We start from the raw sequence: 54,935 nt of genomic DNA, 5'->3' as shown, positions 1-54,935 counted from the left end.
GGTGGAAAAAATAGCCTAAATAGGCTGATTCGATGTGTTTGCGGGAAAAAAATCGGCCCAGATCCGCGAAATTTTAATCAGCGAGTCAGCTTGGGAAGAAATGACCTGCTTATTCGCACCTTCCCTAGCATAGTTCTTTCTATTGAATTAAATAATTGATTTAAATCCATATAATCACCTTACCTGATACAAGTATCTGACGAACTATAGTACTTACATTTTTGAAAGTCACAAACCCCGCAGAATGATTTATGCACCATCTTTACCATTTACAGCTTGATAGAACACTTTGCCAATAGTTACTAATTTCCTGCCATGCCTTCTTCTCGTCTGCGAACCGCTTATCGGCAATAGGCATCTATTCCCAATTTCGAAACTTTCGCGTTATTGGTACAGTTTTCAAACCAATTCCTGTTTATATATACAACACAAGCCGCCGTTCTTTTTCATTTTTTTAAATTCTAAGGATGCGCCGCCAGCCCTTTCCAGCACTGTATTTTCATTCTTTCAGGATTGAACACACATTGAGCTTTGATCCTCATACATGCACGCAAAATTAATAATAACATTACTTATCAATAAGTTATCAACACCACAAACTCCCCTACCGATATTTGAAACTGAAAAAAAATGAAATACTTTTCAATCTTTTCAGTTTGGGATTTCCGCTAAACCGCCAGTAATGGCGCTGGCTGGCAGTCAGATTTGTAGAAAAATAAAACTGAAAAATTTCTACGATCCAAAAACCGCAGGCGGGTGCGGTGTAGTGCGATTTTTGTCTGAGAAAGATTATTTTTGCCATGCAGTGACGCGCCCAGCGCCTCGCTGTTGGCGCGATCTGTTTTGATTGATGCTTTATAAGGAGATGCTGAACACGGTATAGCGTCACTGGTGGCGTATGGTGCAGTCACGTAAATTGACCAGCCTGGCATCGAACCCGGCATGAGATAGAAGGCATAAAAAACCCGCTTGCGCGGGCTTTGATTTGTGATTATTTACTTGCCAATCACTGGGGAGTATTTCCCGTTCAGCGTGTCCGCTTTCGCTCCGGTGTTCCGGATGGCTCCTGCGTTGGTTGACGAATTTGTTCGGGCTTCACGTCATCAGTCACGAACAGATCGCTGCTGGCAGCATCGAGACACTTGCTCATATGTGCTGCAATCCATAAGCGCTGGCGACAGATCAACTTTTCCCCCGTCAAGCCTGACGCACAATGCCTGTCCGTTCTGATTAAGCAATACCGCCCGATTGTGGTTACGCGTCTGTGTCGACCTTCTGAAGTGATGCATCCAGGGAAAAAAACTCAGGACAGTAATACCTTGATTGCCCTGCCAATATGCGCAGGGCAGTGTCATCCAGTCGCCAGGCATATTTGCATCAATCCCGTTCCTGCCCATAATTTTGATCACATTCATTGGGTGAGGATGTGCCACTATGCAGCTCAAAAACAAAACCGCCGTCATTTTTGGTGGCAGCGGTGCTATCGGCAGCGCTGCTGCATATGCCCTGGCACGTGAAGGCGCACATGTCTGGCTTGCTGCCCGCACTCAAACCAGACTGGATCGTGTGGCTGACCGTATTCGCGCCGCTGGCGGTTCAGCCAGTACCCTGATCTTCAACACCCTCGACGAATCCTCACCACTGCCGGATCTTGCCCACATTGATATTGCCGTGAATGCCACTGGCTTTATGCACGATCAGGGCAAATGCATCGAAGCGTTAACGCTGGCTGAATTCAGGCAGGGGTTCGATCCCTTTCTGACCGCGTACTTCAACATTACCAAAGCTGTCTCGCCCCGTATGGGTGGCGAGCATGCCGGAACAATGATCACCGTCGTTGCGCCTGCCGCAAATATGGCGATGCCGGGCCATCCCGGGCATATTATCGGGTGCGCGGGCACTGAAGCCTTTACCCGGGCGCTTGCCGCTGAGTTAGGGCCAAAAAATATTCGTGTACTGTGCATACGTTCGCATGCGATTGCCGACGCGGTTCAGGCGGGTTCTTATGTGGGTGAACTGTTTGCCATTAAGGCGCAGGAGCTGGGAACTACCGTGGATCAGTTTTTAGGCGGCGCGGCACAAGGCACAATGCTTAAACGCCTGCCCACGCTGGCGCAGGTGGCGAGCACCATCGTGTTTCTGGCGTCCGATTCAGCAAACGCCATGACGGGAACAACCGTGAACATGACGGCTGGCGCGACCACTCTCTAACCGCCGCTTTCTCCTGCAATCCGCCCTACCATCGCGCGGATCTCCTCCCGCGATAAGGGCTGCCTGTCCGTCACAAAGTGCAGCGTCATCCCTTCAATAAACGCGTCCAGCGCGCGGGCGGTGGCAGGCTCGAACCACTGCTCAAGGGTTGTCTGGCTCATCTTCATCCAGTCCTGCATCACCGTTTTAAGCGCCGCGCTGCGGTGCATAAAGGCATACAGCTGGTACATCAGCGCCATATTGTGCGGCGTGGTGACCTGCGAGCTGTAGATCAGGGTCGTGATCGATTCACACGCCATTACCGGGCCGTTCACACCCGAGAAAAAATCCCGGTACTGCTTTGACATCTGGCGGGTAAACCACGTAAAAGCCTCTTCAAGCAGCGATTCCATACCGTCAAAATAGTAGGTCATCGACCCCAACGGCACCCCCGCGCAACTGGCGATTTTCCGGTGCGTGACGGCATGAATACCGTGCTCAGCAATGGTGTCCAGGGTCGCCTGCAGGATCTTTTCCCGGCGATGGGGGTCGTTCGGTGGTCTGCTCATAAAATCCTCACGTGGTTTATGTACAAATGTACACAAACTTGCTAGTGTTGTCGCTATTGTTGTACTTCTGGTGTTTACCCCGATGATTCAGACCTCACCCCGTAAAGCCCTTCAGCTGCGTATGTGGGCGCTGTTTATGTTCTTCTTTATCCCAGGGCTACTGATGGCCTCCTGGGCGACACGCACCCCGGCAATCCGCGATATTTTGTCCGTCTCAACGGCAGAGATGGGCATTGTGCTGTTTGGCCTGTCGATAGGCTCCATGAGCGGCATTCTCTGCTCTGCATGGCTGGTGAAGCGCTTTGGTACGCGTACGGTGATCCGCACCACGATGTGCTGTGCAGTCGCCGGGATGCTGGTGCTGAGCGTGGCCCTGTGGTTCGCCTCACCGGTTCTGTTTGCCCTGGGGCTGACGGTATTTGGTGGTAGCTTCGGTGCGGCAGAAGTTTCCATCAACGTTGAAGGCGCTGCCGTAGAACGCGAGATGAACAAGACGGTGCTGCCGATGATGCACGGTTTTTACAGCCTCGGCACGCTGGCGGGCGCAGGTGTGGGGATGGCGCTGACGGCATTGGGTATTGCCGCGAATCTGCACATTTTACTGGCGGCGCTGGTCTGTATTGTGCCGATCCTGACCGGCATCAGAGCCATTCCTGACGGCACGGGTAAGAACTCCTCTGACGAACAAAAAACGGTACAAAAAGGGCTGCCGTTCTACCGCGACATTCAGCTGATGCTGATTGGCGTGGTGGTGCTGGCAATGGCCTTTGCCGAAGGCTCTGCCAACGACTGGCTGCCACTGCTGATGGTGGACGGACACGGGTTTAGCCCAACGTCCGGCTCGCTTATCTACGCCGGGTTTACGCTGGGGATGACCGTCGGACGCTTTACCGGCGGCTGGTTTATCGACCGCTACAGCCGCGTCACGGTAGTACGTGCCAGCGCCCTGCTCGGTGGGTTAGGCATCGCGATGATCATCTTTGTCGATGTGGACTGGATTGCCGGAGTCTCGGTGATCCTGTGGGGACTGGGTGCCTCACTGGGCTTCCCGCTCACCATTTCTGCCGCCAGCGATACCGGCCCGGATGCCCCGACGCGCGTCAGCGTGGTCGCCACCACGGGCTATCTCGCCTTCCTGGTGGGCCCTCCGTTGCTCGGCTTCCTCGGTGAGCACTACGGGTTGCGCAGCGCCATGCTGGTGGTGTTAGGGTTAGTGGTTATTGCAGCGCTGGTGGCGCGCGCAGTGGCAAAACCGGAAACAGAACAGACGACACTGGAGAAGGGATATGAGCGTTAAACTGATTGCAGTCGACATGGATGGCACCTTTCTGAGCGACGCGAAGACCTATAATCGCGAGCGTTTTCTGGCGCAGTATGCGCGCATGAAGGAACAAGGTATTCGCTTTGTGGTCGCCAGCGGTAACCAGTATTACCAGCTGATTTCGTTTTTCCCGGAGATCGCGCATGAAATTGCGTTTGTCGCCGAAAACGGCGGTTGGGTAGTCAGCGCCGGGGAAGATGTCTTTAACGGCGAACTGTCGAAAGACCACTTCAACACCGTCGCCACCGTGCTAAGCGGTGTCCCCGGCATAGAGATTATCGCCTGCGGGAAAGGCAGTGCTTACACCCTGAAAGAGTATGACGAGGTCTTCAAAGACATCGCAGCGAAGTACTATCATCGCCTCGAAATGGTGAATGATTTCGACAACCTGAACGATATTTTCTTCAAATTCGGGCTTAACGTCTCTGACGATGACATTCCGCGCATTCAGGCAATGCTGCATGAAAAGCTCAACGACATCATGGTGCCCGTCACTACTGGCCACGGCAGCATCGACCTGATTATCCCCGGCGTGCATAAAGCCAACGGGCTGCGAATTTTGCAGAAACGCTGGGGGATTGACGACCGCGAAGTGGTGGCCTTTGGCGACAGCGGCAACGACGTGGAGATGTTGCATCAGTCAGGGTTCAGCTTTGCGATGGCCAATGCCCGGCCGCATATTAAAGCAGCCGCCCGCTTTGAAGCACCGCACAATAATGACGAAGGTGTACTGGCTGTGATCGAGAAGGTGTTGAACGGGGAAGCGCCATTTCATTGACGCTGTGCGGTCTGGTTCCCTCTCCCACAGGGAGAGGGAACAAAAACTTATGGCTGTAGCGCATTCCCGACGCGTTTATCTTTCAGGAACACCACCATCAGCCCCAGCCACAGCACACCATTGGCAAGGTTGAACAGGCTGAACAGCCCATTGCCGCCCATCGCGTAAGCGTGCTTGCTCACCTCGATACCGACGGTGAAAATCAACATCTGCAACATCCCCATCGCCGCAGACACGGTACCTTTACTCATATCACTGGCAAACAGCGTCAGACGCACCAGCCCGGCGTTCGCCAGGCCAATACCAAAGGCATAAACACTCAGCCCCGCCGTCATCCACAGGTAAGCATGCGACGATGCCACTGTAGCAACGGCCGCCATAATCAGCCCTGCCACAATCGGCCAGCCGCCCATAATAATCAGCGAACGCACGGTACGACGAGACGTCAGACGAGCCAGCGTCAGGTTACCAATTATCAGCGCACCAAAAATCGGTACCTGCAACATGCCGTACTCGTAACTGCTGAGCTTCTCGCCGCTGATGATAATCACCGGAGACTGGGCAATCCATGCCAGCAACGGCAGGCTGACGAACCCCAGCGCCAGTGCTCCCGCAACAAAGCGAACGTTTTTCAGCACCAATTTGTAATCACGCCCCAGCTCTTTGAGCGACAGCGTTTCACCCAGCCGGGTAGCCGTTTCCGGCATCGCGCGGTGCAGGCCAAAGAAAGCGATGGCGGCAAATGCGGCAAACAGCACAAACATCCCTTCCCACGGCGCAACATGTATCCACGCGGCTCCCACCAGCGGCCCCAGCAGCGGGGCAATTAGCGCCACATTCGCCATCAGCGCGGTAATTTTGATACACATCGCCTCTTCAAATGACTCCTGGATCGCGGCGTATCCCACAGCACCGATGAAGCACAGGCTCACCCCCTGCAGGAAGCGCAGCAGGGTAAATTGTTCAATGTTTTGCGCCAGCAGCGTGGCGAGGCAGGTCACGATAAACCATACCACACCCGTTAACATTACCGGGCGACGGCCAATACGATCCGACAGCGGGCCTAACAGCCACTGCAAAAACATACCGCCAGCCAGATAGGCGGTCATCGACGTTGGCACCCACTCAATCCCTGCGTTGTACTGTTCCACAACGGCCAGCATACCCGGCTGGATCATATCGTTGCCGATATAGGTAGAGAATTCGTAGAGCACCAGACACAGAGGGAAAAGTAACGCCTGACGACCCAGACGCGTACCGGAAGAAGAACGGTTTAACATGCAATCTCTTTATGGTGAAAAATCGCGGCGAGTGTAATGAATTGCCGCAGTCTGAAATAGTAAGTTATCGAGAAGAAACAGAAATAAAGCTTATATCGTCTTTGTTTAAGGTTTCCTTAAGTTGACACTATTATGATAACTCCATTTCATGTCACCGATCAAAATTATGGCACAGACCTCCAGCCGTTCAGAATTGTCTAAGTTACCAACAATTAAGACAACACAACTTTACCGTTTACCCGCTCGATTTTATGGTTATCAGCTTTTCGTGCTGATCGCCCTCGCCGTGCTGTTTACCTGGCTATCTCGCGATGAAACGCTCGATAAATGGATCACCGGCTTTTGGTATGACGCGGCAACCCAGAGTTTTCCACTGCAGAAAAACCATCTGCTGGATCTGCTGAACCACCGGATGGCGAAGTACATCGCCATCGCGTTGGGCGCAGTGGCGTTGTTATACGGCGCTTACAAACGCAACGCAAAGCTGGTGACGGGTGCGCTGTTGATGGGGCTTGGTGCGCTGGTGGTTGGTGCGCTGAAAAGTATTAGCCATCACAGCTGCCCGTGGGATCTGGTGGAGTATGGCGGTAAGGCCGTCTCTTACCCTCTGTTCAGCGCGGCTCCGGCAGACAGTGGTCCTGGGCGCTGCTTCCCCGGTGGTCATGCCTCCAGCGGCTTTATGGTGATGGGCTTGTTTTTTGCTTTCTGGCGCGATCGTCCACGTCTGGCCTGGTGCTTTGTCGCCCTGGGCGTGGTGTTAGGGCTGGCAATGGGTTACGGGCAGGTCATGCGCGGGGCACATTTCTTCTCTCACAACCTGTGGGCTGGGTGGTGGGTCTGGTTTTCCCAGGTGGTGGTCTACGGACTGGTATCCACCCGGTTTGCTAAAGGGTAATGACACTATGTTAGAGCATTTGAATTACGGGCTGTTTTATCTGATCAACGCCACCCCGGCGTCACCGGAGTGGATGATCGATACAGCCACTTTTTTTGCAAAGGATCTGATCAGCATTGTTCCTGTCCTGGCCGCTATTCTCTGGCTGTGGGGTCCACGCGACCAGGTGACCGCACGACGTCAGTTGGTTATCAAGGTCGGGATGGCACTCGTCGTGAGCGTGCTGGTGAGCTTTATGCTGGGACATCTGTTCCCGCACGATCGTCCTTTCGTCGCTCACGCAGGCTATACCTTCCTGCACCATGCGCCGGATGATTCCTTCCCGAGCGATCACGGCACGGTGATCTTCACCTTCGCGCTGGCATTCCTGTTCTGGCATCGCCTGTGGTCTGGCGCACTGCTGATGGTGGTTGCAGCGGCAATCGCCTGGTCTCGTGTTTACCTGGGCGTCCACTGGCCACTGGATATGGTGGGTGGCTTCCTCGTGGGGCTGATTGGCTGCGTAAGCGCGGCGATCCTGTGGAGTCTCGTTGGTCAGGTGCTCTACCGCGGGCTGTCCCGGGTTTATCACGTCCTGTTTGCCATCCCGATCCGCAAAGGCTGGGTGCGTGACTAACCCCAGTCCGACAGGTTACACTTGAGCCCCCGCCCTGCGGGGGTTCACTTTTTCAGCCCGAGGATCTATGGAAACACGACGCGATGACCGCATAGCTCAGCTGCTACAGGCGCTGAAGCGCAGTGATAAACTGCACCTCAAAGAAGCTGCAACCCTGCTCGGCGTCTCTGAGATGACCATTCGTCGTGACCTGAACAGCGAGAGTGCCCCCGTCGTTTTGCTGGGTGGGTATATTGTGCTGGAGCCGCGTAGCGCCAGCCATTATCTGATAAGCGATCAAAAAACGCGCCTGGTTGAAGAGAAACGCAAAGCCGCGCGGCTTGCCGCTTCACTGGTACAGCCCCACCAGACGCTGTTTTTTGACTGCGGAACCACCACGCCGTGGATCATTGAAGCAATCGACAGCAGCATCCCTTTTACTGCCGTGTGCTATTCACTGAACACCTTCCTGGCGCTGCAGGAAAAACCCGAGTGTCGGGTGATCCTCTGCGGCGGAGAGTTCCACGCCAGCAATGCGATTTTCAAACCCCTGAATCTGCAGGACACGCTCAGCAATTTATGCCCGGATATCGCTTTTTATTCTGCGGCGGGAGTGAATGTCCGTCAGGGCGCAACCTGCTTTAATCTGGAAGAGTTGCCGGTGAAGCGCTGGGCGTTAAACGCGGCGCAGTACCATGTCCTGGTGGTCGATCACAGTAAGTTTGGCAAAGTACGTGCGGCAAGAATGGGTGAACTGTCGGGCTTTAACGCCATCGTGAGTGATTGCCGACCAGATGAAGAGATCGTGGCACACGCGAAGGCACAGCAGATTAAGTTGATGTATTGAGTCGTACGGTGCGGCCTGATCCCCCCTCCCACAGGGAGAGGGGGAAAAGAATGCAGGCCGTCACCCGACAAAAAGCTTAGAACCAACTCCCAAACCACGTGTGGAATTTCATCATCACGAAATCCCACATCCGGCTGAAGAAGCCGCCCTCTTCTACCGCTTCCATCACAATCAGCGGACGCTGCTCAATCGATTTGCCGTTAAGCTGGAAGTCAATCGTCCCGACCACCTGGCCTTTTTTCAGCGGCGCGGTAAGCTGGCTCTCGGTCAGGGTGTAGCTGGCTTTCAGGTTTTTCAGCTGGCCGCGCGGAATGGTTACCGAACCGCCCTCACCGGCCCCCAGATTAACCTCGCTCTTGTCACCAAACCACACGCGCTGGCTGACAAACGTGGCATCCGGTTTAATTGGCGTCACGGTTTCAAAGAAGCGGAAGCCCCAGGTCAGCAGTTTTTCCGATTCGTTAAAACGAATGCGGTCAGTCTTCGTCCCCAGTACCACCGAAATCAGGCGCATATCGCCCTGAGTCGCGGAAGCCACCAGGTTGTAACCCGCACCGGCCGTGGTGCCGGTCTTCATCCCGTCAACGTTGATGTTACTGCTCCACAGCAGGCGGTTACGGTTAGGCTGGCGGATCTTATTGAAGGTGAACTCTTTCTCTTTATGGATGGCATATTCATCCGGCACGTCGTGGATCAGCGCCTTCCCGAGCAACGCCATATCGCGCGCGGTGCTGAACTGGCCCGGTGCATCGAGGCCGTGAACCGTTTTAAAGGTGGTTTTGTTCAGACCCAGCTTTTGCGCGTAGCCGTTCATCAGGCCGATAAACGAGTCCTGGCTGCCCGCGACATAATCCGCCAGCGCAATACAGGCATCGTTACCCGACTGGATAATCACCCCTTTATTCAAATCTGAGACGGAAACCTGATCCCCGGGCTTCAGGAACATCACAGACGACCCACGCAGTGCAGGGTTGCCGGTCGCCCAGGCATCTTTTCCGATGGTAACCATATCCTCAAGCTTGATCTTGCCCGCTTTTAACGCCTGGCCGACCACATAGCTGGTCATTATTTTGGTCAGACTGGCCGGGTCAAGCTGTTCGTCGGCATTGCCTTCCGCCAGCACTTTTCCGCTGGAATAATCCATCAGGATCCAGGCGCGCGCATCAACCGGCGGCGCTTCAGGCGCAGCCTGCTCAGCCGCATAAAGAGTTGGTGCAAACAGGAAAAGGAGCGCAGAGCCTGCCGCCAGGCTGCGCAGAGAAGTCAATTTTCGCGTCATAAATGCCACCCGAGTATCCATTCAAATAATTATGTCACATCACCGTATCGCAAGAAGCGATGAGTAATAGCGCACTAAAACGGTTAAAGAAACCTAAACCAGGTAAAGTTTTTAAAGTTTATGCAATAACATTCGGATACGCTTTGATTCGAACGATTTTTTTGTCTTCTGTTGCGTAATTGTTAGGTTTATCTCACCATGACAAATCGCTGGCTCTGATTCACATCTCAGGTTGTTTGACTATTTCGGGAGTTAATATGATTACGCTGTGGGGCAGGAACAATTCGACCAACGTTAAAAAGGTGCTCTGGACGCTGGAAGAGCTGGATTTACCGTTTAAGCAGGTGATGGCGGGCATGCAGTTTGGGGTCAACAAAGAGGCGGAGTATCTGGCCATGAACCCAAACGGTCTGGTGCCATTGCTGCGCGATGAAGAGACCAACGCTACGCTATGGGAGTCCAACACCATTGTGCGTTATCTCGCGGCTCAGTACGGCCAGGGGCGTTTGTGGGTGGAAAGCCCGGTGCAGCGTGCTCAGGGTGAAAAGTGGATGGACTGGGCAAACCAGACGCTCTCTCCCACTCACCGTGTGATCCTGATGGGGTTAGTCAGAACGCCGGAAGCCGAACGCGACTATCCCGCTATCCATGCCGCACAAGATGCCTGTGAAGCCCTTTTCGCAATGATGGACAACGAACTGGCGAAGCACACGTGGTTCTCGGGTGAGACATTTGGCGTGGGGGATATTGCTGTTGCGCCCTTCGTCTGGAACCTGACCAACATGGGCCTGACGTGGACGCCACGTCCGCATCTTGAGCGCTGGCTCCGCCAGCTTAGCGAGCGTCCGGCGTATCGTCATGCTGTGATGATCCCGGTAAGCTGATTACGCACCGCCGGACGGGCTCATTTTCAACCGCGACCCGTCCGTCTCATCGGTCAGAACATACAGATAACATGTCATCAGAAGGGGGAGTTGCCTCCCCCGGGCTTAGTGCTGTTCAAGCGTCGCGTGCTCGTTCAGACACATGATGCAAAGAGAGATCGTAGTCAGGCAGTGTTCGAGCTTCTCCGCGTTGACGGCTATAAACGTCGGGCAGTCGTGGCGTCCGGTCATCAAACATACCCCTGCAATGGAGAGCACCTCAGCGGCTCGACGCAGAGCAATCAGCTCACTTTCAGCGTATTCCGCTTTCAGGATGGGTGCTTTTTCACGCATGAAATTGCAAAGTTCAAAGAAATTATCACGCAGATGTTCGCTTTCGCTGACTGACATATACCCTTTTGCCTTCCTCAACTGCAGGTATGCGGCAAGGTCGATTCGGGCGTTGATCAGCTTGTTAAGCAGATCGCGTTTCAGTCTGTCAACGGACATGCTATTTCCTCCTCTGTCAGCCATTATGCATCTTCAGAATAAGTTCATTTTTTGTACAGTTTAATGCTTCAGATCAATAAAACATAACTGATTAACATCATTTACAATGTTACAACTTTAAGCCCAGCGGGGCACAAATTCCCGGCATGTGCTATTTTTTCTACAGGATTGAATGGCCTGCGACAGCGCCAGTGCTGGAGGGATTATGTCGACAATACCGGTGTCCGAAAAAATATGTTCGCTTTCAAAGATTGACCTGAATCTGCTCACCCTCTTTTGCTTAATCTATAGCGTGGGTAGCATTTCTAAAGTCGCCGACATGCTGGACATTTCCCCCTCTGCCGTCAGCCAGTCGCTGCGAAAACTGCGCGAAATGATGGGGGACAACCTTTTTGTTCGTAGCGGAAACATGCTGCTGCCGACGGTGTTTTCCGATGAGCTTTACGACAACACGGTTCCGATAATCGACAAGCTCTCCACACTGTTACCTGGCTCAACGCCCTCGCCCAAAAAAAGAGTCACTCTGTATACCGAATCCTTTGTTTCCCCGCTGGTGGTACCTGAATTAACGGAAAAGCTCCTCGAAACGAATTCTGACATTAGCCTGCTGCATCGCACTGCCGACCTGAACGAACAAAAAATTACCGAGCTGCTCAACATGCGCCAGGCCGATGTGGTGTTCTCCACCCTTTCGGTGGAAAACAGCAACATCAACTGCCAGAAAGTGTGCAAGGTGAACCTGGTGCTGGTGGCCGCACAGGATAACTCGCTCTACGGAAACGTGATTGATGAAGAGTCGTTCAGAAATGCCAGTCTGGTGGGCTATAACACCAAAAATGAAAAAATCATTTATTACCGCAGTATTGTTGACAAAAAATTCCGCTCCAGCGACCGCTGTCTGCTCACCACCTCTTTTGCCTCCATTCTGATTATCATCGCCAGAACGCAGTGCCTGGGAATTATCCCGGAGCGCGCCTTCGCCACCTACTCGGAGATGTACAAGCTCAGGCGAATTGACACACCGTTCCCACTACCGCAATTCAGCATTTACTCCTCATACAGAAAAGAGAGCAATACATTGCTCTCTTCTGTGCTGGATGATCTGCTGCTCCAGACGACCTAGAGCCGCGTTTTGCCGATATGCCAGATAGTGTCGGCATATTCCTGAATAGCGCGGTCAGACGAGAAATACCCCATATTGGCAATATTGTGCATTGCCCGGGCTGTCCACTCCCGTGGCTGACGGTACAGCTCATCCACCTGATCCTGACACTCAACGTAGCTGCGATAATCCGCAAGCACCTGATAATAGTCGCCAAAATTGATTAATGAATCCAGCAGGTTACGGTAACGCCCTGGCTCCTGCGGGCTAAATTTCCCGGTGCCAATCTGCGTCAGCACCTGGTGCAGCGCTTCATCCTGCTCAAAGATATCGTGCGGGTTATAGCCGCCACGGCGCAGCATTTCCACTTCTTCTGCCGTATTGCCGAAGATGAAGAAATTGTTCTCGCCAACATACTCACGCATCTCAATATTCGCCCCATCCAGCGTACCGATGGTCAGCGCGCCGTTAAGTGCAAATTTCATGTTGCTGGTACCAGAGGCTTCGGTCCCCGCCAGCGAAATCTGTTCAGAGAGATCGGCTGCCGGAATAATCATCTGTGCCAGGCTGACGCTGTAATCCGGGATAAAGACCACCTTGAGCCGGTTACCTATCTGCGGATCGTTATTCACCACCTGCGCCACGTCGTTAATCAGACGAATAATTTGCTTCGCCATAAAGTACGACGAGGCGGCCTTACCGGCGAAGATATTGACGCGCGGGACCCAGTTCACCTCCGGCTCGGCCTTGATGCGGTTATAACGGGTGATGATATGCAGCACGTTCAACAGCTGACGCTTGTATTCATGAATACGTTTCACCTGCACATCGAACAGCGCCCCGGGGTTAACCACGATGTTAAAGTGCGTGGCAATGTAGTCGGCAAGACGCTTTTTATTTTCCCGTTTCGCCCGACAAATAGCCGCGTTTACCGTTGGATAATCAATACAGGATTTCAGATCGCTGAGCTGGTTTAAGTCGGTTCGCCAGGCCGGGCCAATGTTGGTATCCAGCACGTCGGAGAGCGACGGGTTGGCAAGCGCCAGCCAGCGACGGGCAGTCACCCCGTTGGTCACGTTGGTAAAACGCGTCGGGAAGATGCGCGCAAAATCAGCAAACAACGACTGCGCCATCAAATCAGAATGCAGTTCAGAGACGCCATTTACCTTATAACTGGCTACGACCGCCAGCCATGCCATGCGCACCACGCGGCCATGCGATTCGTCGATTAGCGATACGCGGCGCAGCAGCTCGCTATCCCCACCATGCACATCACACACTTTCTTCAGGAAACGGTCATTAATCTCGAAAATAATCTGCAAATGACGCGGCAGAATACGGCTCAGCATCTCTACCGGCCAGGTTTCCAGTGCTTCGCTCATCAGCGTATGGTTGGTGTAAGAGAAAATCTGGCTCGTGATATCCCAGGCCTTTTCCCAGCTGAATTTATGCTCATCGATCAACACGCGCATCAGCTCCGGAATGGAGAGTACCGGATGCGTATCGTTGAGATGAATGGCCACTTTCCCGGCCAGGTTATCCCATGTTTTATGCAGCATATAATGGCGATTCAGGATGTCCTGAATCGTCGCCGAGGCCAGGAAGTAGGCCTGACGCAGACGCAATTCGCGCCCGGCTTCCGTCGAGTCATCCGGATAGAGTACCCGCGAGATTTTGTCGTAGTGATAGCTATTTTCCTCCGGCAGGGAAACATCCTCCTGCGCAAGGCGAGCGGAATTAATCTCACTATTCACCTGGACATTCCACAGACGCAGCGTATTGGTGGTATCCGTTTTATAACCGGGAATAATCTGGTCGTGTGCCACGGCCAGGATCTCTTCAGTATCAACCCAGCGGGTTCTACCACCTTCGTGCTGAAGCCGTCCGCCAAAGCGGATTTTATAATGGGTATTATGGCGTTTAAATTCCCACGGGTTACCATATTCCAGCCAATAATCCGGCGTCTCTTTTTGGCGACCATCAATAATACTTTGTTTGAACATGCCGTAATTATAGCGAATACCGTACCCGCAACCCGGCAAGCCAAGCGTAGCCAGCGAATCCAGGAAACAGGCCGCCAGACGGCCCAAACCGCCATTGCCTAACCCCGGGTCGTTTTCTTCATCGATAAGTTCTTCCAGGTCCAGCCCAATGGACTCCAGTGCGCCTTTGACATCATCATAAATCCCCAGAGATAACAGAGAATTGGATAATGTCCGACCAATTAAAAACTCCATTGAAAGGTAATAGACCTGCCGCTCGTCCTGAGAAAATTGCGCGCGGTTAGAGCGGTGCCAGCGCTCGACCAGCTGGTCGCGCACGGCGTACAGCGTGGCATTTAGCCATTCACGGTTGGTGGCAATGACCGGATCTTTACCAACGATATAAAGTAATTTTTCGACAATCGTTTTTTTCAGCGTTTCAATGTCGGTGCGATAAGCTGTGCGAACAACGGAATTTTGCATAGGAAACCCTCTTCAGGTAACTGAATAAATTTGGGGGTAAACAGATAAAAGTGGAATCTGGAATAATGCAGGGATTACATTTTGCGTTTATTAATTTTATTTTTAATGGCAAGTTTTAATTCAGATCTAATTTTGCGCGGGGTCAGTCCGGTCGCAACCGCAATGTAAGGCAGGTTTACGCCGTGAGCGTGAAGGGTTTTGGCCATAGCAACTTTGGATTGCACATGAATATCTTTCATTAATAACCTCATCAGTGTTGTTGATGGGATGAAAGATACCGCCTGCTTCTTTTTTAGCCAATTAGCAACGCTTAAAGCCGGGATAAGTAATTCTAAACAGTGTTGGTTAGCAAAGCGGTTAACCCGGACCAGGCCACATCAGCACACAGACCTGTATAAATCCCCTGCAGAACGCTGTAAAATCCCGCCCTGATAACTCCATAATTGATGAATTTTTAACCTATGAGCAATGTTACGCACCAGCCGAAAATCGGCTTCGTCTCCCTGGGCTGCCCGAAAAACCTGGTGGATTCTGAACGTATCCTGACCGAACTTCGCACCGAAGGCTATGACGTGGTGCCAAGCTACGACAACGCCGACATGGTGATCGTCAATACCTGCGGGTTTATCGACAGTGCGGTTCAGGAGTCTCTGGAAGCCATCGGTGAAGCCCTGACTGAAAACGGCAAAGTCATCGTGACTGGCTGCCTGGGCGCAAAAGTGGATCAAATCCGCGAAGTACACCCGAAGGTGCTGGAAATCACTGGCCCACACAGCTACGAGCAGGTGCTGGAACATGTTCACCACTACGTGCCAAAACCAAAGCACAACCCGTTCCTGAGCCTGGTACCGGAACAGGGCGTGAAACTGACGCCGCGCCACTATGCATACCTGAAAATTTCCGAAGGCTGCAACCATCGCTGCACCTTCTGCATTATCCCGTCTATGCGTGGCGATCTGGTGAGTCGTCCGATTGGCGAAGTGCTGGCAGAAGCTAAGCGTCTGGCCGACGCGGGCGTGAAGGAACTGCTGGTCATTTCCCAGGATACCTCTGCCTACGGCGTGGACGTGAAGCACCGTTCCGGCTTCCACAACGGTGAGCCGGTAAAAACCAGCATGGTCGGCCTGTGCGAACAGCTCTCTAAGCTGGGTATCTGGACGCGTCTGCACTACGTCTACCCTTACCCACATGTTGACGACGTCATCCCGCTGATGGCAGAAGGTAAGATCCTGCCGTACCTGGATATTCCGCTGCAGCATGCCAGCCCGCGTATTCTGAAGCTGATGAAACGCCCAGGTTCCGTTGACCGCCAGCTGGCGCGCATCAAACAGTGGCGTGAAATCTGCCCGGATCTGACCCTGCGTTCCACCTTTATCGTCGGCTTCCCGGGTGAAACCGAAGAAGATTTCCAGATGCTGCTGGACTTCCTGAAAGAAGCGCGTCTGGATCGCGTAGGCTGCTTCAAATACAGCCCGGTAGAAGGCGCAACCGCCAACGAACTGGCTGATCAGGTACCTGAAGAGGTGAAGGAAGAACGCTGGAACCGCTTTATGCAGCTGCAACAGCAGATTTCTGCTGAACGTCTGCAGGAAAAAGTGGGTCGCGAAATTCTGGTGATTATCGATGAAGTCGACGAAGAAGGCGCGATTGGCCGCAGCATGGCGGATGCCCCTGAAATCGACGGCGCGGTGTACCTGAACGGGGAAACCAACGTGAAGCCGGGTGATATCATTCGTGTGAAAGTTGAAAACGCCGACGAGTATGATTTGTGGGGTAGCCGGGTTTAATTCCCCCCTCACCCTGACCCTCTCCCTTTTGGGGAGAGGGGACGAACGAGCCTATTGATAGGCTGAGTTCAGCATAAACACCACCGTTCCACGATACCAGCGCGATTGTTCCAGTTGCGCTTCTGCCTTTCGATCCCAATTCCCGGCCTGCACCAGCCCGAGCTTAAACGGAATGTTCAGGCGCGTAAGAGCAGGCAAATAGTCCTGATAATTCGCCACGGTACGTCGCCCCTGATAACTCTGCACGACCAGCTCATCAACCGGAAGGGCGTTCAGCGTCGCGACATCCCCCGTTTTGGCCCAGTCAAGCAGGCCCGTCACGCCCAGCGCAAACTCTGGTGGCAACTGCTGGCGTAACTGTCGTAAAAAATATGCGTAATCGGCAAGCTGATGCGTTGCTGCATCAAAATCAACCTGCAGGCCGACGACCTTGTTTCCTGCCGCTTGCCACCGCCGGAGCAGCCGCGCGATCCGCGCCGGTATATCTTCCGGCACGTCGAGGGTCGTGAAACGCACAGTAATCCAGACAGACGGAAATGTCAGGCGACTAACCGGCAGGCCAAGCCGCTGAAACACCACCTCGCCTGAACGAACCAGCACTTCCCCCTGGTGCAGATAGACGACTTGCGCGTTTTGCAGTGCATCGCTGGCCTTCACGCCAGACCATAGCCAGAAAGCCTGGTGCTGACGAGGTTCCACGATCTCCGTCGCCCGCACCTGACCGGTCAGCAGCGCAATTACCAGTAATACTTGAGTTTTTGCGCCCACGGGCTTCCCGGATACTCTGTTTTCAACTGCGTGAACCAGCTTTTACGCTGTCGTTTATCCACCTCTTCACCACCGCATTCATTCGCGCCAGATGGGGCATAACACAGGATTGCCCTGTATAGCGCATAGCTTTTGTCTTCCGGCTCTGCTTTTGACGAACTCATGACCTGCTGGTAGTAGCTCTGGCGATCATACTGCCCCCACGGCTGTTTGCGGTTGATGGCGGCCTCCAGCACATCATTACCTGCACCGTCTTTCCATAAATCGACCCGTGTTTGTGTGTTACGGAAAAACTCGCCCAGACAATTCAGAGCGTGAGCATCTTCGGCATTGTTACTCAGCACCGTGACCGTGTCCTCCAGGTTACGGCAGACATAACCGGCTTGTTTATCATCGCCATTCCAGGCAAAGGTGCTCAAATTGACATCGTCAAAGGCTTCACCAATGACCGGTGGAGTGATGCCGCTGATGAGCTTTTTGTCGTTTAACCAGTCACCAAAACGGTTCTCGGTTAAATCCCGGACCAGCAACGTATGCAGGGCAATCGTGCGCTCTTCAGCATTCGGCCCCGCGGAAGCCTGCTGACGTAACAGTTCAGGAGAAGCCTGCGTTTTCAGCACTCTGGAGCGAAAACGCAGATTGGTGATCGCGCTGTCCGGAGCGAAGATTTCTGCCACATCTCCGTTATATACCAGCGTTGCCGCGAGTTTTGCCTGTACATACTGCTGTTGCTCATTATCCTGACTGAGTTTCAGGAGTTGCTGCCAGAAGGTCTTTGCCGCTGACCACTGCTTTTTCCCCATCAACGCATCGCCGTATAACACCTGTTCGCTGAAAGCGAGAATATCGTGTGGAGGAAGTGTTTTCGCGGGTTTCACCGCCTGAAGAATGGCGTCACCGTTGCCTGTTGCTTGCCAGAGATTTAACTGAAGATCCTGCCACAGTGGCAGTTTCCCACTCTTTTCGAAGACGGGTTTGCTGGCGTCCAGCTGTTCCTGGGTTAACGCGGGCTTATTGCTGCTGTTCAGGCGCAGGGAACGCAGGAGCTCAACATAGCTGACCAGCGGCGCATCGGGGAATGGCTCGCTCACAGGTTGCTCTAAGAATTGCCGGCCGAAAACATTATCATATTCGGTCACCTGCTCACGCATTTCCTGGGCATTGGCGGCGTGCCGGAAGGCCTGCTCATACAGCCCCGCCAGCTGCGGCCATGCCTGCAGATACCAGTTGATGCGACGCAACATACCGCGCGCAGAGTCGGCATACCGCCCCTCCGGCCAATGCTGCAGATAAGCTTGCGCCTCTTTTTGCGCGAGTAACGCGTCTTCGCGGTTTACCCGCGTAACGTCAAAATCGCCATACTGCCCGACGCTGTTCTGGCTGCTTTTGTTCAGTGCTGTACGCATCAGCATATATTGCGCAGTTTCTGCCAGCCAGGGCTGCTTGCTCCCCTGCAACAGGGTGAAATCCTGCGTTGCGGCGTCATAATCACCGCCATAGAAATGCGCGACGCCCGTAATGTAGCGACTAAACAACATGGCGTTTGAGTCAGCCGGAAATGCGTTCAGGGTTTCCGTCAGCGCTTTTATATCGGTTCCATAAAATTGCTTCATACGCGCTAACGCCAGCGAGTGACGCTGTTCAGGCGTCAGCGTCGTATCAGCGAGCAGAGCGGCATTAAACTGGCTAACGGCATCGAGCGTGTAACTGACAAACCGATCTTCTCTATCGTAATCAGATGTTCCCAGGGAGTCAGTGGTACCTGAAGACGTAAATTGAGCAGGATCGATCTTCAGCCCGGCCATCTGACGGGTGAGCGTCTCGTCTTCATTTTTCGCCGGGGTCGTGGCGGGCGGCAGCGCTACTGCATCCCACTGCGGATGATAAGCAAAATAGAAGTCCCGCGAACGGGTAATGTCAGAAGGCATGGCCTGTACGGGTAAAGCGTACGATTTTTCTTCGCTAAGCAGCCGCAGCAGGTTATCACGCGAATCGTTGCCGGGCGTCAGCGTCGGGTCGCCTTTAAGCAGACAGCGAGCATCACTCCACTGGCAATCGCTCATATCGAAAGAGGCCAACGCCTGAGGCGTGCTCGTTAGCAAGGCACACAACGTGAGTGCAAGAGGTGTCTTCCTGATCATATTTTCGTTCCTGTTCGTTGTATTTTAAACCGGAGAGGGTATCTCCAGACCCCATCACCCCTTAATCCTCGTATCCAGCGCGTCGCGCAGCCCATCCCCCAGCAGGTTAAATGCCAGCACGGTCAGGAAAATCGCCAGGCTCGGGAATATCGCCACATGCGGTGCGATCACCATATCCGCCCTCGCCTCATTCAGCATCGCCCCCCATTCCGGCGTCGGTGGTTGTGCCCCTAACCCCAGAAACGACAGGCTGGCCGCCGAGATAATCGACACGCCAATACGCATTGTGAAATAGACCACGATGGACGACACCGTCCCCGGTAGAATATGGCTGAACAGGATGGTGGCATCACTGGCCCCCATACTGCGCGCCGACTCGATAAAGGTTTGCTGTTTAAGTACCAGCGTGTTGCCGCGCACCAGACGGGCAAATGCCGGGATCGAGAAGACCGCCACGGCAACAATCACGTTCGCCATACCGCTGCCCATAATCGCGACGACAGCGATCGCCAGCAGAATGCCGGGGAACGCAAACAAGACGTCGCATATACGCATGATGATCCTGTCCCACCAGCCTTCGTAATACCCGGCAATCAGGCCAAGTACGGTGCCTGTCGCCGCGCCAATCAGTACCGCAAAGACCCCGGCGGCAAGAGAGATCTGCGCCCCCACCAGCACGCGGCTGAAGATATCGCGCCCGAGTGAGTCCACGCCGAACCAGTGCAGCATTGATGGCCCGTCATTCAACCGATCGTAATCAAAGTAGTTTTCGGCATCAAACGGAGCCACCCACGGGGCAATGATCGCCACCACAATCAGCAACAGCACAAACAACCCTGCCGTCATGGCGACCGGCTGGCGACGAAAACGCCGCCAGAACTCAAACCACGGGGTGCGGATATGATCCGGTTTAAGCCCCGGCATAGCGTTTAAAACGGCCTGACGACGCCAGTTTAACAATCGCATCTTACTTGTACCTGATGGCCGGGTTAATGGCGGCGTAGAGCACGTCCACCACTAAGTTGATAAGAATAAACTCCAGTGAGAAAAGCAGGACTTCCGCCTGAATGACCGGGTAATCACGCATGTCGACTGAATCGACCAGCAGACGCCCCAGCCCTGGCCAGTTGAAGACCTTCTCCACTACGATAGAGCCGCCCAGCAGGAAGCCGAACTGCAGCCCCATCATCGTCACCACCGGGATCATCGCATTACGAAAACCGTGCTTGAGAATGACCCATTTTTCACTCACCCCTTTTGCCCGCGCGGTGCGGATGTAGTCTTCACTCAGCACATCAACGAACGAAGCGCGGGTAAAGCGCGCCATTACCGCCGCAACGGCAGCGCCCAGAGTCAGAGAAGGCAGGATATAGTGCTTCCAGGTATCAGCCCCGACGGTTGGCAGCCAGCCCAGCTCCACGGAGAAAATCTGCATCAGCAGCATCCCGAGCGCAAACGCCGGGAAGGAGATGCCCGTTACCGCCAGTGCCATACCGAGTTTGTCCGGCCAGCGGTTACGCCACACGGCCGCGACAATCCCGGCACTCAGACCAAACAGCACCGCCCAGGTCATACTGGCGATGGTCAGCCAGAACGTCGGCATAAAGCGGCTGGCAATCTCTTCCGATACCGGACGACGCGACACCATTGAGGTGCCAAAATCACCCTGCAGCACATTGCCAATGTAGTGCAGGAACTGCCGGTACAAAGGCTGATCAAGGCCCAGTTGTGTACGCACCCGTTCAATGACCGTAGCATCTGCCTCCGGCCCTGCCACCAACCGGGCCGGATCGCCTGGTAACATATGAACAAACAAAAACACCAGCACCGCCACAATCAGCAGCGTCGGGATAAGCCCCAGCAGGCGTTTACAAACATAATTCAGCATGCCTCTCCCTCTCATCCCACAGATCACCGCCTGCAGGCATGAGTTTTCTTATTTCAAATCTGCATCATCGAAGCTAAAACCCGTATCCGGCATGATGTAGAAGCCAGTCAGCGCCTTGTTATGGGCTGATACCAGTTTTTCCACCACCAGCGGGACCCACGGTGACTCTTTCCAGATGATATCCTGAGCCTCTTTATAGAGGCGCGCTTTCTCTTCCGGTTTGGTGGTTTTCAGCGCGTTGGCCAGGTTTTTGTCCACCTGCGGGTTACTGTAGAACGCGGTGTTGAACAGGGTTGGCGGCCAGTTCTGCGAGGCGAACAGCGGCGAGAGCGCCCAGTCCGCTTCGCCGGTGGAGGCCGACCAGCCGGTGTAGAACATCCGTACGCCGCTCTCTTTCTGCCCTTTTCCTTCCACTTCTGCCGCACGTTGTCCGGCGTCCATCGCGGTAACCTGCGCCTTAATACCCACCTGCGCCAGCTGCTGCTGGGTGAACTGCAGTACCTTCTGCGCGGTACTGTGATTGTGCGACGACCACAGCGTGGTGCTAAAGCCGTTCGGGAAGCCCGCTTCTTTTAGCAACTCGCGCGCTTTAGCCGGATCGTATGGCCACGGTTGATAATTTTGCGAATAGGCGATGGTCGGCGGCAGGACGCCAGTTGCCGGGGTCGCGAAGCCCGCAAAGGCCACCTTCACCAGCGCCTGACGGTTAATTGCATAGTTGATGGCTTCACGCACCTTCGGGTTATCAAACGGTTTCTGCGTGATGTTCATGCTGATATAGCGCTGCATGATGGACGGGCTGGCCACCAGCTCCAGCTTGCTGTTTTTCGCCAGGATCGCCGCCTGCTCATACGGGATCGGGAAGGCAAACTGCGCTTCTCCGGTTTGCAGCATCGCCGCGCGGGTGTTGTTGTCCACCACCGGACGCCAGGTAATGGTATCCAGCTTCGGCAACCCTTGTTGCCAGTAACCGGTATATTTCTTCACCTTCACAAAATCGGTCTGATTCCAGGTAACCAGCTCATACGGGCCGGTGCCGACCGGATGGAAGCCAATCTCTTTACCGTATTTTTTCAGCGCCGCAGGCGAGATCATTGCCGTTGCCGGGTGCGCGAGAATATTGATAAAGGCCGAGAACGGCTCTTTCAGGGTGATCTTCACCGTCGCCGGGTCAACCACCTGGGTGCTGGCAATGGTTTTATAGAGGTTGTAGCGCTTAAGGCTATTTTCCGGGTTGCTGGCACGGTCGAGGTTCACCTTCACCGCCTCAGCGTTAAAATCCGTGCCGTCCTGGAACTTCACGCCGGTTCTGAGCTTAATGGTATACACCAGCCCGTCGTCAGAGACGGTATAGCTCTTCGCCAGCACGTTCATCAGCTTCATCTCTTTATCCAGGCCAAATAGCCCCTGATAGAAAGATTTGGCGACCGCCTGCGAGAGCGTGTCGTTAGCGTCATAAGGATCGAGGGTCGTGAAATTCGATCCAACCGCCACCACGACATCTTTGGCAGCGAACGCGGGTGCGGCGGCCAGGGCTGCCGTCACGCTCGCGGCTAACAGCCATGTCCGGGCAACAAATTTAACCATTGTGTTCTCCTGCCTGTTGTAAGTTATAACCGCGAGAATGCATTGTCCTGACGCGGAGGGGCGACAAAATGACCCGGGCCGACTTCACGCAGCGTCACTCGCTCCATACGCTCGCCCCGTTTACGAATATTGCCCGGCATTTCGTCCTGCAGCAGCACGCGCTGGGCATGACGATGCTCAGGATCGGCAACCGGTACAGCAGCCATCAGCTTACGGGTGTACGGATGTTGCGGGTTTTCAAATACCGCCCGCCGTGGGCCAATCTCAACAATCTGCCCCATGTACATCACCGCCACACGATGGCTGATACGCTCAACCACCGCCATATCGTGCGAGATAAACAGGAACGCAATCCCCATATCCCGCTGCAAGTCGAGCAACAGATTAATAATTTGCGCGCGGATGGAGACATCCAGCGCCGAGACGGATTCGTCCGCAATCACCACTTTCGGGTTCAGCGCCAGCGCGCGGGCAATGCAGATGCGCTGCCGCTGGCCACCGGAAAATTCGTGCGGATAACGCCAGGCATGTTCCGGTTTCAGTCCCACGCGCTCCAGCAGCCAGGCGACACGACGCTGCGCGGCGTCACCGTCGAGCAGGTTATGCACCCGCAGCGGCTCCATGATCGAGTACCCCACCGTATGGCGCGGGTCGAGGGAGGCATACGGATCCTGAAAAATAAACTGAATATCCCGCCTTACCGCCTGCAGCTTACCGGAAGGCAGGGTATCGATACGTTCACCGTTAAAGGTGATGCTCCCTTCCTGAGACTCCACCAGCCGCAGCAGCGCCCGGCCAGTGGTGGATTTGCCACAGCCGGACTCCCCCACCAGCGCCAGCGTTTCACCGGGCCAGAGATCAAAACTGACATTTTCGACGGCGTGGACTTCGCGCTTCACGCGATTAAACAACCCGCTGCGCAAGGGAAAACGCGTCACCAGCCCCCGGACTTCCAGAATCGGTTTACCCGGCACCACGGTGTCCTGTTCAGTTTCCTGAGTACCGGGTTCACCCGGCGATATCAGCGGAAAGCGTCGCGGCAAATCGCTGCCGTTCATTGCCCCAAGACGTGGCACCGCCGCCAGCAGCGCCTGGGTATAGGGGTGAACAGGCGTATGAAAAATCTGCTCTACGCTGCCCGTTTCCACGGCATTACCCTGGTGCATCACCAGTACGCGATCGGCAATATCCGCCACCACGCCCATATCATGGGTGATGAAAATCACCCCCATCTCCATTTCCTGTTGCAGCACTTTAATAAGCTGCAGGATCTGCGCCTGAATGGTGACATCCAGAGCCGTTGTGGGTTCGTCCGCAATCAGCACCGCCGGGCGGCACGACAGGGCCATCGCAATCATCACCCGCTGGCGCATCCCGCCGGAAAGCTGGTGCGGGTAGCGCGATAAAATGGCCTGCGCCTCCGGAATACGCACCCGTTCCAGCATCCGTTTCGCTTCAAGGAGCGCCTCGTCGCCGCTCAGTCCCTGATGCAAACGGATGGACTCGGCAATCTGTTCACCGACCGGAAAAACCGGGTTCAGCGAGGTCATGGGCTCCTGGAAAATCATCGCGATATCCGCCCCGCGCACACCCTGCATCTGCGAGGCGCTCAGTTCGTTTAAATCGATTACCTGTCGGTTACGGCGGCGCAACAGCATTTTGTCACTGGTCACCTGCCCGCCGGTTTGTTCAAGCAGGCGCATCAGCGCCAGCGCGGTGACCGATTTGCCCGAGCCAGATTCACCGACAATCGCCAGCGTCTCGCCACGATTAAGCGAAAACGATAAATTCTGTACGGCGGGGATAAACTGCCGTTCTTCCTGAAACGCGATATTCAGATGATGAACGGCCAACACTTCGCGGTTGTCCAGCGCTTCACTGTGCGGCACGCTTTGCCCCCTTATTCACGATAGATCCCCGTACTGGGCTCATCACCCGCATAGCCCCAGGCGCGGTACATGCCTTCACTGTTAAACGACAACGCCACGTTTCCTTCATGATCCACGGCAATTAACCCACCGACGCCGCCCAGCGCAGGCAACTTCTCCATCACCACACGTTCGCAGGCCTCACTCAGGCTTAATCCGCCGTAATCCATCAGTGCGGTAATGTCATATGCCGCAAGGGTGCGAATAAAGACTTCGCCCGTCCCGGTACACGACACCGCCGCTGTGGCGTTATTGGCGTAGCATCCTGCCCCCGGCAGTGGGCTATCGCCTACCCGTCCCGGCAGTTTGTTGGTCATGCCGCCAGTCGAGGTGGCGGCCGCAAGGTTACCGGCTTTATCGAGCGCAACCGCCCCTACCGTGCCCATTTTGGTGGTCTCATCCAGCGGTGCAGTGTGGTCAAGCTGTGTCACGCCCGCTGAACGAGCCTCCAGCAGTTGTTGATAACGCTCCGGGGTCGAAAAGAGATCGGGCGAGACCGCCTCCATCCCGTGTTCAAAGGCAAACTGCTCCGCTCCGGCTCCCGTCAACAGGACATGGGGACTCTCTTCCATCACCAGACGTGCCGCCAGAACGGGGTTACGCAGGTGGCTCACGCCAGCCACTGCCCCCGCTTTCAGAGTGATACCGTCCATCACACAGGCGTCCAGCTCATGGGTTTCATCGCGCGTAAACACGGAGCCGATCCCCGCATTAAACAGCGGACACTCTTCCAGCAGACGCACCGCCTCGGTGACCACATCCAGCGCGCTCTCGCCTGCCTCCAGCATCCGCTGGCCTGTTTCTACAATGGCGTAAAGCGCGTCGATATAGCATTTTTCCTGCTCAGGGCTGAGCTTTGCGCGGGTAATTGCCCCTGCACCACCATGAATTGCGATAACCGCATTAACCATTTCACATCACCGTTAGCCGACTTGCCGCTTTTGCTATAAATATCATTATCGTTGATGATTCTTCAGATAATTTTTGAATATAGAAAGACGCAACAGCGATGTAAAGGGTACTCCAGGCGGGTCATACTGTTAGTGGCACTTTTCTGCCATAATGGACGCTTTCGTTGTTACTGTGCAGGAGCCACCTATGGATTTTACCGCCGGACTGATGCCGCTTGAAACGGCACTCACGCAAATGCTCAACCGAATCTCCCCGCTGCATGATCACGAGACGCTGCCGTTAGTGCGCTGTTTTGGTCGTATTGCCGCACGCGATATCGTCTCCCCGCTTAACGTGCCTGGGTTCGATAACGCCGCGATGGACGGCTACGCAGTGCGCCTGGCGGATATCCAGACGGGCCAGGCGCTGCCGGTAGCAGGTAAAGCGTTTGCGGGTCAACCGTTTAAGGGTGAATGGCCGGCTGGCACCTGCGTGCGCATCATGACCGGTGCCCCGGTTCCGGCGGGATGCGATGCCGTGGTGATGCAGGAAGAGACGGAACAAACCGACGGCGGCGTACATTTTACCGCCAGCGTCAAAGCGGGCCAGAACATCCGCCGTGTCGGGGAAGACATTACCCTCGGCGCAACGGTTTTTGCCGCCGGACAGAAGCTGACAGTGGCCGAGCTGCCGGTGCTGGCCTCGCTTGGCATCGCCGAAATCGACGTCATTCGTAAGGTGCGTGTCGCCGTCTTCTCCACCGGTGATGAGCTTCAGCTGCCCGGCCAGCCGCTAAAAGAGGGGCAGATTTACGACACCAACCGCCTGGCGGTACATCTGATGCTGGAGCAGTTGGGTTGTGAAGTCATCAACCTTGGCATTATTCCCGACGACCCGGAAAAACTGCGCGCCGCGTTTATTGAAGCGGATAAATCCGCTGACGTGGTGATAAGCTCCGGCGGCGTCTCCGTGGGGGAAGCGGATTACACCAAAACCATGCTCGAAGAGTTGGGGGAGATAGCCTTCTGGAAGCTGGCCATCAAACCGGGCAAACCGTTCGCGTTTGGTAAGCTGGAGCACAGCTGGTTCTGTGGCCTGCCGGGTAACCCGGTCTCTGCGGCATTGACCTTCTACCAGCTGGTGCAGCCGCTGCTGGCGAAGCTGTCTGGCAGCAATGTGGCTCCACTTCCGGTGCGTCAGCGCGTGCGTGCGGCAACACGGCTTAAAAAATCACCGGGTCGTCTTGATTTCCAGCGTGGGATTTTGACACGCAACGCCGACGGCGAGCTGGAAGTGAGTACTACCGGCCATCAGGGCTCGCACATTTTCAGCTCCTTCAGTCAGGGAAACTGCTTTATCGTGCTGGAGCGCGAGCGCGGCAGCGTGGAAGCCGGCGAATGGGTTGAAGTGGAAAGCTTTAATCATCTGTTCGGAGGCTGACGATGGCGGCAGAGCTGAACGACCAGGAGATGATGCGTTATAACCGTCAGATTGTGCTGCGCGGTTTTGATTTCGAGGGTCAGGAAGCGCTCAGGGCGGCGCGGGTGCTGGTCGTCGGTCTGGGCGGTCTGGGCTGCGCAGCTGCGCAGTATCTGGCGGCTGCGGGCGTGGGTAGCATGACGCTGCTGGATTTCGATACCGTATCGGTATCAAACCTGCAGCGCCAGACGTTGCACAGCGACGCGACGGTGGGCCAGCCGAAAGTCAACTCTGCCCGGGCGGCACTGGCGCGTATCAACCCCAACGTTCAGTTTACCCTGATTGATGCCATGCTCGACGAGGAACCGCTGTTCGCACAGATTGCGCAGCATGACCTCGTGCTGGACTGCACCGATAACGTCACCATTCGTAACCAGCTCAACGCGGGCTGTTTCGCCCATAAAGTACCGCTGGTCTCCGGTGCGGCGATCCGCATGGAGGGGCAAATCAGTGTCTTCACGTACGCCGAAGGTGAACCCTGCTACCGCTGCCTGAGCCGCCTGTTTGGCGAAAACGCGCTGACCTGCGTGGAGGCGGGTGTGATGGCTCCGCTCGTCGGCGTGATTGGCTCACTGCAGGCGATGGAAGCAATCAAAGTGCTGGCGCACTACGGCACGCCAGCAGCAGGGAAAATCGTGATCTATGACGCGATGACCTGCCAGTTCCGCGAGATGAAGTTGATGCGTAACCCGGGGTGTGAGGTTTGCGGAGGTTAAAGCAAACGGCAACCTTCAGGTTGCCGTTTTAGTGTTTGCTCCCTCTCCCTGGGCTGAGGGTCGGGAGTGAGGGCATCAGGCAGCATCCGTCAGATAGACGTCCGCCCAAACGCCCCCTGCCAGTCCTGCTCAAACTTCACAATCGCCGCATCCACTGCTGGTGACGTAATAAACTGCTGCGCCACGTCCAGCGGCAGCGTGATGGACTCACAACCCGCCAGCAGGCAATCCAGCGCCTGACGTGGGGTTTTGAAGCTCGCGGCCAGCACTTTTGACTGCGGGGCATGCAGCGTCAGCAGTTGTTGCAACTCGATAACCGTCTGGATCCCGTCCCCACCCTGCGCATCTACGCGGTTAACGTAAGGCGCTACGTACTCTGCTCCCGCCAGCGCGGACAACATCCCCTGCGCAGCACCATACACCGCCGTACCCAGCGTCGGGATCCCTTCGGCTTTCAGCATCTTAATTGCCCCCAGCCCTTCCGCTGTCACCGGTACTTTCACGACCAGGTCATGAATAATTGCACGCAGTTTATGCGCATCATCCACCATCCCTTCGGCGGTGGTCGCCATCACCTGCGCGAACAGACGGCCTTTACCACCCAGCGCGTCATGTAACTCTGGCAGCAGCACGTCGAGCGGTGTTTTACCCGCTGCCACGATGCTTGGGTTGGTGGTCACGCCCGCCAGTGGAAAGATACGTGCCAGCTTTCTCACTGCCGCAACATCGGATGTGTCGAGATAAAGTTCCATGATGTAACCCTCAAAATTAGCCTGCACTTACCCTATCACGGCAAAACCCGCTCAAGAGTTGACCCACATCAAGATAACTTTCATTCGAAAGTAATTTAATCTTCATATGCAAACAAGGGGCGAAAAAATGATCTTCAATATTCAGCGTTACTCCACTCACGATGGCCCAGGTATTCGTACCGTGGTGTTCCTGAAAGGTTGCTCGCTGGGCTGTCGCTGGTGTCAGAACCCGGAAAGCCGCTCCCGCACGCGGGATGTGCTGTTTGATGCACGTCTGTGCCTCGAAGGTTGTGACCTGTGCCAGCTGGCTGCCCCGGGCTGTATTGAACGAGCGCTGAACGGCCTGGTCATCCACCGGGAAAAACTGAGCGAAGAAACGCTCAACGCCCTCACTGACTGCTGTCCAACGCAGGCGCTTACCGTATGCGGTGAAGAGCAGCAGGTCGCAGACATTATGGCCACCGTACTGCGTGACAAACCGTTTTACGATCGCAGTGGCGGTGGGATCACCCTTTCCGGTGGCGAACCGTTTATGAACCCGGAGCTGGCGCACGCCCTGTTTAAGGCCAGCCACGAAGAAGGGATCCACACTGCCGTCGAAACCTGCCTTCACGTACCGTGGCACTATATCGAACCCTCATTGCCTTATGTCGATCTGTTCCTGGCCGACCTGAAGCACGTCGATGGTGACACGTTCAAACAATGGACGGACGGCTCGGCAAAACGGATCCTGGATAACCTGAAACGCCTTGCTGCCGCCGGGAAACAGATAACCATCCGCGTACCGCTGATCCAGGGCTTTAACGCTGATGAAGCTTCCATTACTGACATTATCAATTTCGCTGCCGACGAACTCAACGTCCACGATATTCATTTTCTGCCGTATCACACGCTGGGCATGAACAAATACACCCTGCTCGGCCAACCCTACTCTGCCCCTGACAAACCGCTGGATAACCCTGCACTACTGGACTTTGCACAGCAGTATGCCTGCCAGAAAGGGTTAACCGCGACCTTACGAGGATAAACTGATGACAACCCTGAATCTCAACACGCTAAGCGACCGTATTAAAGCGCACAAAACCGCCCTGGTGCATATCGTCAAGCCGCCGGTGTGTACCGAACGCGCACAGCACTACACCGAAATGTACCAGCAGCACATGGACAAGCCTGTTCCGGTACGCCGGGCTCTGGCACTGGCGCATCACCTGGCAAAACGCACCATCTGGATCAAACACGATGAGCTGATCATCGGTAACCAGGCAAGCGAAGTGCGCGCCGCGCCGATCTTCCCGGAATATACCGTCTCCTGGATTGAGAAAGAGATCGACGATCTGGCGGACCGCCCGGGTGCAGGTTTTGCCGTAAGCGAAGAGAATAAACGCGTCCTGCACGAAGTCTGTCCGTGGTGGCGCGGCCAGACGGTGCAGGATCGCTGTTACGGGATGTTCACCGACGAACAGAAAGGCCTGCTGGAAACTGGCATTATCAAAGCCGAAGGCAACATGACCTCCGGCGATGCACACCTGGCCGTTAACTTCCCGCTGGTGCTGGAAAAAGGTCTCGACGGGATGCGCGCCAAAGTGGCAGAGCGCCGTTCCCGCATCAACCTGACCGTGCTGGAAGACCTCCACGGAGACCAGTTCCTGAAAGCGATCGATATCGTACTGGAAGCCGTAAGTCTGCATATCGCACGTTTTGCCGCACTGGCACGCGAAATGGCCTCCACCGAAACGCGTGAAAGCCGCCGTGATGAACTGCTGGCAATGGCAGAAAACTGCGACGTTATCGCCCATGAACCACCCAAAACTTTCTGGCAGGCGCTGCAGCTGTGCTACTTCATCCAGCTGATCCTGCAAATTGAATCCAACGGCCACTCCGTGTCGTTTGCCCGTATGGATCAGTATCTTTATCCGTACTACCGTCGTGACGTGGAGCTGAACCAGAACCTCGACCGCGAACACGCCATTGAACTGCTGCACAGCTGCTGGCTGAAGCTGCTCGAAGTGAACAAGATCCGCTCCGGTTCGCACTCCAAAGCCTCTGCGGGTAGTCCGCTGTATCAGAACGTGACTATCGGTGGTCAGAAACTGGTGAACGGTGAGCCAATGGATGCCGTGAACCCGCTCTCCTACGCTATCCTGGAGTCCTGCGGCCGTCTGCGCTCTACCCAGCCTAACCTGAGCGTGCGTTATCACGCCGGAATGAGTAATGACTTCCTCGACGCCTGCGTGCAGGTGATCCGCTGCGGCTTTGGTATGCCAGCATTTAACAACGATGAAATCGTGATCCCGGAGTTCATCAAGCTGGGCGTTGAGAAAGACGACGCCTACGACTATGCGGCGATTGGCTGTATCGAAACGGCGGTTGGCGGCAAGTGGGGCTATCGCTGCACCGGCATGAGCTTCATTAACTTTGCCCGCGTGATGCTGGCCGCGCTGGAAGGCGGCCGTGATGCCACCAGCGGCAACGTGTTCCTGCCGCAGGAGAAAGCGCTCTCCGCCGGTAACTTCAATAACTTCGGGGAAGTGATGGCGGCCTGGGACACCCAGATCCGCTACTACACCCGTAAATCCATTGAGATTGAATATGTGGTAGACACCATGCTGGAGGAGAACGTCCACGATATTCTCTGCTCGGCCCTGGTGGATGACTGCATCGAACGCGCGAAAAGCATCAAGCAAGGCGGCGCGAAGTACGACTGGGTCTCCGGCCTGCAGGTGGGGATCGCTAACCTCGGCAACAGCCTTGCCGCAGTGAAAAAACTGGTGTTCGAACAGGGAACGATTGGTCAACAACAGCTGGCGGCTGCCCTGGCGGATGATTTCGACGGGCTGACCCACGAGCAGTTGCGCCAGCGTCTCGTCAACGGCGCGCCGAAATACGGTAACGACGACGACAGCGTGGATATGCTGCTCACCCGTGCTTACGAAACCTATATCGAAGAGCTGAAGCAGTACCATAACCCACGCTACGGTCGTGGCCCGATTGGCGGTAACTACTATGCAGGTACCTCCTCCATCTCTGCGAACGTACCATTTGGTGCAGCAACGATGGCAACACCAGACGGACGTAAAGCACATACGCCGCTGGCTGAAGGGGCAAGCCCGGCCTCCGGTACTGACCACCTCGGCCCAACGGCGGTGATTGGCTCCGTAGGTAAACTGCCAACCGAAGCGATCCTCGGCGGCGTGCTGTTAAACCAGAAACTGAACCCATCAACGCTGGAAAACGACAGCGACCGCCAGAAGTTAATGGTGCTGCTGCGTACCTTCTTCGAGGTGCATAAAGGCTGGCATATTCAGTACAACATCGTTTCGCGGGAAACGCTGCTGGAAGCGAAGAAACATCCTGACCAGTATCGTGACCTGGTGGTGCGCGTAGCGGGTTACTCGGCGTTCTTTACTGCCCTGTCGCCGGATGCGCAGGACGACATTATTGCGCGTACTGAACATACGCTTTAATTTGCATACACAAATCCCCGGCATACATCGCCGGGGATTTTTTAATTTTACACCTCTGATAATAAGATATTTTTTCCGTCCCCACTACCATTTAATTTATTAGCTATTCCTTTTACGCTTAAATAAAAACCGTTTCCTTCATTTAATTTGATTAATAACAAGTTAACACCTCAATTTTATCATTAGGCTTCTTCCTGATTAAACACCTCACTCAGGGAAGCAAATGAGCAACATTATTTATTTAACGCTTGAGGGTGATATTCAGGGAAAGATTTCAGCAGGCTGTGGTTCACAGGCATCTGTTGGTAACCGCTACCAGCTGGGGCATGAAGATGAAATCTTTGTCTTCAGCCTGACGCAGGCGGTGGCCGGGGCTAATGGGGGTATCCATCACCACGTCCTGCAATTTTGCAAACTCCTGGATAAAAGCTCTCCATTACTCAATAACGCCATTAATAATAATGAACGTCTAAAACTGACGTTTGATATTTACCGTACTAATAAATACGGACACATGGAAAAGTTTTATCTTATCGAACTTCGCGGTGCAACACTACAGTCTGTTTATCAGACCGTCAAGATGAACAATATGCCCTACGAATATATATCGGTGAATTACGATTATATTCTGAGCCGGCATCTTATCGCTGGTACCGAGTTCGATTACCTGCTGACGCCGGAAAATTATCACCGCCTTTTCCCGGTGTCGCAGAAAATTCTCCTGCCCGAAGAGCCACCAGAGCGTAAGGTGACGCTGGTGCTAGGGATCTTCTTTGACGGCACGGGTAATAACGCGGTGAATACCCGGAACATGCTTGAGGCGCTTACGGCACAGTACTTTGATATCAATAGCCTGGATGCGGAAACCATTCTCGCCAGAAATGCATCGGAGAAAATGGGCATCAGCGGGATCGGAGCGGGTAGCTATCTGGGGTATTACACAAACATTCATTGGTTAAATGAATTGTATATAAAAAAATTCCCCCAAGAGAATCAATATATTCAAAATTCAGTCTATATCGAAGGCATAGGTACACGGGCAGGAGAACCCGATAATCCGATAGGACTAGGGCTGGGTACCGCTGAAACCGGGATTATCGCCAAAACCGACGATGCAGTGGCGCAACTGGCTAAAACCATAGAAACCACGCTTGCATTGCTTGATGGGAAGTTTGTCGTCGAAAAAGTGTTGTTTGATATCTTCGGTTTTAGTCGCGGTGCAGCTGCGGCACGCCACTTCGCTAATCGTGTCCAGGCGAAAGACCGCACCATTATTACCGCCATTTCAACGGGTATGGGAAAAGTTACTTATCGCGGTACACCCGCAGGCAAAACCCGCTTTCTCGGCATCATGGACACCGTGGCGGCGGTCGGCACGCTGGCAAACGGTCTTAATCCGCATAGCGCCGATACCGGCAATGTCGACATCCGTCTACGTCCGGGTGTTGCGGAAAAGGTATTCCATATCACCGCCCAGCACGAGTGCCGCTATAACTTCGCCCTTAACAGCGTTGCCCCCGCGTGGCCTGAGCTGGCACTCCCGGGTGTCCATTCCGATATCGGCGGCGGCTATTTGCCACAACTGCGGGAAAACCTCTTTCTCACTCGTCCTCAGGTGGAAACCCTGTCTCAAAACCAGCCGGGATCGCAATCGCACGTTTACCAGCAGGCGATGGCGCAGCTGCGCGTGCTGGAACATTCCCCAGCCATTATGCCCATTATTCGTACCAACGCCATCACCCCGGACGTATGGGAGGATGATTTCGCCCCGCCGGACCATCACAGCCAGCCTAAGAAACGCACCTTTGCCGCGCTGGCATTGCGCCATCGTACGGTGAGTTATGACTGGTCGAAGGTCGCGCTGCGGGTAATGGTCGATGCGGCAGTTGAAGCCGGAGCATTATTTTCTGACCCAGACACCATTAAACAGCACACCTTACCAGGTGAGCTGAGGCCGTTCAGCAAACGTGCCCGCGCAATGGGAAAAGCGGCTCGTCAACATACAACCGTAACCGGTTTTACGCGTGAAGACGTTGATGCGATTGCTCAACACTATATCCACTGCTCAGCCCACTGGAACGCCGTAGAGCTCAGACAGAACGGAGAATTACAGGGCGGTGCATCAGCCAGCGAAGCCATCAGCTTTGTCAACCGGCCGGACGAGGGCTGGACAAGAACGATTTACAACATGGATGGAAAAAAACAATGAAAAGACATAACACAATGGCGCTTGCGCTGCTGCTGGCATTGACTGGCTGCAGCCCTCAGAAACCCCAACCTTTACAGTCAAAGCAGGCCGCCAGCGGAGACTGGACGCTCCCTTACGGCGAGTGGAGCTTTTCCTTTGTCACCCCCAAATATTTGCCGGCAGCAACGACGCATGTACGCATAATTGATACGGATGGGTACCTTTATACCTTTAACACGCTCGATCAAACTTCCCGTGGTCCTGGTTCTGTCGATAAATGGGCTTCAGCCGTTCATGGCCCCAGCGTCAACTTCAACAAAGTCAAAAAACCCCCACAGTACATTGTCTTCTGCTGGGAGTCTTATATTGACCAACAAACCTACGAAACCAGCGCCGTTTTCGGCCCCGACACCTGGCTGCGCATGAAAACGCCAGCCGACCATACATACCGCTCCGGTGCCCCCGTCTGGTACGACAATCTTCTCTTCGGCCTGTCCCCCGGCGGTAAAGTCAACATCTGGTTCCCGGATGTTGCAGGACGCCCCAGCCTTCCCGTCAAACCACTGAAAATAAGGACCCGCGCCGGCAAGGATCTGACCCTCTGCAAAGACTATGTCGTGCCCGGCGGCACGTTCAACGTTATCCCGTCCACGCAGGATTTCATCAAAGGCAAAACATACCCGTACGGCAACTGGGATTAACAAACAGATAAAAATGCTGCCCCGGCAGCATAAAAAAGTTGCCGTATTCACGCCTGAAGAGCGGAACAAGAAGGGTTTACAACATGGATGGAAAAAAACGATGAAAAGACATAACGCAATGGCACTTGCGCTGCTGCTGGCATTGACTGGCTGTAGCCCTCAGAAACCCCAACCGTTACAGTCAAAGCAGGCCGCCAGCGGAGACTGGACGCTGCCTACCGGGGAGTGGTTTTTTTTATTTATCACGCCCTCTGAGTTACCTTCAGAAGTACTGCATGCGCGCGTCATTGATACGGATGGCTACCTGTATACCTATAATACGCTTGATTCTACTTCTTCTGATCCCAACTCTGTTGACAGATGGCCGGAGTATGCTCATGGCTATGGTGGCCAGTTTAATAAAGCCAAAAAACCCCCACAGTACATTGTCTTCTGCTGGGAATCTTATATTGACCAACAAACCTACGAAACCAGCGCCGTTTTCGGCCCCGACACCTGGCTGCGGATGAAAACACCCGCCGATCATATTGGTCCTACCGGCAGAACAGTCTGGTACAACAGAATGGTTTTCGGCCTGTCCCCTGGTGGCAAAGTTAACGTCTGGTTGTCTGATGTTGCAGGACGCCCCAGCCTTCCCGTCAAACCACTGAAAATAAGGACCCGCGCCGGCAAGGATCTGACGCTCTGTAAAGACTATGTCGTGCCCGGCGGCACGTTCAACGTTATCCCGTCCACCCAGGATTTCATCAAAGGCAAAACCTACCCGTACGGGAACTGGGAGTAACAAACAGATAAAAAAGTTGCCGTATTCACGCCTGAAGAGCGGAACAAGAACGATTTACAACATGGATGGAAAAAAACGATGAAAAGACATAACGCAATAGCACTTGCGCTGCTGCTGGCATTGACTGGCTGTAGCCCTCAGAAACCCCAACCGTTACAGTCAAAGCAGGCCGCCAGCGGAGACTGGACGCTCCCTTACGGCGAGTGGAGCTTTTCTTTTATCACGCCCTATAAATTACCTGCAAAAGTGCTTCATGTGCGGGTAATCGACACCGATGGTTATCTTTATACCTTTAACACACTTGACTCGACTGATCGCGATCCAGACTCCGTAAACAAATGGTCAGATGTAACCTTTGGCGGAAGCGTTAATTTTAACAAAGTCAAAAAACCCCCACAGTACATTGTCTTTTGCTGGGAATCCTATATTGACCAACAAACCTACGAAACCAGCGCCGTTTTCGGGCCGGAAACCTGGCTGCGCATGAAAACACCCGCCGATCATATCTGGAGTAATGGGGACTTAGTCTGGTACAACAATATGACCTTCGGTCTGTCCCCCGGCGGTAAAGTCAACATCTGGTTCCCGGATGTTGCAGGACGCCCCAGCCTTCCCGTCAAACCACTGAAAATAAGGACCCGCGCCGGCAAGGATCTGACGCTCTGTAAAAACTATGTCGTGCCCGGCGGCACGTTCAACGTTATCCCGTCCACCCAGGATTTCATCAAAGGCAAAACCTACCCGTACGGGAACTGGGATTAATAATACCCTTGCCCAACAGGCAACGACAAATACGGTAACCTCGGTTGCCGTTTTGCTTTTACTTTCGAATGAAATTAAATTTGTGCTCCCCGTCACCTTGTTATTAGAATGTTGCTGGTCGCAGTAATATTCAGGAGCGCAAAGTATGACCGTAAAAGTTATCGTCACCGATATGGACGGAACTTTCCTTGATGATGCCAAGCAGTACGATCGTGACCGCTTTCAGGCGCAGTTTGAACAACTTAAAGCCCGTCATATTGAATTCGTTGTCGCCAGCGGCAACCAGTATTACCAGCTCATCTCCTTCTTCCCGGAACTGAAAGATCAGATCTCCTTTGTGGCGGAAAACGGCGCTCTGGTGTTCGATCACGGTGAGCAGATTTTCCACGGTGAACTGACCCGCCATGAATCACAAATCGTCATTGGTGAGCTGCTGAAAGACAAAGGGCTTAATTTCGTGGCCTGCGGGCTGGAAAGCGCCTACGTCAGCGATAACGCCCCTGAAGCGTTCGTGGCGCTGATGTCGAAGCACTATCACCGTTTAAAACGCATCAGCAATTATCGTAACATTGACGACGTACTGTTCAAATTCTCCCTGAACCTGCCGGACAGCGATATCCCGAACCTTGTCGACAAACTGCATGTGTCGCTGGACGGTATTATGAAGCCCGTCACCAGCGGCTTTGGATTTGTGGATTTGATTATCCCGGGTCTGCACAAAGCTAACGGCATCAGCCGACTGCTGAAGCGCTGGAAGATATCGCCACTGGAGTGCGCAGGCATTGGTGACAGCGGTAACGATGCGGAAATGCTCAGGCTGGTGAAATATTCCTTCGCAATGGGCAACGCGGCGCAGAGCATAAAAGAAATCAGTCGCTACAGCACCGACGACAACAACCACCAGGGCGCGCTGAACGTTATCCAGGCCGTGCTCGACAACCACTCCCCGTTCGATGCCTGATTTCTTCTTCGCCGGAGCCACGCTCCGGCACTTCACTCTTTTTCCATCCTGTGTCACACGTCAAATTTTTAAACTTGCATTAACTTATTTTTAACTTAAAGTATCGTTTGTAGATATTTTTAGTTTCGAATGAAAGATGCGAGGTCGTTATGACGTTAACCTTTACCAGTGAAATTCTGCCTGCGGACCACAAAGCGGCGATCCGCCAGATGAAACGTGAGTTACGGGCGCAGATCGGCGACGTACAAGCGGTATTCGATCAACTCAGCGATAAAATTGCGACCCGCGTAGCGGAAATTAATGCGCTGAAAAATAAAGGCGAACCTGTCTGGCCAGTGATCCCGTTTGCTGATGTGAAAAACGGTACCATCACTGCAGAACAGCGCGAGGCGGTGAAACGCCGTGGCTGTGCGGTCATCAAAGGTCACTTCCCGCGCGAGCAGGCGCTGGCGTGGGATAACGCGATGCTCGACTACCTCGCTCTCAACCAGTTTGATGACGTCTATAAAGGGCCTGGCGATAACTTCTTCGGCACCTTAATGGCGTCTCGCCCGGAGATTTACCCGATCTACTGGTCGCAGGCACAAATGCAGGCGCGCCAGAGTGAAGAAATGTCCCAGGTACAATCGTTCCTGAACCGTTTATGGACATTCGAGAGCAACGGCAAGCAGTGGTTCAACCCGGATGTCAGCGTGATTTACCCGGATCGTATCCGCCGCCGCCCACCGGGAACCACGTCGAAAGGGCTTGGCGCGCATACCGATTCCGGCGCGCTGGAGCGCTGGCTGCTTCCGGCTTACCAGCAGGTGTTTGCCCGCGTCTTTGACGGTAATGTGGACAAATACGATCCGTGGAATGCCGCACACCGCACTGAAGTGGAAGAGTACACCGTGGATAACACCACCAGGTGCTCCGTGTTCCGCACTTTCCAGGGCTGGACGGCGCTGTCGGATATGATCCCGGATCAAGGTCTGTTGCACGTGGTGCCGATCCCGGAAGCGATGGCGTACATTCTGCTGCGTCCGCTGCTGGACGATGTGCCGGAAGATGAATTGTGTGGTGTTGCACCGGGTCGCGTGCTGCCGATTTCCGAAAAATGGCACCCGCTGTTAATCGAAGCGTTAACCAGCATTCCTGCACTGGAAGCGGGTGATTCGGTGTGGTGGCACTGCGATGTGATCCACTCCGTCGCACCGGTTGAAGATCAACAGGGCTGGGGCAACGTGATGTACATTCCTGCTGCGCCAATGTGTGAGAAAAACCTCGCCTACGCGAAGAAGGTAAAAGTCGCGCTGGAAACCGGCGCATCACCGGGTGATTTCCCGCGTGAAGATTATGAAAAAACCTGGCAGGATCGCTTTACCGTGAACGATCTGAACATCCACGGCAAGCGCGCGCTGGGCATGGCTTAACTGTCATATAGCCCTTCCCGCTCAACGGCGGTGCGTCGTTTCCCCTGGCGTATCCGCCGTACGGACTCCCGTACGGTCAGCGTGCCATTAAGCAACAGCGTCCCTACTGGCGCATCCGGGCGCATCAGCCTCTGCTGGAGCATATGTACCGCTTCGGTACCCAGTTCATCACGCGGAACATGTACCGCGGTAAGCTGAACATCCTGGATCGCCGCCAGGTTGAACCCATCAATACTCATCACCGAGACATCCTGCGGCACGCGCAGCCCCTGCTTTTGTAACGCGCTGATAATACCCGCCGCCATAAAATCGCCACCGGCCAAAAAGGCCGTCGGTAAATCTTTCCCCTGCTTTTGGCTGAGCCAGTCGCTGACCAGTTGCTCCGTTTCACGTGCGCTGAAGCTTGGCACCACCAGCAGATCGCGTTTGTCATTGAGCTTCAGGTTGTGAGACTGCCATGCATCGCGGATCCCCGACAGGCGTAGCTCCATCGTGTAACGCCGCAGGCAAAGTACGTTCATCACCTCGCGGTGCCCCATTTCAAACAGGTATTCCGCCGCCCGCTCGCCAATAGCACGGTGATCGGGCGTGACGGCAGGCAGGCGCATGCGTCGGTCGCGGCAGTTAATCAGCATGCACGGTTTACCGACATCGACCGCCAGATCGAGGATATGCGGATCGTCGATACCAAGAAGAATAGCGGCCTGGGTGTCCTGTTCGTTCATGCGTGCCAGAAACAGTTGTGCGTCGCTGTCATTCTCTTCCAGCGCGCAATAGCGAAGGCGAACCTCATGTGAAGCAAGGCCTTTACTCACGCTCTGGATCACACGGTAGTAAAAGATGTCAGACCGCTCGTCAAAAGCCCGCTGAGGTGCAAAGACCACCAGACTATTGAGCAGCAGCCGACCAGCCGCCAGACCATCCATCACCCCCAGCTCGCGCGCGCATGTCAGCACTTTACTGCGCGCTTTCTCACTGGTGTTGGCTTTACCTGCCAGCACGCGGGAAACGGTGCTGATGGACAACTGCGTGCGGGCGGCAATTTCGGTAATTTTTAGCCTTTTGTCCATTTTGTGATCTGGCTCCATTTGCGAAATGACAAAATTTTCATAGCGTAACCATCAGGCAATTACTGATGTCACAGGCATCATGCCAAATAGCCGACATCAGTTATGAGAAAATTTTCACAAAATTCACTATTTCCCGCTCATTTTCTCCCTTAAGGTGAACTTGTCACACAACTTCCATACTAGTTGCATACCAATTTGAAGCATTAAAACCGATAACTATCAAAGCCATAAAAATCTGTGTGACACCTGAAACAATTATTCCTTACCGATCGTCTTGTGGAGAGAGAAATGAGTCAGGACATCAATAACACGACAGAGGCAAGCAAACCGCACCGCATTATTAAAAACCTGCGCTGGTACGTGCTGGTGCTGTTTTTACTTGGCGTGACCGTTAACTACATCACCCGAAATTCATTAGGGATCCTTGCGCCAGAGCTGAAAGACAGCCTGGGGATCACTACCGAACAATACTCCTGGATCGTCGGCGCGTTCCAGATTGCCTACACCATTTTCCAGCCTCTGTGCGGCTGGCTGATTGACGTGATTGGCCTGAAGATTGGCTTCATGGTTTGCGCCGGGATCTGGGCACTGATGTGTATTTTCCATGCCGGAGCCGGAAGCTGGCTGCACCTCGCGATCCTGCGCTTCTTTATGGGTGCTTCAGAAGCTGCTGCCACACCAGCTAACGCTAAAACCATTGGTGAATGGTTCCCGAAATCAGAACGTCCTGTTGCGGCTGGCTGGGCAGGCGTGGGCTTCTCGGTGGGTGCGATGCTGGCACCGCCTATCATCTACTTCGCGCACGCTTCATTTGGCTGGCAGGGTGCGTTTATGTTTACCGGTGTGCTGGCACTGCTGTGGGTGATCCTGTGGTGGGTGTTCTATCACAACCCGGAACAGCACCCGAATCTGGGTAAAGAAGAACTGACCTTTATCAAGCAGGATAATGAACCACCCGCGGTAAAACTGCCCTTCCTGACTGCGCTGAAAACCGTCTCAAAGAACAAACGTTTTTACGGTATCGCCATCCCGGCCTTTATGGCGGAACCGGCCTGGGCGGTGCTGAGCTTCTGGGTACCGCTGTATCTGGCGAAAGAACACGGCATGGATCTGAAGCAAATTGCGATGTTTGCCTGGCTGCCGTTCCTCGCCGCCGACCTCGGCAGCGTGGCGAGTGGTTACCTCACCCGCCTGTATACCCGTCTCTTCGGTTGCACCCGCGTAAACTCCGTGGTGGCCAGCTCCGTAACCGGCGCATTTCTGATGATCTCTTTAGGCGTGGTCGCCATTACCCGCGACCCGTATATCACCATCGTGCTGATTTCTATCGGCGGTTTCGGGCACCAGATCATCTCCTGCATGTTGAGCGCCCTGGTCGTGGAGTCGTTTGATAAAGGCCAGATGGCAACCGTTAACGGCATGCGCGGCTCGGCGGCATGGATCGCCAGCTTCCTGTTCTCTCTTTTGATTGGTGTTACCGCCGACACAATCGGCTTTAACCCGCTCTTTATTGCCATGGGTTTCTTTGACCTGATTGGCGCTGTTTTCCTGGTGGCATTTATTGCTGAACGTCGCGCCAAGCGCGCCTGATAGTGGATGTATTGCATATGAAAACCCTGAAAAACTGGACCGTAGATAAACAATCGGCAAACCATCTGGAACTGCTGGTCGATAACCAGCACCGTCTGTGTCTGTATGTGCTGGAAGAGAATCTGTTCCGCGTGCTGATTAAACGCAAAGGTGAACTGGCGCTCGACCGCACCTGGAGCATCGCACCGGAGCAGGATGTGCCGTGGGAAGGCCGTCGTCGCGACGACCTGAGCGGCTTCACCTGCCCGGCCTGGACGATGACGCAACAGGACAACGTGTTGACAGTGGCAACTGAACAGCTGCGCGTCACCGTACATCAGCCGCTGTGGCTGGAGTGGCACTACCGCAACGACGCGGGTGAATGGCAGCCGCTGGTGAATGACCGTCCGACAAGCGCCTATCTGCTGAACGCCCACGGCGACGGCGTGGCGCATTATCTGAGCCGTCGTAAGGACGAGCGATTCTACGGTCTGGGTGAAAAAGCGGGCGATCTGCAGCGCAACGGTAAACGCTATGAGATGCGTAACCTCGATGCGATGGGCTATAACGCGGTCAGCACCGATCCGCTGTACAAACATTTTCCGTTCACCATTACCCGTCGCGACGACGTGAGCTACGGCCTGTTCTACGACAACCTGAGCAGTTGCTGGCTGGATCTGGGTAACGAAATTGATAACTACCATACGGCGTATCGTCGCTGGCAGGCGGAAGCCGGCGATATTGATTACTATATGTTCACCGGGAAAAAGGTCCTGGATATCACCAAAGCCTTCGTTCGTCTGACCGGGAAAACGCTGTTCGGACCCAAATGGAGCCTGGGCTACAGCGGTTCAACCATGCACTATACCGATGCGCCGGACGCGCAAAACCAGCTGATGAACTTTATTCGTCTGTGTGAAGAGCACGCCATCCCGTGTGATTCGTTCCAGCTTTCCTCCGGCTATACCTCAATCAACGGCAAGCGCTACGTCTTTAACTGGAACTACGACAAAGTGCCGCAGCCGAAAGTGATGAGCCAGGCGTTCCACGATGCAGGGCTGCGGCTTGCCGCGAACATCAAACCGTGCCTGCTACAGGATCACCCGCGCTATAACGAGGTGGCAGAAAAAGGGTTGTTTATTCGCGATTCAGAAGCGAACTCACCAGAACGTTCCAGCTTCTGGGATGACGAAGGTTCTCACCTCGACTTTACCAACCCACAGACGGTTCAATGGTGGCAGGAAGGCGTGACCACTCAGTTGCTGGAGATGGGGATAGACTCCACCTGGAACGATAACAACGAATTTGAAGTGTGGGATGGAGAGGCCCGTTGCTTTGGTTTCGGCCAGGAAATCGCCATCAAACACATCCGGCCGGTCATGCCGCTGCTGATGATGCGTGCATCAATGGAAGCGCAGCAGCGCTTTGCCCCGGAAAAACGTCCGTACCTGATCTCCCGCTCCGGTTGCGCCGGGATGCAGCGCTACGTTCAGACCTGGAGCGGCGACAACCGTACCAACTGGGATACTTTGCGCTATAACACCCGTATGGGTGTAGGAATGAGCCTTTCAGGACTGTTTAACGTCGGTCATGATGTCGGTGGTTTCTCCGGTGATAAGCCTGATGCCGAGCTGTTCGTGCGCTGGGTACAGAACGGCGTGATGCATCCGCGCTTTACCATTCACTCGTGGAACGACGACCACACGGTGAACGAGCCGTGGATGTATCCGGGCGTCACACCAGCCATTCGCGGTGCGATTGAGCTGCGGTATCGTCTGCTGCCGTATCTCTACACCCTGCTCTGGCAGGCGCATGTCGACGATGAACCGATGCTGCGTCCGACCTTCCTTGACCACGAACACGATATTCAGACTTTTGAAGAGTGTGACGATTTCCTGCTCGGCCGCGACGTACTGGTCGCAAGCGTGGTGGAAGCCGGCCAGCGCGAGCGCCGCGTCTGGCTGCCGGATAACGAAACCGGCTGGTACGATTTTTACACCCACGAGTGGTTCTCCGGCGGCCAGTGGATTGTTCGTGACGCCCCGCTGGAAAAATTGCCGCTGCTGGTCCGCGCCGGTGCGGGTCTGCCGCTCAGCGAACGTATCACCCATGTGAGCGCTGAAAAAGATGATACCCGCGAGCTGAAATTGTTCCCGGTGAGCGGTGTCGGCTCCACATCCGGCTTGCTGTTTGAAGACGACGGTGAAAGCTGGGGCTACCAGAAAGGGAACGCACTGTGGGTCGAGTGGGAAATGGAATGCAATGCCACGACCATTAACCTGAAGGTGAAATCACGCGGGGATTATCGTCCGGCGTGGAAGGCACTGAAGGTATCGTTACCGGCGGGGGAAAAGCGCAAGCTGCTGGTGAATGGTGAAGAAAGGTGTGATTGGGTGGTGTAGTGCGGCCTGATGCCCTCACCCTGACCCTCTCCCACAGGGAGAGGGAACAGAACGTAGGCCCGGTAAGCGTAGCGCCACCGGGCTTTTTTTAGCCGTCGATACCTTTGCTACGCAGATAATCTTCGTAATTACCGGTGAAGTCCACCACGCGCTCTGGCGTAATTTCAATCACACGGGTTGCCAGCGAGCTGACAAACTCACGGTCGTGAGACACGAACACCAGCGTTCCCTGATACATTTCCAGCGCCATGTTCAGCGATTCGATAGATTCCATATCCAGGTGGTTGGTTGGTTCGTCCATCACCAGGATATTGGGTTTTTCCATCATCAGCTTACCGAACAGCATACGGCCCTTCTCACCACCGGAGAGCACTTTAGCAGGCTTTTTGATGTCGTCCTGGCTGAACAGCAGACGACCCAGAATGCTACGTACCGCCTGCTCATCGTCGCCTTCCTGCTTCCACTGGCTCATCCAGTCGAAGACGGTCAGGTCGTTTTCGAACTCGTACTCGTGATCCTGCGCGTAGTAACCAATCTGCGCGTTTTCAGACCATTTAACGGTACCGTTATCCGGCTGCAGTTCGCCCACCAGGGTTTTCAGCATAGTGGATTTACCCACGCCGTTAGCCCCCAGAATGGCAATCTTCTCGCCCACTTCCAGCAGCAGGTTGAAGTTTTTAAACAGCGGACCATTTTCGAAGCCTTTTGCCAGGGCTTCCACTTCCAGCGCATTACGGAACAGTTTCTTATCCTGCTCGAAGCGGATAAACGGGTTCTGGCGGCTGGAGGCTTTAACTTCGTCAAGTTTGATCTTGTCAATCTGACGGGCACGAGAGGTTGCCTGACGTGATTTAGAGGCGTTCGCACTAAAGCGGCTAACGAAGGATTGCAGATCCGCAATCTGCGCTTTCTTCTTGGCGTTATCGGCCAGCAGACGTTCACGCGCCTGGGTTGCCGCCGTCATGTATTCGTCGTAGTTACCCGGATAAACGCGCAGCTCGCCGTAGTCCAGATCCGCCATGTGCGTACAGACCATGTTCAGGAAGTGACGGTCGTGCGAGATGATGATCATGGTGCTGTCACGCTCGTTCAGCGTCTGCTCCAGCCAGCGAATGGTGTCGATATCCAGGTTGTTCGTTGGTTCGTCGAGCAGCAGGATATCCGGGTTGGAGAACAGCGCCTGTGCCAGAAGAACACGCAGTTTCCAGCCCGGAGCAACTTCGCTCATCGGACCGTAATGTTGTTCAACCGGGATCCCTACGCCCAGCAGCAGCTCGCCCGCACGCGCTTCCGCAGAGTAGCCATCCATTTCGCCATACAGCACTTCAAGGTCAGCCACTTTGTAGCCATCCTCTTCGCTCATTTCGGCCAGCGCGTAGATGCGATCGCGCTCCTGCTTCACTTCCCACAGCTCCGCGTGCCCCATGATCACGGTGTCGAGCACGGTGAACTCTTCAAAGGCGAACTGATCCTGACGCAGCTTACCAATACGCTCGTTTGGATCGAGCGACACGTTGCCGAGCGTCGGCTCTAAGTCACCACCGAGGATCTTCATAAAGGTGGATTTACCGCTACCGTTGGCACCAATCAGGCCGTAACGGTTGCCGCCGCCAAATTTGACGGAAATGTTTTCGAACAGCGGCTTACTGCCAAACTGCATAGTGACGTTGCTGGTAACTAACACGGGGAGATTCCTGCGAAAAGTGTGATAAACACGGCATTATGCCACAATTCCGAAATGAGATCCCGTATTGCAACTCTCCACTAAACTTTAACAAAAGCGAAAAAAGTGTGATTTCGTACACATCTGAATTCCCTGTTAGTGGGAATGCACATATAATGCGCTCCCATCACAGACTCAGACTTATCAACTAATCGCCAGAGTGGCTCAGATACCTCGCACAACATGAACATGAAATTAACAACGCTTTTTGCGGCGGCGTTTGCCGTAGTAGGTTTTTGTAAAACCGCGTCTGCGGTGACTTATCCCCTGCCGACAGACGGAAGCCGTCTGGTAGGTCAAAACCAGGTTGTCACCGTTGAAGAAGGCAACACCCAGCCACTGGAGTATTTTGCTGCGCAGTACCAGCTTGGCCTGTCTAACATGCTGGAAGCTAACCCGGGCGTTGACCCGTATCTGCCAAAAGCCGGTACGGTTCTGAATATCCCTCAGCAGTTGATCCTGCCCGATACCGTTCATGAAGGTATCGTGATCAACAGCGCGGAAATGCGTCTCTATTACTACCCGAAAGGCACCAACACCGTCATCGTGCTGCCAATCGGTATCGGCCAGTTGGGCAAAGACACCCCGCTGAACTGGACGACCAAAGTTGAGCGTAAGAAAGCCGGCCCAACCTGGACGCCAACCGCGAAAATGCACGCCGAGTACATTGCTGCGGGCGAACCACTGCCAGCCGTTGTGCCAGCAGGCCCGGATAACCCAATGGGTCTGTATGCCCTGTACATTGGCCGTCTGTATGCCATCCACGGTACCAACGCCAACTTCGGTATCGGCCTGCGCGTAAGCCACGGCTGTGTGCGTCTGCGTAACGATGACATCAAGTTCCTGTTCGATAACGTGCCAGTAGGTACACGCGTCCAGTTCATCAACGAACCGGTGAAAGCGACCTCTGAACCGGATGGCAGCCGTTACATTGAAGTGCACAACCCGCTGTCCACCAGCGAAGACCAGATCAACAACAACGAAACCGTACCGGTTACGCTGAACAGCGCGGTGAAGTCCGTGACGTCTCAGGCTGATGTCGATACCACCGTTGTTGACCAGGCCGTTCAGAACCGCTCTGGTATGCCAGTACGTTTAAACTAATTACACTCGCTTACCCATTAAGACCCCGATACATCGGGGTCTTATTTTATCCAGTGCCTTACCCTCATTCTGTCTAAAAAGCAATTATTGCTCTTTCAAGCCACTTTCTGTTAAGTCAGCAGGGTTACATCTTTTCAACCAGGTGTTATGATGCACGAGCCTATAAAATCAGTTTTTTCTGCATTTATAGGGTCGTATATTCTTTCTGGAGCACACTTAGTTCAATGATCAGTATTAACTTAACAACAACGAAATCGCGCCTTTATCTCTGTTCGCAAACAGTGTGGTCACTGGCGAACCAGAGTACAACGGTCGATCAAATTGTTGTGTGGGTTTCCAGTACACCTTATCTCAGTGACGAAGGCATCACTGAAGAGCCTGCATGGGCTGAGAAAATACGCCAGACCGGAACTCATTTGGTTTTTAAATGGGTCAAAAACACCGGGCCTTACCGAAAATTGTTCCCGGCACTACAGGTCGCGGCCGAAGACGATATTCTGATCTACGCCGACGATGACGCCATCTATAACGAAATTTGGGCGGAAACGCTTCTGGACGATTTTTATCGCCACAATCAGGAGTATGTGGTGGCTGCCCGCGTGCGTAAAACGGTAAAGAAGAAAAAAGAACTTCTTGATACCTATCGTAATTTCCCGCTCATTACCGTGCCGAAAGTGGTCGAACGGGACTATATCATCACCGGTCTTGGCGGTGTGGTGCTCAAGAAAAAGATGATCCCGGAATATTTTCATTTCAACGAAGATTTCCTGACCGTCTGTCCGCGTGCAGACGATATTTGGATCAGTAAACTTATTCAGTTAACAAAAACACCTGTTTATGTTTCGGCGCAAAGCATTCGATTTGTCCATGAAATAATCCATGACTACGGATTATCCCGTGACAATACCAGCAAAATAAAACGTTCACTGCTCCAGAAAATACGTTTTACGTTTAAGCCCGGGCAAATTCACTATCTGTGCCAGAATGATGTCTATATAAAAGACACCGACAGTTACTTCGAGTCGTGCGCCTGATCGCCTGATTACCCGTTATTCACGATCACAATTCCGCCGTGGTCGTAACGATAATGACAATGCGCATACTCCAGCGGTGTGCCATCTTCCAGATAGATCACCTGCTCCACCTCCAGAACCGGATCGCTGTGCTCACAGACCAGGTGTTGCATATCCAGCGCATTTGGTTTTAGTGCCCGCACCACCCGGTAAGACCCCATGATTTTGAGCCCCAGCGTCTCCTGCACATAGCGGAACACCGAGCTTTCAAGGTGACTTTTGTTCAGGCCCGGCACCAGGTTGAGCGGCATAACGGTTGAATCCAGCGACATCGGCTCACCGTTGAGCAGACGCAGGCGAATGAAGTCGTAGATCGGCGTATCCGCGTTAATCATCAGCGAAGACTGCTCTTTCTCATTGGGAAAACGTAGCTCGAAATGCACCACCTGGCTGGATACCGTGCCCAGATGTTCCCAGGTTTTTGTGGCACCAAAGTAGTCGCTGCCGGAAAGATCCCACTGGGAAAGCTGCAGGAAATTTTTGCGGATAAACGTCCCCTGCCCCTGGCGGGTATACACCAGCCCTTCAACAATCAGCTGGCGCATCGCCTGCTGAATGGTCATCCGGCTGGTGCTGAATTCCGCTGCCAGGGCAAACTGATCCGGCAGCGGTTCGTTGGCGGCATATTGCTGGCTGATAATGCGTTTCTTAATTTCCCGCGCTATGGTGATGTACTTCGCCGCCATCGTCCTTCCTTTCTGTTAGTTTTCTATCCCGCTGTTTTTTAATGCCACTCTCTCGGCAATTTTGAGGAAAGGCAGGTAGAAGAATACACCAAATATAATGATTGCCAACTGCACCACCACTGCCCGCCAGTCGCCCGCCGTCGCCAGCCAGGCGCTCAGGATCGGAGGGGTCGTCCACGGGATCATCACCACGCAGCGCGACATTAACCCCAGCGTGGTACAGAGCCAGGCAAAGTAAATACCGATGGCAGGCAGCAGCACAAACGGGATCATCAGCGGCAGGTTAAAGACAATCGGTAAACCGAAGATAACCGGTTCGTTGATGTTGAACAGGCCTGGAGCCAGCGATAAACGGGCCACCTGTTTTGCTGATTTTTGCCGCGAGAAGATAAAGATCGCCAGCAACAAGGAGATAGTGCTGCCAGTGCCACCCACCATGCCAAACGTCGGTACGAAGATGTTATTGATAATATGCGGGATCGGCTGACCATTCGCGAAGGCCAGCATATTCTCATTGGTGTTAATCAGCAGGAACGGTTCCAGCACCACGCTGTTCACCACCGACTGATGGATCCCCAGCGTGAACAGGAAGTTACCAAAGCTGTAGATAAAAATCGTCCCCGGCAGGCTGGTATTGATAAGCCTGAGCGGCTGCTGGATAAAGGTTGTGATGAGATGGATCAGATCCGTATGCAGCACGTTCGCCAGTACCGCCGCCAGCACGGCAAATAAAGAGAGCGTGAGGATTGTTGGGATCAGCGCGGTAAACGATTTGCTCACCGCCGGGGGGACGTTTTCACCCAGCGAAATATGCAATGCTTTCAGCCGGGAAATGGCGATAAACAGTTCCGTCGACAGCAACCCAATCAACACCCCGGCGAAAATTCCGGTAGAGCCGATATTGGCGAACGTCAGTACCTGGGTGACATTCACCGTGGTGTCACTGCCGACGGGTGTGAGCTGTAAACGCATCGGCATCATAATAATAAAACTGCTGACAGCGATAACCACTGCCGAGACCGGATTGTCGAAATCTTTGTTACGCGCCAGTGACCAGGCAACCATCGGGGCCAGCAACAACGCGGCAATATTCAGCGTACCGTTGATAATGGCCTCGCCCCACACTTTAAACTGCGTCAGCGTGTCGCCTGCAAAAACCCACGGAAAGACCACGTTGTTCACCAGCACCGCCAGACCGGCGAGGATGAAAATCGGCATCACCGTGGCGAAGGCATCGCGCAGGGAGCGAAGATGCACCTGGTTTGCCAGGCGCGCCGAAAACTCAACAAATCTGTCAACAAAGGACTGCATATTCGGTGTTATTTTTGTTTCAGACATAGCGGATATTTCCCATCAATCAGTCACAAAAACGGCCCGGCAGCGTACGGCTTACATTTCGCGTCCGTTGGTATGGATAACCTGTTTCAGCCACGCGTAGCTCTTCTTCGGCACACGTTTCAGGTCTTTCAGGTCATGGTTTTCACGGTTGACATAGACCACGCCGTAGCGCTTACGCATGTCTCCCTGTGAGCTAAGAATGTCGATTAAGCCCCAGCCGAGATAGCCAATCACCTCTGCGCCATCCTCAACCATCGCGGCTTTCATGGCATCAATGTGCGCCCGGTGGTAGTCGATACGGTAAGTATCCTCGATCGGGTTCACACCGTCCCAGGACTCAATCACCCCGATACCGTTTTCAATCGGGAATACCGGCATCCGCCAGTCGTTGTAGTAGCGGGTAATGATGGTGCGAAAGCCCAGCGGATCGATCTGCCAGTTCCACTCGGTCGCTTTAAGGTAAGGGTTATTTTTCTCGCCGTGCAGCAGGTAATCGTTAACCGGCGTACCTTCCGGAATAGCATCACTGTCCAGCGTTTTGCTGGCGTAATAGCTAAAGGCCATAAAGTCATTCCTGGTACGCCCCAGCAGGGCAAGATCTTCGGCCCGGTAGATATCACCAAAGCCCTCCTGTTCCACCACCGCCATCACCGCCGGACTGTAGCCCTGACCGGCAAAGACACGCAGCAGGTTCTGATTGAGAAACTCGTCATATTGTTGCGCACAGAAGATATCGCGCGGTTTGCAGGTGGCCGGGTAAATCAGCTGGTGCGCCAGCATACCGCCCATCAGCTGACCCGGTCTGGTCTGGTGCAGATACTCGGTCAGCGCCATGTGCGCCACCATTGTATGGTGCTGTAGTTCATACAGCTCGCGCAGGGTTTTCTCGCCTTTCATGTAGCCGGAAATGCGAAACGCTTCCGGCATATGGAAGATGTTCTGTTCGTTGAAGGTCAACCAGTACTTCACGCGATCACCGTAGCAGTCGATCATCTTTTTACCGTAGCGGATAAAGGCGTCCATCACCCGACGATCGTTAAAACCGTTGTACTCCTGCGCCAGTGCCAGCGGCATATCGAAATGGTAGAGGCAGATCATCGGCTCAATACCGCGGGCGATCAGATCGTTGATAAAGCGGTCATAAAACGCGATGCCTTCATCGTTGAAATCCCCGTCACCCTGCGGACAGACGCGGCTCCAGGCTATCTGAAAGCGGTAGCAGTTCATGCCCAGATCCTGCATCAGATCGAAATCTTCCCGATAGCGGTGGTAGGAGTCGGTCGCCACCTTCCAGTCGGAGATGTTTTCCCCGGCTTCGCGAATGTCGTACACCGACATCCCCTTTCCCCCCTCGTTCCATGCCCCTTCCGTCTGCATGCTGGATACCGAATTACCCCATAAAAAGTTGACTGGCAGTGATTGGTTCATGGTTTCTCCCTATATGACTAGTCATTTAAATTTCATGACTAGTCATATAGGCGAAGATGAAAAATCAATCAAAGAGAAGGATCGTTTTTTGTGAGATGGGCAGAAAAAAAGCCCCAGTAAGCGAAGCCCACCGGGGAAAAGAAGGGTTACTGCTGTGCTAACTGATTACGACGATATTCGCCCTGTCGCTCCAGCATCCAGCCCGGATATTCCCGTGGCAGTGCGCTCACAGCATCAAGTTGTTTAAGTTCTTCTTCGCTTAACCGGATCCCGGTTGCGGCAATGTTGTCATCCAGCTGGTCGACTCGTTTCGCGCCAATGATCACACTGCTGACCACTTTCTGATGCAGCAGCCACGCCAGCGCGATCTGTGCAACGGAAACGCCTTTGCTTTCGGCAATGGTGCGCATCACGTCAACACAGTCGAAGGCACGCTCTTTCTCCACAGGCGGGAAGTCAAACTCCAGGCGACGTCCACCGGCTTCGCTCTGGCCGTCGCGGTCATATTTTCCGCTCAGCAGGCCACCCGCCAGCGGGCTCCAGACCATCAGCCCGACACCTTCGCTCTGCATCATCGGCACCAGCTCGCGCTCCAGGTCACGACCGGCAATGGTGTAATACGCCTGCAAAGAGGCAAAACGTGCCAGCCCAAGACGCTCGGAAATGCCCAGCGCTTTGGCAATCTGCCATGCCGCCCAGTTAGAGACGCCGATATAACGCACGTGGCCGTGCTGCACCAGGTTATCCAGCGCATAAAGCGTCTCTTCGATGGGCGTCGCGGGGTCAAATCCGTGTAGCTGGTAGAGATCGATATGATCAAGCTGCAGGCGACGCAGGCTCTCTTTCACGCTGCTGATAATGTGATAGCGTGAGTTGCCGCGTGAGTTCACGCCCGCCGTACCGGTCTCGCCAAACACTTTAGTGGCGACAACAACATTTTCACGCGGGATCTTCAGGTTTTTCAGCGCCTGCCCGGTGATCTCCTCCGAGCGACCTTCTGAATAGACGTTCGCGGTATCGATGAAATTGATCCCGGCATCCAGCGCGCGACCCACCAGCTGCTCGGCTTCACGTTGCTGCAGCTGGCCAATCTTGCCCCACATGCCACCTTCACCGCCGAATGTCATGGTGCCGAGGCACAGTTCAGAAACAAACAAACCGGTATTGCCGAGTTTTTGATAACGCATAAGACATTCCTCGCATTTTGTTTGATGAGTGCCTGATAGTTATACCCGCCCCTCAGCGAACGCGAATGTGGCGTTTCTGTCCGTTTCTTGCCCAATCCTCTGAATCTTTTTCCATGCAGGGTTTGACAGTTCATTACAGGAGACGGCTATACGAGAAGGAATAAACCGAAACCAGCCGCCACAGCCCAAACCAGCATCGGGAGTGACCATAAATGGAAGCGCCACCAGATACGGCGGTCATTCGCCATTCGCAGGGCAATCAGGTTGGCAAGCGAACCGGGGAGTAACCCAAATCCACCGATATTAACCGCCCAGGCCAGCAGCGTGTCAGGGGGAACATAGTTGAGCAGTAAGATGGTCGAGGGAACGTTACTGATAAACTGCGACAGGCCAATCGCCGCCAGCCACAGCCCCGGCTGCGACAGGCTACTGACGCCATGCAGAACGTTTTGCAGCACCGGAAGCTGGATAAGCAAATGGACATCAATAAACATGGCTATAAAAACCAGTAACAATGTCCAGTCGACGCTCACCAGCACGCGTCTTGCGAGGAGCAGAAATCCGCAGGCCACCAGTAACACCCCAGCCAGTTCCTGTTTCAACTCCAGTGCCGTGAGGAAGACGATATAAAGGCCCAGACAACTCCAGACCAGACGAGGCAGCCATTCCGGGCCCGGGGTTCCGCTATGGTACTGCAGTTTTGTATCGGGGAACGCCAGCCAGCAGACCACCAGCAGCGAAAGCACCATCACCAGCGCCAGCGGTGCCATTTGCCAGGTAAAAGCGGCAAACGACAGGCCTGAGCGACCCCAGAGAAGAATGTTTTGCGGGTTACCGATGGGTGTCAGAAGCGAACCGGCATTCACGGCCAGTGCCTCAAAGATGATCAGGCGGGAGACCGGGATCTCGCAGAGCCTCCGCAGCGTGAGCGTCAGCGGCACCACAATGAACAGCGCCACATCGTTAGTCAGGAAGGTGGACAATACCGCAGCGGAAAAGACCATAAACAGGGCCAGTTTGCGCTCAGTGGCAAAGCGGCGCACCATTTTACGCCCCAGCACATCAAAGTAACCGCTCAGTTCCACCCCTTTGGTGAGCATCATTAAGCCGCTCAGGGTAATTATCGTACGCCAGTCAATTACCGCAGGCCAGGTCTGTGGCGCGAACGGTACAAAAGCACTCAGCCCTGCACCAATAATTAATAAAAGATGAAAAAAACGATCGCGAGCCAGTGCCTGGAGTCCGGGAAGCCTCATTCTGCAGAAATCCCGGCGTTGAGTGTAAATTCGCGGAATTTCGCCAGCGTCTCTTCACTGACATGGTGCTCTATTCCTTCCGCATCCCGACGGGCAATTTCCGGGCTGACGCCCAGCACCAGCAAAAAATGCTCGACGATTTGATGGCGCTCGCGGCTCTCCTGCGCCAGCTTTTCCCCTTCCGGCGTCAGGAATACACCGCGCCAGGGGATCATTTCAATTAAGCCCACAGATGCCAGCCGTTTTAACATCTTGGCAACGGTGGGTTGCGAGACACCCAACCTGGCCGCCATATCAACCTGACGGGCTTCTCCCACTTCACGGATCAAATCGGAAATCAGCTCGACATAATCATCGATCAGTTCACGCCGGTGCGCTTCACGTACCTGGCGAAAACCTTCGACATGTTCTTCGACATTCACCAGTTGCGTCGTTTTTATTATTGTTGGCTTACCTGCGCGACGGTTCATTGCACTTCCTCAGTAGGGTGACGCTTCCAGCGCCCGGAATCGAGAACACACATTGTAAACCATCACTTCACAAGCACAAAAAATTAACGAAATAGCCATAGCTATAAAATATAGCCTGTGCTATATCTGTACGTAATGCAGTCACCTTTCACGGATCGAAGGGGTCAAAAATCAGGAGGTCTTATGAATGAATTCAAGAGGTGTATGACCGTGTTTACTCACTCTCCTTTTAAAGTACGCTTAATGCTGCTGAACATGCTGTGCGATATGTTTAGTCAGAAACCGCATCAGGACGATAAACCTTCCCACTAAGCGGCGTCGCGGTACGCCGCTTCATTTTTCCGTCATAATTCTTCCGTAAACTGGCTCCAGGCCGCGTAATTCCCGATCTTTTTCACGGATTTGCAATCCCCTTCGCAAAACATCTGCTTAGCAACTGTTGACCTTAGTTAACGCTCGCACTATCTTCTTGCTGCCCTGCACAATTTGCGGCTCGCTGAAGCGGACCCTCATTCCCTCTCCACGCACTGTCAGGCAGGTTTTGACCCTCGACGCCAGGGTGAGCACATGGCGTTTTCATGCATGATAGTGACCTATGAATTTAACCCTGAAAGAAACACTTGTTACCCGCAGCCGGGCCTTAAGCCCGTGGACGGGGTTCTACTTTCTGCAATCGTTGCTGATTAACTTTGCGCTGGGCTATCCTTTTAGCCTGCTCTACACCGC

At 54.1% G+C, this 54,935-nt stretch carries 47 protein-coding genes and 1 pseudogene (1 of these 48 only partly in view); 25 read left to right on the top strand and 23 right to left on the bottom strand.

Annotated elements, in window-relative coordinates:
* Nucleotides 1-1,075: 1,075 nt before the first annotated feature.
* Nucleotides 1,076-1,162: pseudogene (locus tag ACHHZ6_RS14190) on the bottom strand (hypothetical protein); the annotation flags it as partial.
* A 272-nt stretch (nucleotides 1,163-1,434) separates the two neighbouring features.
* Here ACHHZ6_RS14190 and ACHHZ6_RS14185 point away from each other — a divergent pair.
* Nucleotides 1,435-2,211 (top strand): SDR family NAD(P)-dependent oxidoreductase, encoded by a 777-nt coding sequence (locus tag ACHHZ6_RS14185; RefSeq protein WP_395122452.1) that lies wholly within the window; start codon nucleotides 1,435-1,437, stop codon nucleotides 2,209-2,211.
* On the opposite strand, the gene ACHHZ6_RS14180 is transcribed toward ACHHZ6_RS14185, so the two are convergent.
* A complete protein-coding gene (locus ACHHZ6_RS14180) occupies nucleotides 2,208-2,759 on the bottom strand; it encodes a TetR/AcrR family transcriptional regulator (protein ID WP_182274269.1) in 552 nt (183 codons plus the stop codon). The genes ACHHZ6_RS14185 and ACHHZ6_RS14180 overlap by 4 nt on opposite strands.
* Nucleotides 2,760-2,841: 82 nt before the next feature.
* Between ACHHZ6_RS14180 and ACHHZ6_RS14175 the strand changes: the two genes are divergently transcribed.
* The gene (locus ACHHZ6_RS14175) at nucleotides 2,842-4,056 is read left to right on the top strand and encodes an MFS transporter (protein WP_182274268.1); all 1,215 of its coding nucleotides are present in this window, start codon (nucleotides 2,842-2,844) and stop codon (nucleotides 4,054-4,056) included.
* Nucleotides 4,046-4,858 (top strand): Cof-type HAD-IIB family hydrolase, encoded by an 813-nt coding sequence (locus tag ACHHZ6_RS14170; protein ID WP_182919681.1) that lies wholly within the window; start codon nucleotides 4,046-4,048, stop codon nucleotides 4,856-4,858. Before ACHHZ6_RS14175 ends, ACHHZ6_RS14170 begins: the two co-directional genes overlap by 11 nt.
* Before the next feature lie 47 nt (nucleotides 4,859-4,905).
* Here ACHHZ6_RS14170 and ACHHZ6_RS14165 read toward each other — a convergent pair whose 3' ends face one another.
* Nucleotides 4,906-6,138 (bottom strand): MFS transporter, encoded by a 1,233-nt coding sequence (locus ACHHZ6_RS14165; protein ID WP_182274266.1) that lies wholly within the window; start codon nucleotides 6,136-6,138, stop codon nucleotides 4,906-4,908.
* Nucleotides 6,139-6,304: 166 nt separating this feature from the next.
* On the opposite strand from ACHHZ6_RS14165, the gene ACHHZ6_RS14160 reads away from it, so the two are divergent.
* The 3 genes from ACHHZ6_RS14160 to deoR all read left to right on the top strand — a co-directional run bounded on the left by ACHHZ6_RS14160 (nucleotide 6,305) and on the right by deoR (nucleotide 8,475).
* The gene (locus ACHHZ6_RS14160; protein ID WP_182274647.1) at nucleotides 6,305-7,033 is read left to right on the top strand and encodes a phosphatase PAP2 family protein; all 729 of its coding nucleotides are present in this window, start codon (nucleotides 6,305-6,307) and stop codon (nucleotides 7,031-7,033) included.
* A gap of 7 nt (nucleotides 7,034-7,040) precedes the next feature.
* Complete coding sequence (gene ybjG, locus ACHHZ6_RS14155) at nucleotides 7,041-7,649, top strand: undecaprenyl-diphosphate phosphatase (protein WP_182274265.1); 609 nt, start codon at nucleotides 7,041-7,043, stop codon at nucleotides 7,647-7,649.
* A 67-nt stretch (nucleotides 7,650-7,716) separates the two neighbouring features.
* Nucleotides 7,717-8,475: a DNA-binding transcriptional repressor DeoR gene (gene deoR, locus ACHHZ6_RS14150; RefSeq protein WP_182919680.1), complete on the top strand. Its 759-nt coding sequence runs from the start codon at nucleotides 7,717-7,719 to the stop codon at nucleotides 8,473-8,475.
* Nucleotides 8,476-8,551: 76 nt separating this feature from the next.
* Here deoR and dacC read toward each other — a convergent pair whose 3' ends face one another.
* Complete coding sequence (gene dacC, locus ACHHZ6_RS14145; RefSeq protein ID WP_182274263.1) at nucleotides 8,552-9,754, bottom strand: serine-type D-Ala-D-Ala carboxypeptidase; 1,203 nt, start codon at nucleotides 9,752-9,754, stop codon at nucleotides 8,552-8,554.
* Nucleotides 9,755-10,011: 257 nt separating this feature from the next.
* Here dacC and ACHHZ6_RS14140 point away from each other — a divergent pair, with 257 nt between their 5' ends.
* Entirely contained in the window at nucleotides 10,012-10,638 is a 627-nt protein-coding gene (locus ACHHZ6_RS14140) for a glutathione S-transferase family protein (protein ID WP_182919678.1), read from the top strand.
* 105 nt (nucleotides 10,639-10,743) lie between these two features.
* Here ACHHZ6_RS14140 and bssR read toward each other — a convergent pair whose 3' ends face one another.
* A complete protein-coding gene (bssR, locus tag ACHHZ6_RS14135) occupies nucleotides 10,744-11,127 on the bottom strand; it encodes a biofilm formation regulator BssR (RefSeq protein ID WP_182274261.1) in 384 nt (127 codons plus the stop codon).
* A gap of 205 nt (nucleotides 11,128-11,332) precedes the next feature.
* Between bssR and ACHHZ6_RS14130 the strand changes: the two genes are divergently transcribed.
* Nucleotides 11,333-12,250, top strand: a complete 918-nt coding sequence (locus ACHHZ6_RS14130) for a LysR family transcriptional regulator (RefSeq protein ID WP_395122450.1) — start codon at nucleotides 11,333-11,335, stop codon at nucleotides 12,248-12,250.
* On the opposite strand, the gene glgP is transcribed toward ACHHZ6_RS14130, so the two are convergent.
* Together glgP and ACHHZ6_RS14120 are read right to left on the bottom strand one after the other, a co-directional pair.
* Nucleotides 12,247-14,694, bottom strand: coding sequence for a glycogen/starch/alpha-glucan family phosphorylase (glgP, locus tag ACHHZ6_RS14125; protein WP_395122448.1), 2,448 nt, complete (start codon nucleotides 14,692-14,694; stop codon nucleotides 12,247-12,249). The genes ACHHZ6_RS14130 and glgP overlap by 4 nt on opposite strands.
* Nucleotides 14,695-14,768: 74 nt before the next feature.
* Nucleotides 14,769-14,933, bottom strand: coding sequence for a glycine cleavage system protein T (locus tag ACHHZ6_RS14120; RefSeq protein ID WP_182274258.1), 165 nt, complete (start codon nucleotides 14,931-14,933; stop codon nucleotides 14,769-14,771).
* A 222-nt stretch (nucleotides 14,934-15,155) separates the two neighbouring features.
* Here ACHHZ6_RS14120 and rimO point away from each other — a divergent pair, with 222 nt between their 5' ends.
* Nucleotides 15,156-16,481, top strand: a complete 1,326-nt coding sequence (gene rimO / locus ACHHZ6_RS14115; RefSeq protein ID WP_059355489.1) for a 30S ribosomal protein S12 methylthiotransferase RimO — start codon at nucleotides 15,156-15,158, stop codon at nucleotides 16,479-16,481.
* Nucleotides 16,482-16,532: 51 nt separating this feature from the next.
* Here rimO and ACHHZ6_RS14110 read toward each other — a convergent pair whose 3' ends face one another.
* Genes ACHHZ6_RS14110 through iaaA form a run of 7 tightly spaced genes read right to left on the bottom strand, consistent with a single transcriptional unit; the run spans nucleotide 16,533 to nucleotide 25,704 of the window.
* Entirely contained in the window at nucleotides 16,533-17,249 is a 717-nt protein-coding gene (locus tag ACHHZ6_RS14110) for a DUF3142 domain-containing protein (protein ID WP_395122446.1), read from the bottom strand.
* The gene (locus ACHHZ6_RS14105) at nucleotides 17,219-19,390 is read right to left on the bottom strand and encodes a hypothetical protein (RefSeq protein WP_395122445.1); all 2,172 of its coding nucleotides are present in this window, start codon (nucleotides 19,388-19,390) and stop codon (nucleotides 17,219-17,221) included. The genes ACHHZ6_RS14110 and ACHHZ6_RS14105 overlap by 31 nt, the downstream gene beginning before the upstream one ends.
* 54 nt (nucleotides 19,391-19,444) lie before the next feature.
* Nucleotides 19,445-20,356, bottom strand: coding sequence for a glutathione ABC transporter permease GsiD (gene gsiD, locus ACHHZ6_RS14100; RefSeq protein WP_182274256.1), 912 nt, complete (start codon nucleotides 20,354-20,356; stop codon nucleotides 19,445-19,447).
* 1 nt (nucleotide 20,357) lies between these two features.
* Nucleotides 20,358-21,278, bottom strand: a complete 921-nt coding sequence (gene gsiC / locus ACHHZ6_RS14095; protein ID WP_182919674.1) for a glutathione ABC transporter permease GsiC — start codon at nucleotides 21,276-21,278, stop codon at nucleotides 20,358-20,360.
* Nucleotides 21,279-21,326: 48 nt separating this feature from the next.
* Nucleotides 21,327-22,865, bottom strand: coding sequence for a glutathione ABC transporter substrate-binding protein GsiB (gene gsiB, locus ACHHZ6_RS14090; RefSeq protein ID WP_182274254.1), 1,539 nt, complete (start codon nucleotides 22,863-22,865; stop codon nucleotides 21,327-21,329).
* Between the two features lie 23 nt (nucleotides 22,866-22,888).
* The gene (gsiA, locus tag ACHHZ6_RS14085) at nucleotides 22,889-24,754 is read right to left on the bottom strand and encodes a glutathione ABC transporter ATP-binding protein GsiA (RefSeq protein WP_182919673.1); all 1,866 of its coding nucleotides are present in this window, start codon (nucleotides 24,752-24,754) and stop codon (nucleotides 22,889-22,891) included.
* An 11-nt stretch (nucleotides 24,755-24,765) separates the two neighbouring features.
* The gene (gene iaaA, locus ACHHZ6_RS14080; protein WP_395122444.1) at nucleotides 24,766-25,704 is read right to left on the bottom strand and encodes a beta-aspartyl-peptidase; all 939 of its coding nucleotides are present in this window, start codon (nucleotides 25,702-25,704) and stop codon (nucleotides 24,766-24,768) included.
* A gap of 187 nt (nucleotides 25,705-25,891) precedes the next feature.
* Between iaaA and moeA the strand changes: the two genes are divergently transcribed.
* Together moeA and moeB are read left to right on the top strand one after the other, a co-directional pair.
* Nucleotides 25,892-27,124: a molybdopterin molybdotransferase MoeA gene (moeA, locus tag ACHHZ6_RS14075; protein WP_182274251.1), complete on the top strand. Its 1,233-nt coding sequence runs from the start codon at nucleotides 25,892-25,894 to the stop codon at nucleotides 27,122-27,124.
* 2 nt (nucleotides 27,125-27,126) lie between these two features.
* Complete coding sequence (gene moeB / locus ACHHZ6_RS14070; protein WP_395122443.1) at nucleotides 27,127-27,879, top strand: molybdopterin-synthase adenylyltransferase MoeB; 753 nt, start codon at nucleotides 27,127-27,129, stop codon at nucleotides 27,877-27,879.
* An 89-nt stretch (nucleotides 27,880-27,968) separates the two neighbouring features.
* Here moeB and fsa read toward each other — a convergent pair whose 3' ends face one another.
* Nucleotides 27,969-28,631 carry a fructose-6-phosphate aldolase gene (gene fsa / locus ACHHZ6_RS14065; protein ID WP_182274249.1) on the bottom strand — a complete coding sequence of 221 codons (663 nt, stop codon included), beginning with the start codon at nucleotides 28,629-28,631 and terminating at the stop codon, nucleotides 27,969-27,971.
* A 127-nt stretch (nucleotides 28,632-28,758) separates the two neighbouring features.
* On the opposite strand from fsa, the gene ACHHZ6_RS14060 reads away from it, so the two are divergent.
* The 8 genes from ACHHZ6_RS14060 (at nucleotide 28,759) to ACHHZ6_RS14025 (ending at nucleotide 38,903) form a co-directional block, all read left to right on the top strand.
* Nucleotides 28,759-29,658, top strand: coding sequence for a glycyl-radical enzyme activating protein (locus ACHHZ6_RS14060; RefSeq protein WP_196391039.1), 900 nt, complete (start codon nucleotides 28,759-28,761; stop codon nucleotides 29,656-29,658).
* A gap of 4 nt (nucleotides 29,659-29,662) precedes the next feature.
* Nucleotides 29,663-32,095, top strand: coding sequence for a formate C-acetyltransferase/glycerol dehydratase family glycyl radical enzyme (locus ACHHZ6_RS14055; RefSeq protein ID WP_395122441.1), 2,433 nt, complete (start codon nucleotides 29,663-29,665; stop codon nucleotides 32,093-32,095).
* Between the two features lie 223 nt (nucleotides 32,096-32,318).
* Nucleotides 32,319-34,304 carry a type VI secretion system tube protein TssD gene (gene tssD, locus ACHHZ6_RS14050; RefSeq protein ID WP_395122439.1) on the top strand — a complete coding sequence of 662 codons (1,986 nt, stop codon included), beginning with the start codon at nucleotides 32,319-32,321 and terminating at the stop codon, nucleotides 34,302-34,304.
* On the top strand, nucleotides 34,301-34,984 hold the full coding sequence (locus ACHHZ6_RS14045) for a DUF2931 family protein (RefSeq protein ID WP_395122437.1): 684 nt from the start codon (nucleotides 34,301-34,303) through the stop codon (nucleotides 34,982-34,984). The genes tssD and ACHHZ6_RS14045 overlap by 4 nt, the downstream gene beginning before the upstream one ends.
* A 100-nt stretch (nucleotides 34,985-35,084) precedes the next feature.
* Entirely contained in the window at nucleotides 35,085-35,768 is a 684-nt protein-coding gene (locus ACHHZ6_RS14040; protein ID WP_395122435.1) for a DUF2931 family protein, read from the top strand.
* A 78-nt stretch (nucleotides 35,769-35,846) separates the two neighbouring features.
* Nucleotides 35,847-36,530, top strand: coding sequence for a DUF2931 family protein (locus ACHHZ6_RS14035; protein WP_395122433.1), 684 nt, complete (start codon nucleotides 35,847-35,849; stop codon nucleotides 36,528-36,530).
* Between the two features lie 145 nt (nucleotides 36,531-36,675).
* Nucleotides 36,676-37,491, top strand: a complete 816-nt coding sequence (locus ACHHZ6_RS14030) for a Cof-type HAD-IIB family hydrolase (RefSeq protein WP_395122431.1) — start codon at nucleotides 36,676-36,678, stop codon at nucleotides 37,489-37,491.
* Between the two features lie 149 nt (nucleotides 37,492-37,640).
* The gene (locus tag ACHHZ6_RS14025; RefSeq protein WP_395122430.1) at nucleotides 37,641-38,903 is read left to right on the top strand and encodes a DUF1479 domain-containing protein; all 1,263 of its coding nucleotides are present in this window, start codon (nucleotides 37,641-37,643) and stop codon (nucleotides 38,901-38,903) included.
* Here ACHHZ6_RS14025 and ACHHZ6_RS14020 read toward each other — a convergent pair.
* On the bottom strand, nucleotides 38,900-39,973 hold the full coding sequence (locus tag ACHHZ6_RS14020; RefSeq protein WP_395122428.1) for a LacI family DNA-binding transcriptional regulator: 1,074 nt from the start codon (nucleotides 39,971-39,973) through the stop codon (nucleotides 38,900-38,902). The genes ACHHZ6_RS14025 and ACHHZ6_RS14020 overlap by 4 nt on opposite strands.
* A gap of 288 nt (nucleotides 39,974-40,261) precedes the next feature.
* Here ACHHZ6_RS14020 and ACHHZ6_RS14015 point away from each other — a divergent pair, with 288 nt between their 5' ends.
* Together ACHHZ6_RS14015 and ACHHZ6_RS14010 are read left to right on the top strand one after the other, a co-directional pair.
* Entirely contained in the window at nucleotides 40,262-41,563 is a 1,302-nt protein-coding gene (locus ACHHZ6_RS14015) for an MFS transporter (protein WP_395122426.1), read from the top strand.
* 17 nt (nucleotides 41,564-41,580) lie between these two features.
* A complete protein-coding gene (locus ACHHZ6_RS14010) occupies nucleotides 41,581-43,944 on the top strand; it encodes a TIM-barrel domain-containing protein (RefSeq protein ID WP_395122425.1) in 2,364 nt (787 codons plus the stop codon).
* An 88-nt stretch (nucleotides 43,945-44,032) separates the two neighbouring features.
* Here ACHHZ6_RS14010 and ACHHZ6_RS14005 read toward each other — a convergent pair whose 3' ends face one another.
* Entirely contained in the window at nucleotides 44,033-45,628 is a 1,596-nt protein-coding gene (locus ACHHZ6_RS14005) for an ABC-F family ATPase (RefSeq protein ID WP_182274238.1), read from the bottom strand.
* A gap of 222 nt (nucleotides 45,629-45,850) precedes the next feature.
* Here ACHHZ6_RS14005 and ldtB point away from each other — a divergent pair, with 222 nt between their 5' ends.
* Both ldtB and ACHHZ6_RS13995 read left to right on the top strand, forming a co-directional pair.
* Entirely contained in the window at nucleotides 45,851-46,771 is a 921-nt protein-coding gene (ldtB, locus tag ACHHZ6_RS14000; protein WP_182274237.1) for a L,D-transpeptidase, read from the top strand.
* Nucleotides 46,772-46,995: 224 nt separating this feature from the next.
* Nucleotides 46,996-47,805 carry a hypothetical protein gene (locus ACHHZ6_RS13995; RefSeq protein WP_395122423.1) on the top strand — a complete coding sequence of 270 codons (810 nt, stop codon included), beginning with the start codon at nucleotides 46,996-46,998 and terminating at the stop codon, nucleotides 47,803-47,805.
* 8 nt (nucleotides 47,806-47,813) lie between these two features.
* Here ACHHZ6_RS13995 and ACHHZ6_RS13990 read toward each other — a convergent pair whose 3' ends face one another.
* The 6 genes from ACHHZ6_RS13990 to mntR form a co-directional block, all read right to left on the bottom strand.
* On the bottom strand, nucleotides 47,814-48,530 hold the full coding sequence (locus tag ACHHZ6_RS13990) for a GntR family transcriptional regulator (protein ID WP_182919660.1): 717 nt from the start codon (nucleotides 48,528-48,530) through the stop codon (nucleotides 47,814-47,816).
* Between the two features lie 15 nt (nucleotides 48,531-48,545).
* Nucleotides 48,546-49,868, bottom strand: coding sequence for a PTS sugar transporter subunit IIC (locus ACHHZ6_RS13985; RefSeq protein ID WP_196391032.1), 1,323 nt, complete (start codon nucleotides 49,866-49,868; stop codon nucleotides 48,546-48,548).
* Between the two features lie 51 nt (nucleotides 49,869-49,919).
* Nucleotides 49,920-51,296 (bottom strand): glycoside hydrolase family 1 protein, encoded by a 1,377-nt coding sequence (locus ACHHZ6_RS13980; RefSeq protein ID WP_196391031.1) that lies wholly within the window; start codon nucleotides 51,294-51,296, stop codon nucleotides 49,920-49,922.
* Between the two features lie 146 nt (nucleotides 51,297-51,442).
* The gene (locus tag ACHHZ6_RS13975) at nucleotides 51,443-52,483 is read right to left on the bottom strand and encodes an aldo/keto reductase (protein ID WP_395122421.1); all 1,041 of its coding nucleotides are present in this window, start codon (nucleotides 52,481-52,483) and stop codon (nucleotides 51,443-51,445) included.
* 146 nt (nucleotides 52,484-52,629) lie between these two features.
* Nucleotides 52,630-53,739, bottom strand: coding sequence for an SLC13 family permease (locus tag ACHHZ6_RS13970; RefSeq protein WP_395122419.1), 1,110 nt, complete (start codon nucleotides 53,737-53,739; stop codon nucleotides 52,630-52,632).
* Complete coding sequence (gene mntR, locus ACHHZ6_RS13965; protein WP_182274230.1) at nucleotides 53,736-54,209, bottom strand: manganese-binding transcriptional regulator MntR; 474 nt, start codon at nucleotides 54,207-54,209, stop codon at nucleotides 53,736-53,738. The genes ACHHZ6_RS13970 and mntR overlap by 4 nt, the downstream gene beginning before the upstream one ends.
* Nucleotides 54,210-54,392: 183 nt before the next feature.
* On the opposite strand from mntR, the gene mntS reads away from it, so the two are divergent.
* Together mntS and ACHHZ6_RS13955 are read left to right on the top strand one after the other, a co-directional pair.
* Nucleotides 54,393-54,521, top strand: coding sequence for a manganase accumulation protein MntS (mntS, locus tag ACHHZ6_RS13960; protein WP_182274229.1), 129 nt, complete (start codon nucleotides 54,393-54,395; stop codon nucleotides 54,519-54,521).
* A gap of 283 nt (nucleotides 54,522-54,804) precedes the next feature.
* Nucleotides 54,805-54,935, top strand: partial view of a phosphoethanolamine transferase gene (locus tag ACHHZ6_RS13955; RefSeq protein WP_182919655.1) — the 5' end (the start) only. Its footprint extends 1,453 nt past the window's final position; only the first 131 of its 1,584 coding nucleotides appear in the window; it begins with the start codon at nucleotides 54,805-54,807; its stop codon lies beyond the right edge, outside the window.

The sequence above is a fragment of the Enterobacter cloacae complex sp. 2024EL-00214 genome (genome assembly GCF_043945575.1).
Classification (GTDB): Bacteria; Pseudomonadota; Gammaproteobacteria; order Enterobacterales; family Enterobacteriaceae; genus Enterobacter; species Enterobacter cloacae_P.
This window is presented reverse-complemented; position numbering and strand designations above follow the sequence as displayed.

Coding starts and splice junctions, on each gene's coding strand:
- bssR (WP_182274261.1), bottom strand. CDS start 11,127: ATGTCCGTTGACAGACTGAAACGCGATCTGCTTAACAAGCTGATCAAC.
- ACHHZ6_RS14040 (WP_395122435.1), top strand. CDS start 35,085: ATGAAAAGACATAACGCAATGGCACTTGCGCTGCTGCTGGCATTGACT.
- ACHHZ6_RS14140 (WP_182919678.1), top strand. CDS start 10,012: ATGATTACGCTGTGGGGCAGGAACAATTCGACCAACGTTAAAAAGGTG.
- ACHHZ6_RS14160 (WP_182274647.1), top strand. CDS start 6,305: ATGGCACAGACCTCCAGCCGTTCAGAATTGTCTAAGTTACCAACAATT.
- ACHHZ6_RS14020 (WP_395122428.1), bottom strand. CDS start 39,973: ATGGACAAAAGGCTAAAAATTACCGAAATTGCCGCCCGCACGCAGTTG.
- ACHHZ6_RS14185 (WP_395122452.1), top strand. CDS start 1,435: ATGCAGCTCAAAAACAAAACCGCCGTCATTTTTGGTGGCAGCGGTGCT.
- ACHHZ6_RS13970 (WP_395122419.1), bottom strand. CDS start 53,739: ATGAGGCTTCCCGGACTCCAGGCACTGGCTCGCGATCGTTTTTTTCAT.
- tssD (WP_395122439.1), top strand. CDS start 32,319: ATGAGCAACATTATTTATTTAACGCTTGAGGGTGATATTCAGGGAAAG.
- ACHHZ6_RS14010 (WP_395122425.1), top strand. CDS start 41,581: ATGAAAACCCTGAAAAACTGGACCGTAGATAAACAATCGGCAAACCAT.
- ACHHZ6_RS13975 (WP_395122421.1), bottom strand. CDS start 52,483: ATGCGTTATCAAAAACTCGGCAATACCGGTTTGTTTGTTTCTGAACTG.
- ACHHZ6_RS14170 (WP_182919681.1), top strand. CDS start 4,046: ATGAGCGTTAAACTGATTGCAGTCGACATGGATGGCACCTTTCTGAGC.
- ACHHZ6_RS14045 (WP_395122437.1), top strand. CDS start 34,301: ATGAAAAGACATAACACAATGGCGCTTGCGCTGCTGCTGGCATTGACT.
- ACHHZ6_RS13990 (WP_182919660.1), bottom strand. CDS start 48,530: ATGGCGGCGAAGTACATCACCATAGCGCGGGAAATTAAGAAACGCATT.
- ACHHZ6_RS14165 (WP_182274266.1), bottom strand. CDS start 6,138: ATGTTAAACCGTTCTTCTTCCGGTACGCGTCTGGGTCGTCAGGCGTTA.
- ACHHZ6_RS14060 (WP_196391039.1), top strand. CDS start 28,759: ATGATCTTCAATATTCAGCGTTACTCCACTCACGATGGCCCAGGTATT.
- dacC (WP_182274263.1), bottom strand. CDS start 9,754: ATGACGCGAAAATTGACTTCTCTGCGCAGCCTGGCGGCAGGCTCTGCG.
- ACHHZ6_RS14175 (WP_182274268.1), top strand. CDS start 2,842: ATGATTCAGACCTCACCCCGTAAAGCCCTTCAGCTGCGTATGTGGGCG.
- ACHHZ6_RS14105 (WP_395122445.1), bottom strand. CDS start 19,390: ATGATCAGGAAGACACCTCTTGCACTCACGTTGTGTGCCTTGCTAACG.
- deoR (WP_182919680.1), top strand. CDS start 7,717: ATGGAAACACGACGCGATGACCGCATAGCTCAGCTGCTACAGGCGCTG.
- ACHHZ6_RS14035 (WP_395122433.1), top strand. CDS start 35,847: ATGAAAAGACATAACGCAATAGCACTTGCGCTGCTGCTGGCATTGACT.
- gsiC (WP_182919674.1), bottom strand. CDS start 21,278: ATGCTGAATTATGTTTGTAAACGCCTGCTGGGGCTTATCCCGACGCTG.
- gsiB (WP_182274254.1), bottom strand. CDS start 22,865: ATGGTTAAATTTGTTGCCCGGACATGGCTGTTAGCCGCGAGCGTGACG.
- ybjG (WP_182274265.1), top strand. CDS start 7,041: ATGTTAGAGCATTTGAATTACGGGCTGTTTTATCTGATCAACGCCACC.
- ACHHZ6_RS14055 (WP_395122441.1), top strand. CDS start 29,663: ATGACAACCCTGAATCTCAACACGCTAAGCGACCGTATTAAAGCGCAC.
- ACHHZ6_RS14180 (WP_182274269.1), bottom strand. CDS start 2,759: ATGAGCAGACCACCGAACGACCCCCATCGCCGGGAAAAGATCCTGCAG.
- iaaA (WP_395122444.1), bottom strand. CDS start 25,704: ATGGTTAATGCGGTTATCGCAATTCATGGTGGTGCAGGGGCAATTACC.
- fsa (WP_182274249.1), bottom strand. CDS start 28,631: ATGGAACTTTATCTCGACACATCCGATGTTGCGGCAGTGAGAAAGCTG.
- rimO (WP_059355489.1), top strand. CDS start 15,156: ATGAGCAATGTTACGCACCAGCCGAAAATCGGCTTCGTCTCCCTGGGC.
- mntR (WP_182274230.1), bottom strand. CDS start 54,209: ATGAACCGTCGCGCAGGTAAGCCAACAATAATAAAAACGACGCAACTG.
- ACHHZ6_RS13995 (WP_395122423.1), top strand. CDS start 46,996: ATGATCAGTATTAACTTAACAACAACGAAATCGCGCCTTTATCTCTGT.
- ACHHZ6_RS13980 (WP_196391031.1), bottom strand. CDS start 51,296: ATGAACCAATCACTGCCAGTCAACTTTTTATGGGGTAATTCGGTATCC.
- ACHHZ6_RS14030 (WP_395122431.1), top strand. CDS start 36,676: ATGACCGTAAAAGTTATCGTCACCGATATGGACGGAACTTTCCTTGAT.
- ACHHZ6_RS14015 (WP_395122426.1), top strand. CDS start 40,262: ATGAGTCAGGACATCAATAACACGACAGAGGCAAGCAAACCGCACCGC.
- ldtB (WP_182274237.1), top strand. CDS start 45,851: ATGAACATGAAATTAACAACGCTTTTTGCGGCGGCGTTTGCCGTAGTA.
- glgP (WP_395122448.1), bottom strand. CDS start 14,694: ATGCAAAATTCCGTTGTTCGCACAGCTTATCGCACCGACATTGAAACG.
- ACHHZ6_RS13985 (WP_196391032.1), bottom strand. CDS start 49,868: ATGTCTGAAACAAAAATAACACCGAATATGCAGTCCTTTGTTGACAGA.
- ACHHZ6_RS14130 (WP_395122450.1), top strand. CDS start 11,333: ATGTCGACAATACCGGTGTCCGAAAAAATATGTTCGCTTTCAAAGATT.
- moeA (WP_182274251.1), top strand. CDS start 25,892: ATGGATTTTACCGCCGGACTGATGCCGCTTGAAACGGCACTCACGCAA.
- ACHHZ6_RS14025 (WP_395122430.1), top strand. CDS start 37,641: ATGACGTTAACCTTTACCAGTGAAATTCTGCCTGCGGACCACAAAGCG.
- gsiD (WP_182274256.1), bottom strand. CDS start 20,356: ATGCGATTGTTAAACTGGCGTCGTCAGGCCGTTTTAAACGCTATGCCG.
- ACHHZ6_RS14120 (WP_182274258.1), bottom strand. CDS start 14,933: ATGAAAGATATTCATGTGCAATCCAAAGTTGCTATGGCCAAAACCCTT.
- mntS (WP_182274229.1), top strand. CDS start 54,393: ATGAATGAATTCAAGAGGTGTATGACCGTGTTTACTCACTCTCCTTTT.
- moeB (WP_395122443.1), top strand. CDS start 27,127: ATGGCGGCAGAGCTGAACGACCAGGAGATGATGCGTTATAACCGTCAG.